The sequence below is a fragment of the Streptomyces sp. CBMA123 genome, assembly GCF_014596465.1.
Lineage (GTDB): Bacteria > Actinomycetota > Actinomycetes > Streptomycetales > Streptomycetaceae > Kitasatospora.
Genome location: NZ_MECK01000608.1, coordinates 1 through 41,545, shown reverse-complemented (window position 1 = coordinate 41,545; position 41,545 = coordinate 1). Strand labels below are relative to the sequence as shown.

Annotated in this window: 38 protein-coding genes and 1 pseudogene; 20 read left to right on the top strand and 19 right to left on the bottom strand. The window is 73.5% G+C overall.

The window, feature by feature from the left end:
* On the bottom strand, nt 1–3,161 hold a 3,161-nt coding region (locus BG452_RS38885), incomplete at its 3' end, for a non-ribosomal peptide synthetase (RefSeq protein WP_188309055.1).
* Nucleotides 3,162–3,405: 244 nt separating this feature from the next.
* Here BG452_RS38885 and sbnA point away from each other — a divergent pair.
* On the top strand, nt 3,406–4,437 hold the full coding sequence (gene sbnA / locus BG452_RS38880) for a 2,3-diaminopropionate biosynthesis protein SbnA (RefSeq protein WP_188309054.1): 1,032 nt from the start codon (nt 3,406–3,408) through the stop codon (nt 4,435–4,437).
* Nucleotides 4,341–5,810 (top strand): annotated as a pseudogene (locus tag BG452_RS38875) (condensation domain-containing protein); the annotation flags it as partial. The gene sbnA and the pseudogene BG452_RS38875, both read left to right, overlap by 97 nt.
* Nucleotides 5,811–6,571: 761 nt before the next feature.
* On the opposite strand, the gene BG452_RS38870 reads toward BG452_RS38875, so the two are convergent.
* Complete coding sequence (locus BG452_RS38870) at nt 6,572–8,014, bottom strand: amino acid permease (RefSeq protein ID WP_188309053.1); 1,443 nt, start codon at nt 8,012–8,014, stop codon at nt 6,572–6,574.
* Nucleotides 8,015–8,344: 330 nt separating this feature from the next.
* Here BG452_RS38870 and BG452_RS38865 point away from each other — a divergent pair, with 330 nt between their 5' ends.
* Both BG452_RS38865 and BG452_RS38860 read left to right on the top strand, forming a co-directional pair.
* Nucleotides 8,345–9,286, top strand: coding sequence for a Ku protein (locus tag BG452_RS38865; protein ID WP_188309052.1), 942 nt, complete (start codon nt 8,345–8,347; stop codon nt 9,284–9,286).
* A gap of 49 nt (nt 9,287–9,335) precedes the next feature.
* Nucleotides 9,336–9,620 (top strand): hypothetical protein, encoded by a 285-nt coding sequence (locus BG452_RS38860; RefSeq protein WP_188309051.1) that lies wholly within the window; start codon nt 9,336–9,338, stop codon nt 9,618–9,620.
* Nucleotides 9,621–9,650: 30 nt separating this feature from the next.
* Here the strand turns inward: BG452_RS38860 and BG452_RS38855 are convergent, their stop codons facing one another.
* Entirely contained in the window at nt 9,651–11,039 is a 1,389-nt protein-coding gene (locus BG452_RS38855) for an NADP-dependent succinic semialdehyde dehydrogenase (protein WP_188309050.1), read from the bottom strand.
* Between the two features lie 121 nt (nt 11,040–11,160).
* Nucleotides 11,161–11,442: a DUF6158 family protein gene (locus BG452_RS38850; protein ID WP_188309049.1), complete on the bottom strand. Its 282-nt coding sequence runs from the start codon at nt 11,440–11,442 to the stop codon at nt 11,161–11,163.
* A 128-nt stretch (nt 11,443–11,570) separates the two neighbouring features.
* Here BG452_RS38850 and BG452_RS38845 point away from each other — a divergent pair, with 128 nt between their 5' ends.
* The 3 genes from BG452_RS38845 to BG452_RS38835 all read left to right on the top strand — a co-directional run bounded on the left by BG452_RS38845 (nt 11,571) and on the right by BG452_RS38835 (nt 14,525).
* Complete coding sequence (locus BG452_RS38845) at nt 11,571–12,164, top strand: ArsR/SmtB family transcription factor (protein ID WP_188309048.1); 594 nt, start codon at nt 11,571–11,573, stop codon at nt 12,162–12,164.
* Complete coding sequence (locus BG452_RS38840; RefSeq protein WP_188309047.1) at nt 12,161–13,456, top strand: MFS transporter; 1,296 nt, start codon at nt 12,161–12,163, stop codon at nt 13,454–13,456. Before BG452_RS38845 ends, BG452_RS38840 begins: the two co-directional genes overlap by 4 nt.
* A gap of 70 nt (nt 13,457–13,526) precedes the next feature.
* Entirely contained in the window at nt 13,527–14,525 is a 999-nt protein-coding gene (locus BG452_RS38835) for an adenosine deaminase (protein ID WP_188309046.1), read from the top strand.
* A 17-nt stretch (nt 14,526–14,542) separates the two neighbouring features.
* Here the strand turns inward: BG452_RS38835 and BG452_RS38830 are convergent, their stop codons facing one another.
* The 5 genes from BG452_RS38830 to BG452_RS38810 form a co-directional block, all read right to left on the bottom strand.
* Nucleotides 14,543–15,124, bottom strand: coding sequence for a dihydrofolate reductase family protein (locus BG452_RS38830; RefSeq protein WP_188309058.1), 582 nt, complete (start codon nt 15,122–15,124; stop codon nt 14,543–14,545).
* A gap of 66 nt (nt 15,125–15,190) precedes the next feature.
* Nucleotides 15,191–15,808: a vitamin K epoxide reductase family protein gene (locus BG452_RS38825; RefSeq protein ID WP_188309045.1), complete on the bottom strand. Its 618-nt coding sequence runs from the start codon at nt 15,806–15,808 to the stop codon at nt 15,191–15,193.
* On the bottom strand, nt 15,805–16,599 hold the full coding sequence (locus tag BG452_RS38820; RefSeq protein WP_188309044.1) for a thioredoxin domain-containing protein: 795 nt from the start codon (nt 16,597–16,599) through the stop codon (nt 15,805–15,807). Before BG452_RS38820 ends, BG452_RS38825 begins: the two co-directional genes overlap by 4 nt.
* A 128-nt stretch (nt 16,600–16,727) precedes the next feature.
* Nucleotides 16,728–17,387 carry a hypothetical protein gene (locus BG452_RS38815; RefSeq protein ID WP_188309043.1) on the bottom strand — a complete coding sequence of 220 codons (660 nt, stop codon included), beginning with the start codon at nt 17,385–17,387 and terminating at the stop codon, nt 16,728–16,730.
* 98 nt (nt 17,388–17,485) lie between these two features.
* Nucleotides 17,486–17,995, bottom strand: coding sequence for an SRPBCC family protein (locus BG452_RS38810; protein ID WP_188309042.1), 510 nt, complete (start codon nt 17,993–17,995; stop codon nt 17,486–17,488).
* A 427-nt stretch (nt 17,996–18,422) separates the two neighbouring features.
* Here BG452_RS38810 and BG452_RS38805 point away from each other — a divergent pair, with 427 nt between their 5' ends.
* Nucleotides 18,423–19,292 (top strand): Fpg/Nei family DNA glycosylase, encoded by an 870-nt coding sequence (locus BG452_RS38805; protein ID WP_188309041.1) that lies wholly within the window; start codon nt 18,423–18,425, stop codon nt 19,290–19,292.
* A 31-nt stretch (nt 19,293–19,323) separates the two neighbouring features.
* On the opposite strand, the gene BG452_RS38800 is transcribed toward BG452_RS38805, so the two are convergent.
* Complete coding sequence (locus BG452_RS38800) at nt 19,324–20,181, bottom strand: SAM-dependent methyltransferase (RefSeq protein WP_188309040.1); 858 nt, start codon at nt 20,179–20,181, stop codon at nt 19,324–19,326.
* Between the two features lie 238 nt (nt 20,182–20,419).
* Here BG452_RS38800 and BG452_RS38795 point away from each other — a divergent pair, with 238 nt between their 5' ends.
* From BG452_RS38795 to BG452_RS38780, 4 genes are all read left to right on the top strand, one after another.
* Nucleotides 20,420–21,301, top strand: a complete 882-nt coding sequence (locus BG452_RS38795; protein ID WP_188309039.1) for a polysaccharide deacetylase family protein — start codon at nt 20,420–20,422, stop codon at nt 21,299–21,301.
* 189 nt (nt 21,302–21,490) lie between these two features.
* On the top strand, nt 21,491–21,823 hold the full coding sequence (locus BG452_RS38790; RefSeq protein ID WP_188309038.1) for a hypothetical protein: 333 nt from the start codon (nt 21,491–21,493) through the stop codon (nt 21,821–21,823).
* Between the two features lie 210 nt (nt 21,824–22,033).
* Complete coding sequence (locus BG452_RS38785) at nt 22,034–22,906, top strand: sulfurtransferase (protein ID WP_188309037.1); 873 nt, start codon at nt 22,034–22,036, stop codon at nt 22,904–22,906.
* Nucleotides 22,907–23,088: 182 nt separating this feature from the next.
* Nucleotides 23,089–24,627 (top strand): M1 family metallopeptidase, encoded by a 1,539-nt coding sequence (locus BG452_RS38780; RefSeq protein ID WP_188309036.1) that lies wholly within the window; start codon nt 23,089–23,091, stop codon nt 24,625–24,627.
* 86 nt (nt 24,628–24,713) lie between these two features.
* Here BG452_RS38780 and BG452_RS38775 read toward each other — a convergent pair whose 3' ends face one another.
* The 3 genes from BG452_RS38775 to BG452_RS38765 all read right to left on the bottom strand — a co-directional run bounded on the left by BG452_RS38775 (nt 24,714) and on the right by BG452_RS38765 (nt 28,172).
* On the bottom strand, nt 24,714–25,523 hold the full coding sequence (locus tag BG452_RS38775) for an aminoglycoside N(3)-acetyltransferase (protein WP_188309035.1): 810 nt from the start codon (nt 25,521–25,523) through the stop codon (nt 24,714–24,716).
* A 164-nt stretch (nt 25,524–25,687) separates the two neighbouring features.
* Nucleotides 25,688–26,656 carry an NAD-dependent epimerase/dehydratase family protein gene (locus BG452_RS38770; protein ID WP_188309034.1) on the bottom strand — a complete coding sequence of 323 codons (969 nt, stop codon included), beginning with the start codon at nt 26,654–26,656 and terminating at the stop codon, nt 25,688–25,690.
* Nucleotides 26,657–26,801: 145 nt separating this feature from the next.
* Nucleotides 26,802–28,172 carry a condensation domain-containing protein gene (locus BG452_RS38765; protein ID WP_188309033.1) on the bottom strand — a complete coding sequence of 457 codons (1,371 nt, stop codon included), beginning with the start codon at nt 28,170–28,172 and terminating at the stop codon, nt 26,802–26,804.
* A 381-nt stretch (nt 28,173–28,553) separates the two neighbouring features.
* Between BG452_RS38765 and BG452_RS38760 the strand changes: the two genes are divergently transcribed.
* The 4 genes from BG452_RS38760 (at nt 28,554) to BG452_RS38745 (ending at nt 32,406) form a co-directional block, all read left to right on the top strand.
* Complete coding sequence (locus BG452_RS38760) at nt 28,554–29,822, top strand: beta-ketoacyl-[acyl-carrier-protein] synthase family protein (RefSeq protein ID WP_188309032.1); 1,269 nt, start codon at nt 28,554–28,556, stop codon at nt 29,820–29,822.
* Nucleotides 29,819–31,066, top strand: a complete 1,248-nt coding sequence (locus BG452_RS38755) for a ketosynthase chain-length factor (RefSeq protein WP_188309031.1) — start codon at nt 29,819–29,821, stop codon at nt 31,064–31,066. The genes BG452_RS38760 and BG452_RS38755 overlap by 4 nt, the downstream gene beginning before the upstream one ends.
* A gap of 141 nt (nt 31,067–31,207) precedes the next feature.
* Nucleotides 31,208–31,465 carry an acyl carrier protein gene (locus BG452_RS38750; protein WP_188309030.1) on the top strand — a complete coding sequence of 86 codons (258 nt, stop codon included), beginning with the start codon at nt 31,208–31,210 and terminating at the stop codon, nt 31,463–31,465.
* Nucleotides 31,462–32,406, top strand: a complete 945-nt coding sequence (locus tag BG452_RS38745) for an aromatase/cyclase (RefSeq protein ID WP_317621429.1) — start codon at nt 31,462–31,464, stop codon at nt 32,404–32,406. Before BG452_RS38750 ends, BG452_RS38745 begins: the two co-directional genes overlap by 4 nt.
* 82 nt (nt 32,407–32,488) lie before the next feature.
* Here BG452_RS38745 and BG452_RS38740 read toward each other — a convergent pair whose 3' ends face one another.
* Nucleotides 32,489–33,043 carry a hypothetical protein gene (locus BG452_RS38740; protein WP_188309029.1) on the bottom strand — a complete coding sequence of 185 codons (555 nt, stop codon included), beginning with the start codon at nt 33,041–33,043 and terminating at the stop codon, nt 32,489–32,491.
* Nucleotides 33,044–33,046: 3 nt separating this feature from the next.
* Complete coding sequence (locus BG452_RS38735; RefSeq protein ID WP_188309028.1) at nt 33,047–33,898, bottom strand: SAM-dependent methyltransferase; 852 nt, start codon at nt 33,896–33,898, stop codon at nt 33,047–33,049.
* A gap of 199 nt (nt 33,899–34,097) precedes the next feature.
* Between BG452_RS38735 and BG452_RS38730 the strand changes: the two genes are divergently transcribed.
* Nucleotides 34,098–35,042 carry a TIGR03619 family F420-dependent LLM class oxidoreductase gene (locus BG452_RS38730; RefSeq protein WP_188309027.1) on the top strand — a complete coding sequence of 315 codons (945 nt, stop codon included), beginning with the start codon at nt 34,098–34,100 and terminating at the stop codon, nt 35,040–35,042.
* Between the two features lie 33 nt (nt 35,043–35,075).
* On the opposite strand, the gene BG452_RS38725 is transcribed toward BG452_RS38730, so the two are convergent.
* Nucleotides 35,076–35,510 carry a PPOX class F420-dependent oxidoreductase gene (locus tag BG452_RS38725; protein ID WP_188309026.1) on the bottom strand — a complete coding sequence of 145 codons (435 nt, stop codon included), beginning with the start codon at nt 35,508–35,510 and terminating at the stop codon, nt 35,076–35,078.
* The gene (locus tag BG452_RS38720; RefSeq protein WP_188309025.1) at nt 35,510–36,247 is read right to left on the bottom strand and encodes a TetR family transcriptional regulator; all 738 of its coding nucleotides are present in this window, start codon (nt 36,245–36,247) and stop codon (nt 35,510–35,512) included. Before BG452_RS38720 ends, BG452_RS38725 begins: the two co-directional genes overlap by 1 nt.
* A gap of 109 nt (nt 36,248–36,356) precedes the next feature.
* Here BG452_RS38720 and BG452_RS38715 point away from each other — a divergent pair, with 109 nt between their 5' ends.
* Entirely contained in the window at nt 36,357–37,838 is a 1,482-nt protein-coding gene (locus BG452_RS38715; RefSeq protein WP_317621428.1) for an MDR family MFS transporter, read from the top strand.
* 8 nt (nt 37,839–37,846) lie between these two features.
* Here the strand turns inward: BG452_RS38715 and BG452_RS38710 are convergent, their stop codons facing one another.
* Complete coding sequence (locus BG452_RS38710; protein WP_223243370.1) at nt 37,847–39,037, bottom strand: acyltransferase family protein; 1,191 nt, start codon at nt 39,035–39,037, stop codon at nt 37,847–37,849.
* Nucleotides 39,038–39,049: 12 nt separating this feature from the next.
* Nucleotides 39,050–39,925, bottom strand: a complete 876-nt coding sequence (locus BG452_RS38705) for an NmrA/HSCARG family protein (RefSeq protein ID WP_317621427.1) — start codon at nt 39,923–39,925, stop codon at nt 39,050–39,052.
* 366 nt (nt 39,926–40,291) lie between these two features.
* Here BG452_RS38705 and BG452_RS38700 point away from each other — a divergent pair, with 366 nt between their 5' ends.
* Both BG452_RS38700 and BG452_RS38695 read left to right on the top strand, forming a co-directional pair.
* Complete coding sequence (locus BG452_RS38700) at nt 40,292–40,708, top strand: DoxX family protein (RefSeq protein WP_188309022.1); 417 nt, start codon at nt 40,292–40,294, stop codon at nt 40,706–40,708.
* Nucleotide 40,709: 1 nt separating this feature from the next.
* Nucleotides 40,710–41,545 (top strand): acyl-CoA dehydrogenase family protein (locus BG452_RS38695; protein WP_188309021.1); only part of this gene is annotated, 836 nt, incomplete at its 3' end.

Here is a 41,545-nt window from a genome sequence, read left to right as displayed (position 1 = left end):
ACCGGTCCCCCGCCGGCCGCTGCCTCGCCCGCTGCTCCCCCGGCGGCCGCCGCTCCCCCGCCGGCCGGGCCGCCGCCGGACAGCGCCCGCGCCAGCCCCTCGGCCGTCCGGGCGTCGAACAGCGCCCGCAGCGGGACGTCCCCGCCCAGCTCGGAGCGCAGCCGGTTGACCACCCGGGTCGCCGAGAGCGAGTGACCGCCCAGCGCGAAGAAGTCGTCGTCCGCGCCGACCCGCTCCAGCCCGAGGGCCTCGGCGAACACCGCGCAGAGCAGTTCCTCGCGCTCCCCCACCGGCGCCCGCCCAGTGCCCGCGCGCTCCTCCGCCGGGGCGGGCAGCGCCTTGCGGTCGACCTTGCCGTTGGGGGTCAGCGGCAGCTCGTCCAGCGGAACGTACACCGCCGGCCGCATCGGCACGGGCAGCGCCCGCGCCGCTTGCTCCCGCAGCCGGTCCAGGTCGAGGCCGGCCGGCACCACGTGGGCGACCAGCCGGACGTCCCCGGCCCGGTCGGCGCCGGCCGTGACGACGGCCTGCCGGACGCCGGGCTGCGCGGCCAGCACCGACTCGATCTCGCCCAGCTCGATCCGGTGGCCGCGGATCTTCACCTGGAAGTCGCTGCGCCCGGCGTACTCCAGCCCCCGGCCGCCGGTGTCCCAGCGGGCGATGTCGCCGGTGCGGTACATCCGGCTGCCGGGCGGGCCGTACGGGTCGGCGGTGAAGCGTTCGGCGGTCAGGCCGGGCCGGCCCAGGTAGCCCCGGGCGAGGCCGGCGCCGGCCAGGTAGAGGTCCCCGTAGGTGCCGTCCGGGACCGGCCGCAGCGCGCCGTCCAGCACATAGGCCCGGGTGTTGGCGATCGGGGCGCCGATCGGCGGCGGGCCGGACCGCCGCCCGTCCAGGACGGCGGCGGTGGACCAGACGGTGGTCTCGGTCGGGCCGTAGACGTTGGTCACCGAGGCGCAGTGCGCGGTCAGGGTGCGGGCCAGCGGCTCGGGCAGCGCCTCGCCGCCGACCAGGGCGCGCAGGCCGGCCAGCCGGGGGGCGTGGTCGGCAGCGAGCGACTGCCACAGGCTGGGGGTGGCCTGCAGCACCGTCGCGCCGAGCCCGGTGACGGCGTCGGCCAGCGCAGCCGGGTCGCGGACGGTCCCCCGGTCGGCGAGCAGCAGTTCGGCGCCGGTGACCAGCGGGACGAACAGCTCCAGGTTGGCGATGTCGAAGCCGAAGGTGGTGACGGCGAGCAGCCGGTCCGCCGGGGTGACGCCGAAGCGCTCGGCCATGTCCCGGACCAGGTTGACCAGCGCGGCGTGCGGCACCACCACGCCCTTGGGGCGCCCGGTGGAACCGGAGGTGTGGATGACGTACGCCGGGTGGTCGCCGGACGGCTCGCGCGACACGCCCGCACCGGCCGCCGGCGGCAGGCCGTCCGGGTCGTCCAGGACCCACGACTCGCCGGCGAGCGGCAGCAGTTCACGCACCCGGCGGTGGGTGAGGGTGACCACCGGGGCGGCGTCCTCGATCATCAGCCGCAGCCGCTCCACCGGGTGGTCCGGGTCCAGCGGCAGGTAGGCGGCCCCGGACTTGAGGACGGCCAGCGCGGCCACCACGAGGTCCGTCGAGCGGTCCAGGGCGATCGCCACCACCCGCTCCGGGCCGGCCCCGGCGGCGACCAGCCGCCCGGCCAACTCGTCGGCCCGTTCGTGCAGTTCGCGGTAGCTCAGGCGCTGCCCGGCGCACCGCAGGGCGGGGGCGTCCGGGGTGCGGGCGGCCTGGGCGGCCAGCAGCGGGGCGAGCCAGGGGCCCGGCGCCGGGGTCGTGGTGGCGTTGCGGGCGTCGAGGATCCGGGCCCGTTCGGCCTCGTCCAGGACGTCGAGCCGGCCGCAGGGCCGGTCGGGCGCGGCCACGGCGGCGGCCAGCAGCCGGGCGAAGCGCCGTCCGATCAGCTCCGCCTCGGCGGCGTCGACCAGGGTGGGCAGGTGGTTCACGGCGAGGCCGAAGGGCGTGCCGGGGAAGACGGTGAGGGTGACCGGGAAGTCGGTGGCCGAGCGGATGTCGACGCCGGTCACCCTGGAGTCGCCGGCGACCCCCAGACTGCCCATCGGGTAGTTCTGGAACATCAGCGCGGTGTCGAAGAGTTCACCGCGCACGGGGGTGAGCTGCTGCACCTCGGCCAGGGTGAGGTGCTCGTGCGGCAGCAGCCCGGTCTGGGCCTGCTGGACGGCGGTGAACAGCTCGGCCGGGGTGCGCTCCGGGTCGACGTCCACCCGGACCGGCAGGGTGTTGGCGAACAGCCCGACCATCCGCTCGACGTCCGCGAGCCCGGCCGGCCGGCCGGAGCTGACCGCGCCGAACAGCACGGTGGACTGGCCGGTCAGCCGGGACAGCAGCAGCGCCCAGCAGCCCTGCACCACCGCGTTGACGGTCAGGCCGCGTTCGCGGGCGAAGCCGGTCAGCCGCTCCGCCACCGCCGGGTCGAGGTCCAGCGGGACGGAGCGCGGCAGCGCGTCCGCGCCCTCGCCCCGGGTGCGGCCGGCCGGCACCAGCCGGGTCGGCTCGGTCACCCCGGCCAGTGCCGCAGCCCAGGCGGTCCGGGCGGCCTCGCGGTCCTGGGCGCCGAGCCAGGCGAGGTGGGACTGGTAGCGGGCGGGCGGCTCGACGGGCCCGGATCCGCCGGCCAGTTCGGCGAGTTCACCGAGCAGGGTGACCATCGACCAGCCGTCCAGCAGGATGTGGTGGACGGTCCACAGCAGCCGGCAGCGCCCGTCCCCGGCACGGGCCAGGGTGAGCCGGTGCAGCGGTGGGCGGGCCAGGTCGAAGCGGCGCAGCCGGTCCTCCTCGGCCAGCCGCTCGAACCCGGCGTCGGCCTGCGCCCCGGCGCCCGGCACCGCGACCTCCCGCCAGGGCAGCGCGACCGCGGTCGGCACCACCTGCACCACCTCGCCGTTGCGGCGCGGCCGGAAGCAGGCCCTGAGGTTGGGGTGCCGCTCCAGCAGCGCGCCCGCGGCGGTGCGCAGGGCGGCGGCCTCGGCTTCGGGCAGCTCCTCGAAGTCGAGCACCAGCTGAATGGTGTAGACGTCCGTCCCGGCGCGGTCGTACTCCGAGAGAAAGAGCAGTCCCTGTTGCAGCGGCGAGAGCGGAAGGACTTCACTGATGGCGGACTGCCGATTCAAACCGGGCTCCTCACGGAAGGCCCGCACAAGTGCGGTGCAGGTGCGGTGCACGTACGGAATAATAAACGTTTTCCGATGACGCTGACGGGCAACTGACCGGCAGCTGACGGACGGCTGACGCGCACCCCCACCTGGGACGACGCGCATCGCGCGGGGTCCGTCAGCAATCCGTCAGCTCCTCGTCAGCGACCGGCGGGAGGCTTGCCGTCGAGGGTAATTCGCCACCGAAGGCCAGGAGTTTCCCGTGCCGGTCATTTCCGCGTCGCACGAATTCGAGGTCAGTGACCTCTTCGTGAATCTTCAGCCGATCTTCGGGCACCGCCTCTTCCTGAAAGTGGAGGGATTCAACTTCGCCGGGTCCATCAAGCTGAAGGCGGCCCGGGAAATGGTCGCCCGGGCCGAGGAGTCCGGCGCGTTGGGGCCCGGTTCGACGCTGGTGGAGTCCTCCTCCGGGAACATGGGCGTGGCGCTGAGCGTGCTCGCCGCGGCGCGCGGCTACCGGTTCGTCTGCGTCACCGACTCCCGCTGCAACGAGGCCACCCGGCGGACCATGGAGTCCTACGGCACCGAGGTGCACGTGATCACCGAGCCGCACCCGGAGGAGGGCTTCCTCGGTGCGCGGATCCGGCACGTCCGGGCGCTGCTGGCCGAGGACGAGCGGCGGGTCTGGCTCAACCAGTACCTCAGTCCGGGCAACTGGATGGCCCACTACCGCACCACCGCGCCCGCCATCGCCCGCCAGTTCCCGGACCTCACCGTGCTGTTCGTCGGCGCCGGCACCACCGGCACCCTGATGGGCTGCGCCCGGTACTTCCGGGAGCGGCGCCCCTCGGTGCGGGTCGTCCCGGTGGACAGCGTCGGCTCGGTCACCTTCGGCACCCCGCCCGCCCCCCGGCACATCCCGGGCCTGGGCACCAGCGTCCGCCCGCCGCTGCTGGACGACTCGCTGGTGGATCCCGCGATCCACGTCGAGGAGCGCGACACCGTGCGCACCTGCCGGGAACTGATGCGCGGGGGCTTCCTGTTCGGCGGCTCCACCGGCACCGCGGTGAGCGGGGCGGTGCGCTGGCTGGACGAGCACCACGGCGACGGCATGGGCGGTGTCCGGAACCGGGTGACGGCCGTGACCATCGCGCCGGACCTCGGCGAGCGCTACCTGGACACCGTCTACCACGACGAATGGGTGGCCCGCTCGATCGGTCCGGAGGGCCTGCTGCCGGGCGTCGCCCGCGGTGGGCTCGGCCTCGACGCCGGGCTGCACGCCGTGACGGGCTGAGCCGGGCGGCCCGGGTCCGGGGGGTCACCACGGAACCGGGGTACCGAGAGTTGCCAGAGACTTCGAAGCGGGCTGGGGCAGGGATGACGGAGCACGAAGCAACGACGACGAACCGGGGCGCGGTCCTGCCGCTCACCGCGGCGCAGGCCGAGATCTGGTTCGACGAACAGTTCGCCGCCGGGCCGCTGGCCTACAACATGGCGGACTACATCGACCTGCGCGGGCCGCTCGACCCCGAGCTGCTCGGCCGGGCCCTGGGGCAGCTGGGCCACGAGGCCGAGGCGCTGCGGGTGCAGTTCGTCGAGGAGGACGGCGGGCCCGGCCAGATCATCCGCCCGCTCGCCCAGCTCCCGCTGAAGCGGCTGGACTTCACCGGCGACCCGGAGCCGTCGGCGGCGGCCGAACGGTGGATGCGGGCGGACCACGCCGACCCGATCAAGATCACCGACTTCCCGCTGTTCCGCGGCGCGCTGATCCGGCTCGGCCCCGAACACCACCTGCTCTACCTGTGCATGCACCACATCCTCGCGGACGGCTTCAGCCGCGGGCTGCTCTACCCGAAGCTCGCCGGGCTCTACGGCCGGCTGGGCGCCGGGGCCGGGACGCCGGAGCCGGAGGACGGCGCGATGCCGCCGTTCCACCAGCTGCTGGAGGCCGAACGCCGCTACCTCGACTCCAAGATGGTCGGCAAGGACCGCGACCACTGGACCGACCGGCTCACCTCCGAGCGGTACGGCCCGCGGCCCGAACTGGTCTCGCTCTCCGAGCAGGAGCCGGCCCCCGCCCGGGTCGCCCTGCGGGAGACCGTCCGGCTCTCCCCGGAGACCACCACCGCGCTGCACGCCCTGGCCCAGGACGGCAAGGTCACCCTGCCGGTGCTGATGGTCGCCGCGATGGCCGCCTACACCCAGCGGGTCACCGGCGTCACGGCGCCGCTGCTCACCCTGCCGGTCACCGGCCGGGTCGGCGCGGTCAGCCGGGCGATCCCCGGGATGCTCGCCAACTACCTGCCGCTGGCCGTCCGGATCCGGCCGGAGCTGACCCGTACCGAACTGCTGCGCGCGGCCTGGCGCGAGGTCGCCGGGGCCCTCCAGCACCAGCGCTACCGCGGTGACCGGATCCGTCGCGACATCGGTCTGCGGATCGACGACCAGCGCCCCTTCGGACCGTTCATCAACGTGCTCGCCCAGGACCCGGAACTGGCCTTCGGCCCGGACTGCCGGGGCCTGGTGGTCAACCTCTCCACCGGCATCGTCAAGGACCTCATCCTGACCGTCCTCAACGCCGACGACGGCACGGTGGAACTGCACCTCGACGGCAATCCCGCCCTCTACACCGCCGCCGAACTCGCCACCCACCTGGCCCGGTTCTCGGCCTTCCTGGGCATCCTCGCCACCATGCCCGGCGACCGCCCGCTCGGCCGGATCGGCCTGGGCGCGGACGGCGAGCCGCTCGGACTGCTCGGCGACTGGGACCGTACGGCCGCCCCCGACCAGGGCCTGGTGGAGCGGGTGCGCGCGGTCGCCGCCGAGCGGCCCGACGCGCCGGCCGTCCGGGACGGCCGTGAACAGGTCTCCCCGGCGGAGAACGGCGGGGCGGGCGGGCTGCGCGCGGCGGACGGGGCCGGCCGGCGCTGCCTGGCGACGGGCCATTCTTGGCAGGGCCGGGGACGGGTGGCAAAGGCGCTCGCTACTACGCCGGGTAGTGGCCGAGGGGCGGGCGCGGCCGGACACGCCGATGACTTTGGGGAGGTTTGTCCGGTTTTGGCGTCCGAGGGTCGCGGGCGGGCTGCGCCGACGGAAGCGGAGGCCGGGAGGCTCGATGGCCTGGGTTCTTCAGGCCGGCCCGGGCGGCGGGGTGGGCGTCCGGCGGGCCGCGGGCGGTGCTCGATGCCGGGCGCGCCGACCGTGACAACTATCCAGGGCCGTAGATGCGAAACCCCCTGTGGGCGGGCTCACACGGGGGTGGCGCCGACATCGACGCAGTGTGACCGGCTGATGGCGGCCCGACGGCGGCTCGGGAGCCGGCCCGGCCCCGGCCCGGATGCCGGGCCGGGGCCGGGTGCGAACGGCACCGGGCCCGGGAGCCTCCGCAACGGCTCCCGGGCCCGGCGTTCAAGCGCGGCGCGGACGGGTCAGGAGCCCGCCGCCACCGCGGCCCGCCGCCGTCGGCCCACCACGGCCGAGGCGCCGAGCACGATCGCCGCGGCGACCAGCGACAGGTACATCTGCTTGCGGCCGTCGGCGTCGGTGAACATGTAGACCATCACGAAGCTGATCATGCCGATGGCGACCCAGGTCAGGTACGGGTACAGCCACATCCGGACGGTGTGCCGCTCGGGCATCTCGCGCTCGATGATCTTCCGCATCCGCAGCTGGGTGGCGCAGATGACCAGCCAGACGAACAGCGCGATCGCCCCCGAGGAGTTCAGCAGGAAGGAGAACACGGTCTTCGGCGAGGTGTAGTTGAAGAAGACCGCGATGAAGCCGAAGACCACCGAGGAGAGGATGGCCACCATCGGCACGCCGCGCTTGTTCACGGTCGCGAAGGCCTTCGGGGCGTCGCCGCGCTGGCCGAGCGAGAAGGCCATCCGGGAGGCGGTGTACATCCCGGAGTTGAGGCAGGAGAGCACCGCCGTCAGCACGATCACGTCCATCACCTGGCCCGCGTGCGAGATGCCCACGTGGTCCAGCACCGCCACGTACGGGCTGTCCTTGATCGCGGCGGAGTCCCAGGGCAGCAGGGTCACCACGAGCAGGATCGAGCCCAGGTAGAAGATCCCGATGCGCCAGATCACGCTGTTGGTGGCCTTGCTGACCGCCTTCTCCGGGTCCTCCGACTCGCCGGCCGCCAGGGTGACGATCTCGCTGCCCATGAAGGCGAAGACGACGGTGAGCATGCCGGTGAACACCGCGCCCACACCGTGCGGCAGGAAGCCGCCGTGGCCGGTCAGGTTGCTGGTGCCGACCGCGTGGGTGCCCGGCAGCACGCCGAAGGCGGCGAGCGTGCCGATCACCAGGAACGCGGCGATCGCGACCACCTTGATCCCGGCGAACCAGAACTCGAACTCGCCGTAGGAGGCGACCGAGAACAGGTTGGTGGAGGTCAGCACGGCCATCACGATCAGTGCCCAGCCCCACTGGGGCACGCCCGGCACCCACTGGTTGAGGATCTTGGCGCCGGCGGTCGCCTCGACCGCGAGCACCACGACCCAGAAGAACCAGTACAGCCAGCCGATGGTGAACCCGGCCCAGCGGCCCAGCGCGCGGTCCGCGTACGCCGAGAACGAGCCGCTCTGCGGGTCGGCCGCCGCCATCTCGCCGAGCATCCGCATCACCAGCACCACCAGCACGCCGGCCAGGGTGTAGGAGAGCAGGATGCCGGGGCCGGTGGTGGCGATGCCCGCACCGGAGCCGACGAACAGGCCGGCGCCGATCACGCCGCCGATCGCGATCATCGACAGGTGCCGGTTCTTGAGCCCGGCCTTCAGGTGGCCGTCGCCGCCGTGTCCGACCGGGCCCAGCTGGTGGGGGACCTGGGTGGTGTCCGCCGCCTGCTTGGTGGTGTCCGCACTCATGGAGGGTGTCCTCTGCTCTTTCCAGCGCGGCATGACCCTCGGCTCGTCGCGCCGGAGGGTGGGGGACAGACCCGCGCATTGCGGTGCAACCTACTTTCTACGCCCGGGTATCGGAACAGCTGTTTGATAACTGTTCGCTTACCGAACACAAAAGGCCAGGTCAGAGCGGGTGGAAAAGTGGCGGGAAAGCCTCAAATCTGACTCATCGTCACCCTGGCGGGAACCCGCCAGGCGCCGCGGCGGCCCGGATCCCCCGCTGGGAGCCGGCGACCCCGGGCCCGGCGAAGCGCGCTGTGGCCGATCCGGCGGAACGCGCGCACAGTGGGAACCATGCAGACCACCTGGAAGGGGACGATCAGCTTCGGGCTGGTCAGCATCCCCGTCCACCTCTACTCCGCGACCCAGGAGCACGACGTCCCGCTGCACCAGGTGCACGCCAAGGACGGCGGCCGGGTGCGGATGAAGCGGTACTGCGAGCAGGAGGAGAAGGAAGTCCCGTACGCGGAGATCGCCAAGGGCTACGAGTCGCCCGACGGCCGCACGGTCACGCTCAGCGACGAGGACCTCGCCGACCTGCCGCTGCCCAGCAAGAAGATCATCGACGTGCTGGCCTTCGTGGACGCGACCGAGATCGACCCGCTGATGTTCTCCAAGGCCTACTACGTGGGCGTCGCCGACAAGGCGGCCGCCAAGCCGTACGCCCTGCTGCGCGACGCGCTGACGGAGTCCGGGCAGATCGCCGTCACCAAGATCGCGCTGCGCACCCGGGAGTCTCCCGCGGTGCTGCGGGTGCACGACGGGACGCTCGTCCTGCAGACCTGCATCTGGCCCGACGAGGTCCGCCCGGCGGCCGGCATCGCGCCCGAGGAGGACGTCACGGTGCGGCCGCAGGAGCTCAAGATGGCGCGCTCGCTGATGGACACCCTCTCCGAGGACTTCGACCTCTCCCAGTTGCACGACGACTACCAGCAGGCGCTCCAGCAGGTGATCACCGCCCGGCTGGAGGGCGTCGAGCTGCCGCACGAGGAGGAGCCCGGCGAGGCGCCGGACAACGTGATCGACCTGATGGAGGCGCTGCGCAGCAGCCTCAAGCAGGCCAAGGGCGGGCGCGCGCCGGCCGCCGAGGCGCCGCGGGAGGACGAGAAGCCCGCACCGCGCAAGCGCGCCGCGGCGAAGAAGACCACGACGGCCACGGCCGGGGCCGCGAAGAAGGCCGCCCCGGCGAAGAAGGCCTCCACCCGTAAGTCCACGGCTCCGCGCAAGGCCTCCTGACCGCGCGGACCGGGAAGTCCCCTCCCCCCGACCACCGGAGGCGGTCCCGATGGACCTGCTCACCTACAAGGAACTCGACACCGGCCCCGACGCCCCGCGGAACCCGAGCCTGGGCTACCGGGCCTGGCACTGGCTGCTCAGCCTCAGCCCCACCGTCGTGACCTTCATGGTCGCGCTCTCGATCGGTCTGCTCATGGTCGAGGTCCAGACCGAGTGGGATCCGATGATCGGGCTGATGGCCTTCTTCTGGTTCCTGACCTTCATCGCGCTGGTCGGCGTGGTCGCCCGCTGGGCGACGCCCGGCCGGGGCAGGCACCGGACAACGGCCTCCTGACCCGACCGGGGGGCAGGCGTCCGGGAGGGCTCAGCCGATCCACACCGTGGTGACGTTGCAGAACTCCCGGATGCCGTGCCCGGACAGCTCCCGCCCGAAGCCCGAGCGCTTGACCCCGCCGAAGGGCAGCGCCGGGTGGGAGGCGGTCATGCCGTTGAAGAACACCCCGCCGGCCTGGATGTCGCGGACGAAGCGCTCCTGCTCGTCCTGGTCGGTGGTCCAGACGTTGGAGCTGAGCCCGAACGGGGTGTCGTTGGCGAGCGCCACCGCCTCGTCCAGGTCGGCGACCCGGTAGACGGTGGCGACCGGGCCGAAGGTCTCCTCCTGGTGGATCCGCATCGCCGGGGTGACGCCGGTCAGGACGGTCGGCTCGTAGAACCAGCCGGTGTCCCAGCCCATCGGGCGGTTGCCGCCGCACTCGACCCGGGCGCCGTGGGTGCGGGCGTCCTCGACCAGCTCCTCCAGGTCGTCCCGGCCCTGGCGGCTGGCCAGCGGGCCGACGTCGGTGGCCTCGTCCATCGGGTCACCGATCCGCAGCGCGCGCATCGCCTCGGTGAAGGCGGCGGTGAAGCGGTCGTAGACGTCGGTGTGCACGATGAAGCGCTTGGCGGCGATGCAGGACTGGCCGTTGTTCTGCACCCGGGCCCGGACGGCGGTGCCCACCGCGGCGTCCAGGTCGGCGCTCGGCAGCACCACGTACGGGTCGCTGCCGCCCAGTTCCAGCACCGCCTTCTTCACCTCGTCCGCGGCGGCGGCCGCGACCGCCCGCCCGGCCGGCTCGCTCCCGGTGAGGGTGACGGCGGCGACCCGGCGGTCCCGGACCACGCCCTCGACCGCGCCCGAGCCGATCAGCAGGGTCTGGAAGCAGCCCTCGGGGAAGCCGGCCCGCCGGAACAGCTCCTCGATCGCGAGCGCGGTGCGCGGCACGTTGGAGGCGTGCTTGAGCAGGCCCACGTTGCCCGCCATCAGGGCCGGGGCGGCGAAGCGGATCACCTGCCAGAACGGGAAGTTCCACGGCATCACGGCGAGCACCGGGCCGAGCGGGCGGTAGCGGACGTACGCGCGGGCGGCCCCGCTGTCGGCCACGTCGGCCGGGGCCGGGTGCTCGTCGGCGAGCAGCGCCTCGGCGTGGTCGGCGTACCAGCGCATCGCCTTGGCGCACTTGGCGGCCTCGGCCCGGGCGGCGGCGAGCGGCTTGCCCATCTCCGCGGTCATGGTGCGGGCCAGCGGCTCCTGGTCCCGGGCCAGCAGGTCGGCGGCGCGGTGCATCAGTTCGGCGCGGGCGGCGAAGGGGGTGCTGCGGTAGCCGTGGAAGGCGGCCTCGGCGCGGGCCAGCCGCCGCTCGACGCCGGCCGCGTCGAGCGGTTCGAAGGTCTGGATGATCTCGCCGGTCGCGGGGTTGACGCTGGCGATGGGCATGAGGGGCTCCCAGTGGCGGGTGAGGGTCCGGTGCGTCTGCGCCCTCACACCCTCCCCGACGGCCCGCCCCCGGGCGCGCCACCGCTGCCCGGCGTGTCCCGCCGGGCAACGGTGCCGGCCCTCACTCCGGCAGCGACTCCACCCGGGCCGCCGCCTCCCGGGCCCGGGCGCCGGCCCTGGTCCGGGCGGCGGTCACCTGCCGGTGGGGGAAGCGGTGCAGGTACTCGGCCTCCAGCTCCCCGGTGCGCAGCGTGTGCCGATTCAGCGCCTCCTCCGAGCCGTACAGGAAGGTCTCGTGGCGGGTGCGGTGCAGCTGCTCCAGCTCGTGCAGCAGGACGTCGTTGCCCAGGGCGTGCGGGGAGACGCCCCCGGGCCGGACGTGCGGGTCGTTGGCGTGCCGCATCTCGTACCTCCTCGGCGCGGGCCCCTCCTCCAGTGTCGGGTGCCCGGCGCCGGCGCACCCGTTCGCAGTGCACAAGAGGTGTTGTGAAAGAGCTGTCGTACAAGAGCTCTCGTAGGTATTCTCCGGGCATGGACGACACCACGGACCAACCGCGCGGCGCCCGGGAGATCCAGGACTCCCGGGTGCTCGCCGCCCTCACCCATCCGCTGCGCCGCCGGCTGATCGACCTGCTCAAGGTCGACGGCCCGGCCACCGTCGGGAAGCTGGCCGAGCGCACGGGGCAGGCGGTCGGCAACGTCAGCCACCACCTGAAGGTGCTGGCCGAGAGCGGACTGATCGAGGAGGCGCCCGAGTTCGCCCGGGACCGGCGGGAGCGGTGGTGGCGGCTGGCCGACCGCGAACTCAGCTGGACCAGGGCCGACTTCGACGGCGACCCGGTCGCCGAGGCGGTCGCCGATGCGGCCGGATCGATCCTGCTGGAACGCCAGGCCGAGCTGGTCCGCGAATGGGCGGTGCGGCGCGGCGGCTATCGGCCCGACTGGCGGGACGGCTGCTCGGTGGCCACCCAGGCCTGGCTGCGGCTCACCCCGGAAGAGGCCCGGGAACTGGCGGCCGACCTGCACGAGGTGATCCAGAAGTGGGCGCAGCGCCCGGTGCCCCAGGACGGGCAGCAGCGCGAAACCGTCCTGGCCTTCGCCCACAGCGTCCCGGCCAGGCCGTGACCGCCACCCTCGCGCCGTCGCCCGCGGGACCTGAACTCCGCTCCCGCTGGGGCCTGTTCGCCCAGCACGACTTCCGGCTGCTGTGGGCCGGCCAGACCGTCAGCCGGCTGGGCAGCAGCGTCACCACCGTCGCGCTGCCCATGGTCGCGGTGCTCACCCTGGACGCCGGACCGCTCGCCACCGGCCTGCTGACCAGCGCGGTCTGGCTGCCGTGGCTGCTGTTCGGCCTGCCCGCCGGGGTGTGGGTCGGCCGGGCGCCCCGGCGGGCCGTGATGATCGGCTGCAACCTCGGCTCCGCCGCGCTGTTCGCGAGCGTGCCGGTGGCGGGCTGGTTCGGCGTGCTCACCCTGGCGCAGCTGCTGGCCGTGGCCTTCCTCGGCGGGGTCTCGGCGGTGTTCTTCGGCGCCGCCGAACAGGCCTACCTGCCCGAACTGGTGGCGCCGGAGGGCCTGATCGAGGGCAATGCCAAACTGGAGGGCAGCGGCTCGGCGGCCGAGGTCGCCGGGCGGGGGCTCGCCGGGCTGACCGTCCAACTGCTGGGCGCGGCAGCCGGACTGCTCATCGACGCGGTGAGCTTCCTGGTCGCGGCCGCCGCCCTGCTGCGGATCCGCGCCCGGCCGGAGCCGGTGGCCCCCGAGCGGGCGGGCCTGCTCGGACAGGTCCGCGAGGGGCTGTCCTTCCTGCTGCGCGACCCCTACCTGCGGGCCTTCCTGTGCTTCGGTGCGGCCGCGAACTTCGCGCTCATGGGCTACCAGTCGATCCTGGTGCTGTTCCTGGTCCGGGAGGCCCGGATCGCCCCCGGCTGGGTCGGCGCCCTCGCCTCCGCCGCCGCGGTCGGCGGCGTGCTCGGCGCGCTCGCGGCCCGACCGCTGTGCCGCCGGCTGGGGACGGCCCGCGCGGTACGGATCGTCCTGCTCACCGCGGTACCGCTCGGGCTGCTGATGCCGCTGGCCGCCCCGGGCTACCGGACGGCGCTGTACGTGCTCGGCGCACTCGGTGTCGTCGCGGCGGTGGTGCTCTGCAACGTGGTGCTCGGCAGCTTCCGGCAGTCCTACACCCCGCCCGCGCTGCTCACCCGGGTCGCGGCCGGCTCGATGTTCGCCGTGCACGCCACCATCCCGCTCGGCGCCCTGACCGGTGGCGCGCTGGGCGCGGCGATCGGACTGCGGCCCACCATGTGGGTGATGACCGCTCTGCTGGTGGCGGCCGGGACGCTGCCGCTGTTCTCGCCGCTGCGCCGCCTGCGGGAACTGCCCACGGCGCCCCCGCAGATCGGGGAGATCGTAGGATGAATTTCTCCGCATTGTGAGGTCCGCCCCGGTGCACCCCCGGTCCACCCCCGACAGCTCGGACAGATCGCCCATGCCGCTTCCCAAGGCCGAACTCCACCTGCACATCGAAGGCACCCTCGAACCCGAACTCGCCTTCGCCCTCGCCGCCCGCAACTCCGTCGCGCTGCCGTACGCCGACACCGAGGCACTGCGCAAGGCGTACTCCTTCAGCGACCTGCAGTCCTTCCTCGACCTCTACTACGCGCTGATGGCCGTGCTGCGCACCGAGCAGGACTTCGCCGACCTCGCGGACGCCTACCTGGCCCGGGCCGCCGAACAGGGCGTGCGGCACGCGGAGATCTTCTTCGACCCCCAGGCGCACACCGCGCGCGGCGTGCCGCTCGGCGTGGTGGTGGACGGGCTGACCCGGGCGCTGTCCCGCAGCGAGGAGCGGTACGGCATCAGCACCCAGCTGATCATGTGCTTCCTGCGCGACGAGTCCGCCGAGTCCGCGCTGGACACCTTCGAGGCCGCCCGCCCGTACTTCGACCGGATCGCCGGCATCGGCCTGGACTCCGCCGAGGTCGGCAACCCGCCGGCGAAGTTCCGCGAGGTCTACCGCCGCGCCGCCGAGGCCGGGCTGCGCCGGGTCGCCCACGCGGGCGAGGAGGGCCCCGCCTCGTACGTCACCGAGGCGCTGGACGTCCTCGGCGTCGAGCGGATCGACCACGGGCTGCGCTGCCTGGAGGACGGCGAACTCGTCGCCCGGCTGGTCCGCGAGCAGATCCCGCTCACCCTCTGCCCGCTCTCCAACGTCCGGCTGCGCTGCATCGACACCCTCGCCGACCACCCGCTGCGCGAGATGCTGGACGCCGGCCTGCTGGTCACCGTCAACTCCGACGACCCGGCCTACTTCGGCGGCTACGTCGAGGACAACTTCCGCGCCGTCCGACAGGCCCTGGCCCTCGACCAGGAGACCCTGCGCCGACTGGCCGCCAACTCCTTCCGGGCCTCCTTCATCGACGACCGGCGCCGGGCCGAACTCCTGGCCGAGGTCGAGCGGTTCACCTTCGAACCGGTCGAGGGCTGACGGCCCGCCGCCGCCCGCTAGCCGAGCGGTGACGGCCCGCTGCGGGCGTAGTGCAGCAGGGTGACGCCGCCGGTGAAGCGGTGGGTCTCCAGCAGGGTGAGCGGGAGGGGGTGCTCGGCGGGGCGGAACAGCAGGGTGCCCCGGCCGAGGACGACGGGCTGGACGTAGATCCGGAACTCGTCGATCAGGTCCTGGGCCAGGAAGGCCTGGGCCAGCTCGGCGCCGCCGAGGCAGAGGTCCCCCTCGGGGCGGGCGGCGAGGGCCGCGACCGTCTCGGGGGTGACCTCGCGGACGACGGTGGTGTTCCAGTCGGCGTGGTCGAGGGTGCGGGAGAAGACGGTCTTCGGCATCGCGCGCCAGATGCCCGCGAACTCCTTCATCGGGCCGTCGACGGCCGGGTCCTGGTCGGCGGTGGGCCAGACCGAGGCCATCAGTTCGTGGGTCCGCCGGCCGGACACGAAACCACCCATGCGGGCGAGGACCCGGTTGAAATGGGTGTGCAGCTCGTCGTCGACGTGCTGCCAGCCGAGGTCGTGGCCCGGGCCCTCGAAGTAGCCGTCCAGGGACACGTTCATGAAGAGGACGATCCTGCGGCGCATCGGCGACCTCACGGAGGGGAGGGTCCGCCGCCCCGGCCGTGGCGCGGCGGGGGCGGCGGACGGGGATCAGAGCAGGGTGCTCCAGTAGTACCAGAACCGGTTGAGCACCAGCAGCGCGATCACCGCGTACCAGAGCGCCGGGACGACCCAGTGGTAGCGCGCGGCCTCCCGCACCACCGTCCGCGCCCGCGGCCCGACCGGGATCACGCCGGAGCGCAGATTGCGCAGGGTGGTGTACCAGAACAGCGGGATCATCGCGGCCCACACCACCATGCAGTACGGGCACAGCGCGCCGATCCGGTACAGCGCCTGGTACATCAGCCAGGTCACGAAGCCGACCCCGAAGACCGTCCCGGCCTGCAGCCCGAGCCAGAACCAGCGCCGGTACGCCGCCCCGGCGAGCAGCCCGGCGCCGATCGCGATCACCACCCCGAAACCGACCAGGCCGATCAGCGAGTTGGGGAAGCCGAAGGCCTCCGCCTGCTCGCTGCGCATGATCGAGCCGCAGCTGATGATCGGATTGATGTTGCAGCTCGGGACGTACGACGGGTCCTTCAGCAGCCGGATCTTGTCCAGGGTCAGGACCGTCGAGGCGAACAGGCCGACCGCGCCGCCGATCAGCAGCAGCCAGGCGAACGGGCGGCTCGCGCCGAAGGTCCGCGCGGCGGGGGCGGGCGCCGTCACCCGGTCACCTGCTTGACCATCGCGGTGAACTGCTCGGGCGAGGCGGCCTTGCCGTTGGTCAGCACGTCCAGCTTCTTGCCGTCGAGCTTGACGGTCGGGGTGCCGGTGACGTCGCTGTTGTTGAACTCCTCGTTCACCTTGGCCGCCCACGGCGCGTAGCTGCCGTCCTGGACGGCCTTGACGAAGGCGTCCGTCTTCAGACCGGGCACCTGGCCGGCCAGGTCCAGCAGGTGGTTCACGTCGCCGAAGGCGTCGCTGCGCTCGTCCGGCTGGTTGGCGTACAGCACGTCGTGGAAGGCCTTGAACTTGTCCGCGCCCTCGTTCAGCGCGGCCCCGGCGGCGGCCAGCGCGGTGCGCGAGCCCTTGCCGCCCAGGTTCTTGTCCAGGAACGTCGCCAGGTGGTACTCGATCTTGTACGTGCCGTTGTCGGCGAGCTGCTGGATGGTCGTGCCGGTGGTGGTCTCCAACTGCTCGCAGAACGGGCAGCGGAAGTCCTCGTAGATCTCCAGGGTGTGCGGCGCGTCGGCCTTGCCGTAGGTGATCACCGTGCCGTTGGTGCCGCCCGCGTTGGCGGGGACGACCAGCGGGCCGTTCGCGGCCGTGTCCGAGGAGGAGCCGGAGGGGCCGCCGACGGCGAAGGCGACACCCGCCGCGAGGGCGAGTACGGCGGCGGAGGCGGCGCCGACCACCACCCGGCGGCGGATCCGGTCGGAGCGCTCGGCCTGGGCGCGGGCCTCGCGCATGCGGTCGGTGGCGTTGGTCTTCTGGTGCGTCTTACGGGTGTTGCTCATGGGGTGTCGTCCTGTGCTCTCGGGCGTGCGGGGGCGCGCGGGCGCTGGCGCGCGGGCGCCGGGGCGGGGGCGCTGGGGCGCGGTGAGGGGCGAGAGGGCCGACTGAGGGGGGACTTGCCTGGAGTCGCTCAGACGGCCAGGGCGAACACCGGCGGACCACGCCGGACGGCCGGACGCACCACCACGTCCTCGGCCGGGACCAGTGCGCGGCTGGCCCGGGGGAACGGCACCCGGACCACCGGGCGGGCCGGGACGGGCGCGGCCAGCAGCCGCAGCCAGCGGGCGGCGGCCGGCAGGTGCCGGTGCAGGAACTCGCCCAGCATCCGGACCGCCCGGGCGAGACCGGCCAGCGCGGCGTCCGCGCGGCGCAGCCAGAACGCCCCGGCCAGCGCGATCACCGTGTGCAGCAGCAGGAGCAGCAGGACGTCGGCCTGCTGGGACACACCGTGACCGAGCAGGAAGCCGCCGAGCGAGCCGCCACCGCACAGCAGCGGCCGGAGACCGTGCCCGGCCTCGGGCGGCAGGGACGGACAGGAGCGCTGCGCCAGGTCGAACAGGGCGCTGACGCCCAACTGGAGCGGCAGGAACGCCGCGGCGATCGCCGGGTAGCCGCGTTCGCGGCCGGCCAGGGCGAGGGCGAGCGCGAAGACGCCGAGTGCGGCCAGGCCCATCGTCCCGACCGGGAGCGTCCGGCCGGTGACCAGCACCTGGCCGAGGCCGGCGAGCAGCACGACCAGCGCGGCGAAGACCGCCGCGCGGAGCGTCCTGGTGACCGGGCCGATGTCCATGGCATCCGAGTCTGCCACAGGTTGAAAGTGGAACGGCCTGGTCGGTGGCGGGCTGTGAACAGCCTCACCACCTGTGCTGAGCTGGGCTTATGTGGTTCTTATGGATGGTCGGGAGGGGTGGTCGGGTGGCTGTCGACTGGATGGTCGGGAGGGGTGGTCGGGTGGTCGTCGGCGGCGGTCACCCGGGCCTCCACCAGCTCCCGGAAGTGCTCCAGGTCCCCGCGCACCGCCCGCTCGATCGCCCCGGCCTGGGCGAAGCCGCGCGGCCCGCCGAACTCCCGGTGCACCGCCTCCGGGTCGTACTCCACCCGGATCTGCAGCCGGGTGTGCCGGGGGTCGAGCGGCAGTAGGGCGAACGCGCCGCTCAGGTGGACGGAGTCCAGGGTCCGCCAGGCCATCACCCGGCCCCGGCCGCGGTCGGTGATCTCGGTGTCCACCGACCGCTCCGCCCCGCTGACCTGCAGTGCGAGGTGGGCGAGGTTGCGGCCGTGGGGGTGGGCGGTGCGGACTCCGTCGACGAACTGCGGGTACTCGTGCACCCGGTGCAGTTGCTCCCAGGCAGCGAGGACGGGGGCGGCGATGTCGATCTGTTCCTCAAGGGTGGTCATGGCGCCTCCTTCGGACCAGCCTGCGCTTCTGGGGGGTGGGGGGCAAAGGGGGGTGCTGTTTTCGGGGGGCTCTCGGGAGGGTGGGTGGGTGCCGGGGGCGGCTCCGGGGGTGGCCGCTCCGGGGGCTGGGTGATTTTCGGACTGCCGACCCTCATCGAGGGGGGCTGGGCGCCGTTGGCAGTCTGAAAATCACCCGTCACGCCCCTCTCCGCAGCCACCCCCTGCGCCGCCCCCTTCCGCAGCGCGTCCCTCTCGCCTGGTGGGGTGAGGGGGTGGGTGGGTGGGGGAGGTGGGGGGAGGGGTGCGGGGGTGGGTGGGGGTGGCTTGGGGGTGTGGGTGTTGCGGGCGCGCGGGCTTTCGCCCTGCGCGCCCGCTGGGGGCGGGCTGCGGGCGGGCGGGTGGTGTGGGGGTGCGGGAGACTGGGCGCATGCCGGAGCTGCCTGAGGTGGAGGCGTTGAGTGTGTTCCTGGCCGAGCGGTTGGTCGGGCGGGAGATCGCTCGGGTGCAGCCGGTGGCGGTCAGTGCGCTGAAGACGTATGACCCGCCGGTGAGTGCGCTGGAGGGGCGGACGGTGGGGGCGGTGACGCGGCGCGGGAAGTTCCTGGACATCGAGGCGGGCGGGCTGCACCTGGTGGTCCACCTGGCCAGGGCGGGGTGGTTGCGGTGGAAGGACGGGTTGCCCGCGGAGCCGCCGCGTCCGAGTCCGCGGAATCCGTTGGCGTTGCGGGTGCGGCTGGCGGGGGAGGGCGGGGACGGGTTCGACTTGACCGAGGCGGGGACGAAGAAGGGGCTCGCCGTGTATGTGGTGGGCGATCCGGCGGAGGTGCCGGGGGTGGCCAGGCTCGGGCCGGATCCGCTGGATCCGGGGTTCACGGTGGGGGACTTCGCCGCTTTGTTGCGGGGCGACCGGCGTCGGTTGAAGGGGGTGCTGCGGGACCAGAGCGTGTTGGCGGGGGTGGGCAACGCGTACTCGGACGAGGTGCTGCACGCGGCCCGGATGTCGCCGTACAAGCTGGCGTCCAGCCTCACGGAGGAGGAGACGGCGCGGCTGTACGAGGCGCTCGGCGGCACGTTGCGGGAGGCGGTGGAGCGCTCGCGCGGGCTGGCGGCGGGGGAGCTGAAGGCGGAGAAGAAGCTGGGGCTGCGGGTGCACGGGCGGACCGGTCAGCCCTGCCCGGTCTGCGGGGACACGGTGCGGGAGGTGTCCTTCGCGGACTCCTCGCTGCAGTACTGCCCGACCTGCCAGACCGGGGGCAAGCCGCTGGCGGACCGGCGGCTGTCGCGGCTGTTGAAGTGAGGCTCGCCCCAACAGCCGCGTTGTGCCGGGTTCAGCGCTTGATGGCGACGCCGCCCCAGTAGTAGGCGGCCTTCGGGTCGGCGGGGGGCTCGCCGTCGGGCCGCCAGGCGAGCACTGGGGAGAGGCCCGGTTCGACCAGGTCCCAGCCGTCGAAGAAGCGGAGTACGTCGTCGTAGCCGCGGGGGACGAGGGTCATTCCGCCGGCCCGGGCCGCTTCGGCGACCTTGCCGACCGCTTCCGGGGCGAAGTCCGCGGTGGGGGTGGTGAGGGCGATGCAGCTGCCGGCGGGCAGGGCGTCGCGCAGCGCGGCGACCCGGCCCCACGGGTCGTCCTCGTCGGCGATCAGCATCAGTACGGCGATCATCAGCAGGCCGACGGGCTGGGTGAGGTCCAGCGTGGAGGTGAGCGCCGGGTCGGCGAAGAGTTCCTCGGGCTTGCGCAGGTCGGCGTGGATGTAGGTGGTGCGGCTGGCCGGGCTGGAGACCATCAGGGCGCGGGCGTGGGCGAGCACGATCGGGTCGTTGTCGACGTAGACCACCCGGGTGCCGGGGCTGACGGCCTCGGCGATCTCGTGGGTGTTCGGCGAGGTGGGGATGCCGGTGCCGAGGTCGAGGAACTGGCGGATGCCGTGTTCCCGGGCGAGGTGGCGCACGGCCCGGCCCTGGAAGGACCGGTTGGCCTTGGCCATCTCCTTGACGCTGGGCACAGCCTCCTCGATGGCCTGGCCCATGGCGCGGTCCGGCGGGAAGTTGGTCTTGCCGCCCAGCCAGTAGTCGTAGACCCGTGCGGAGTGCGGAGTGGTGGTGTCGACGCCGAAACGTTCCCACTGGCTCAGCTCGGCGTCGTCGTCCTGCGGGCCCTGCTGGGGGAAGTCCTGACTTGTCGTCATGGCCACGTCCTCTGATGGCAGATCATCACACTGGGGAAGGCACAGCGTAGCGGCCCCGGGGGGAACCGGGGCGTCCGGTCGGGGAAGATCCGTCGACGGGCCGGGGTGGCGGGGTGGCGGGGCCCCGGTGTGGGCCGTCGGAGTGGTGATCGGAGCCGTCTGAGTTGCCCTCGGGGAGCGGTGGTGACCCGCGGGGCAAGCATCCAGAATGCTGTCTGATCGTCATATCAAGTTCCCGATGGCCTCCCACATCACCTCGCGGAGGCTGCTGCTGGTCGCCGCCGGGATGTCGCTGCTCGGCGGCGCTTCCGCCTGCAAGGGCCCCTGGAGCGGAGGGGACGGGGTCGCCGCCGCTCCGGAGGGGCGGACGGAGGTCCTGGCGACGGAGACACCGGGGGCCCCGGTGCCCTCGGCCACGTCCTCCCCGACGCCCTCCCCGGTGCCGCCGTCCGCCGCCGCCTCCGCCACGCCCTCCGCCGCCGGCACGTCGGGCGTGCAGCCCGTCCGCAAGGCGCTCAGTGACGCGGAGAGCAAGCCGGTGTACGAGCTGGACCCGGCGCAGCGGGTGGTGGCGCTCACCATCGACGACGGGCCGGACCCCCGGTACACGCCCCAGGTGCTCGCGCTGCTCCAGCAGCACGGGATCCGGGCGACCTTCTTCCTGATCGGCGAGAACGCCGTGGAACACCCGGCCCTGGTGCGGGAGATCGCGGACCGGGGGCACCACATCGCCAACCACACCTGGACCCACCCGGACCTGCGGCACATGTCCGAGAGTGCCGTGCGGGACGAGCTGGAGCGGACCAGTGACCTGTTGCAACGGACCACCGGGCGGTTGCCGACCTGGTTCCGGGCGCCCGGTGGGGACTTCTCGCCGGTGTCGCTCAGGGTGGCCGCCGACCTCGGGCTGCGGAACATGAGCTGGACGGTCGACCCCCGGGACTGGTCCCGGCCGGGGACCTCGGCGATCATCGACACCGTCCTCAAGGAGGTCCGGCCCGGCTCGATCGTGCTCAACCACGACGGCGGCGGGGACCGCTCGCAGACGGTGGCGGCGCTGAAGACGTACCTGCCGGTGCTGATCGACTCGGGGTACTTGTTCACGGCGCCGCCGAACTGAAGATATGAAAGGCGGAATTTCAGCCTCGAATATCTGCGGCATATGCCCATGGTTCGGGTAATGGCTTTGCTGTTTAAACCACTCGAATGGGTGGATTTGAAGAACCGTTTCTGCGGTTTTTGGGCTTCTAGGGTGATACCGCACCAGTTTCCGCAGGTACCCCGGGTACCGCCTGAAAGGCCCTTGATCATGCGTCTCCGCAATGCTGTCCTCGCCGTGGCCAGCGCCGCCGCCCTCGTCCTCGCCGTCCCGATGTCGGCCAACGCCGCGACCGGTGACTTCCTCTACAAGGTCGGGCGCCTCCCCGGTGTCCCGGCCGGGATCGCCGACCCGGAGAGCGGAAAGTGCATCGACCTGTTCGGTGCAACGGAGGAAACCCCGGCCTTCGCGCCGGAGAACTTCACCAGGTCCACGGCGACGGTCTTCCTGGACTTCGGCTGCCACGGTGACACCTACTACGTGATGAACCCCGGCAAGCGGCTCGGCGACCGGCTGAAGCTGCGCTCGGTCGTCTTCTCCTGAGGCCGACGGAATCGGCTCACCCGCGGGACGGCCCGGCGATCGGTAGTGCACCGATCGCCGGGCCGTCTGTCGGTCGGGGTGGCCCGGGCCGGGCTGGCGGCGTAGCGTCGAACTGTCCGGCCCGGTCGCCGGCGCCTCGTCGTGCCCTCGTGGTCTGCCCGTGCCCGTGGTCGGGCACCGCAGCCTGGGCAGAGCGAAGGAGGGCCTGGGATGACCGGCAACGGCTACGCACATCCCGAAGCGCTGGTCCGCACCGAGTGGCTGGCCGGCCACCTGGACGACGGGACGATCAGGGTCGTCGAAGTCGACGAGGACACCGACGCCTACGACCGGGAGCACATCCCCGGCGCGGTCGGCTGGAACTGGACCACCGACCTGCACAGCCAGGTCGGCCGCGACTACGCCGACCGCGAGGCCGTCCAGCACCTGCTGCGCGCCGCCGGGGTGGAGGGCGACACCACGGTGGTGCTGTACGGCGGCAACAACAACTGGTTCGCCGCCTACGCCTACTGGCTGCTGCGGCTGCGCGGCTTCGGGCCGGTGAAGCTGCTGGACGGCGGGCGCAAGAAGTGGGAGCTGGAGGGGCGGGAGCTGACCCACGAAGTGATGGACTACCAGCACACCGGCTACCGGCTGACCGGCCCCGAGCGGCCCGAGCTGCGGGCGCTGCGGGACGAGGTGCTCGCCAAGGCGGAGGTGTTCGCCAAGCCCGGCGCGGACGCGGTGCTGGTGGACGTCCGCTCCCCGGCGGAGTTCCGGGGCGAGCTGATCGCGCCACCCCACCTGCCGCAGGAGCAGGCCCAGGTGCCCGGGCACATCCCCGGGGCGATCAACGTGCCCTGGTCGCAGGCGGCCAACGACGACGGCTCGTTCCGCTCGGCGGAGGAGCTGCGGGAGCTGTACGGGGGCAAGGGGATCGGGGCGGAGCGCGAGGTGATCGCCTACTGCCGGATCGGCGAGCGGTCCGCGCACACCTGGTTCGCGCTCACCGAGCTGCTGGGCTACCCGCACGTGAAGAACTACGACGGCTCCTGGACGGAGTACGGGTCGTTGGTGCGGGCACCGGTGGTGCTCGGGGCCTGAGCGGCCGTCGGGACGGCTGAACGGGTGGGGCGGCCGGGACGGGTGGGGCGCGTGACGGTGGTGTCGCACCGTCATTTCGGCGCGTTTCTTTTCATGAACATCTCACAAATGGGGAGTGGGCACCGGGCCACCGGGACAAGGATCGATCCGACCGATCGTTCCGGTGATCCTGGAGGACCACGTTGCGCAAGAGACTGATCGTCTCCGCCGCCAGTGCTGTGAGCCTGTTCCTGGCCGTCCCCGCCTCGGCAGCCGACTTCCAACCCGGCGCGGCCGGGATCGGCGACCCCTACTACCCGACCTACGGCAACGGCGGCTACCGCGTCTCGCACTACGACATCCGGCTGAAGTACCAGCCCGCGACCGACGAGCTGGAGGGCACCACCACCATCCTGGCCACGGCGACCCAGGACCTCTCCCGGTTCGACCTGGACTTCGCGCTGAACGTCTCCGAGGTGCGGGTCAACGGGCGGCCCGCGGCCTTCGCCACCAGCGGCGAGCAGGAGCTGCAGATCACCCCGGCCCGGCCGCTGGCCAAGGGCAGCCAGGCCACCGTGGTGGTCCGCTACAAGGGCGTGCCGTCGACGGTCAAGAAGTACGGCTTCACGGCCTGGCACCGCACCCCGGACGGCGCGGTGGCGGCCGACGAGCCCGAGGCGGCCTGGTGGTGGTTCCCGAGCAACGACCACCCGAGCAACAAGGCCACCTACGACGTCTCGGTGCAGGTGCCGGACGGCAACCAGGTGATCAGCAACGGCGTGCTGACCGGTACCAGCTCGCAAGCCGGCTGGACCCGCTACAGCTGGCGCGAGAACAAGCCCCAGGCGACCTACCTGGCCACCCTCGCCGTCGGCAAGTTCGACATCACCACCGATACCACCGCGAGCGGGCTGCCGGTCTACAACGCGTACAGCAAGGACCTCGGCGAGAACGCGGACGCGGCCCGGGCCAGCGTCGAGCGCACCGGCGAGGTGGTGGACTGGCTGAGCGGCTACTTCGGCGACTACCCGTTCAGCTCGGTCGGCGGCTACGTGCCCAACGTCCCGACCGGCTACGCCCTGGAGACCCAGACCCGGGTCTTCTACAGCCCCAAGCAGTTCGCCAAGGGCACCAACACCTCGGTGGTCGTGCACGAGCTGGCGCACCAGTGGTACGGCGACAGCGTCTCGCTCTCGCGCTGGAGCGACATCTGGCTGAACGAGGGCTTCGCCCGGTACGCCCAGCTGCTCTGGTCCGAGCACGAGAACGAGGGCACCGCGCAGGAGCTGGCCGACTACATCTACGCCTCACACCCGGCCGACGACGCCTTCTGGACCGTCAAGCCGGGAGACCCGGGGCCGGACAACCAGTTCGCCAGCGCCGTGTACGACCGGGGCGCGGTGGCCATCCAGGCGCTGCGCAACACCGTCGGGGACGAGAAGTTCTTCCGGATCCTCAAGGGCTGGCCCACCGAGCGCAAGTACGGCAACGCGACCATCCCGGAGTTCCAGGCGTACGCGGAGAAGGTGTCCGGGCAGAAGCTCGGCGACCTCTTCACCACCTGGCTGTTCACCGCCGCCAAGCCGGCCGTCGGGCCGGTGGCGCCGGGCACCCCGGCGGCGGCCTCGTTGGCGCCGGGTGCGCGGAGCGACGCGGACCGGGGTGACGTCCAGGCGCTGGTGGAGCCGAAGTCCTGGAAGAAGATCCAGGCGACCGACTCCGTCCACGACACGCGGCGTTGACGTTCGGCCCGGTGGTGAGGTGACGGGCGTGGCCCGGCCGGCCGTTCGCGTTCGGGAACGGGAGCGCGAACGGCGGCTCGGCCGGGCTACGCCGCTCCGGAGCCGTCCGCTGCCAGCAGTTCGGTCAGGCGGCGGACGGCGAAGGGTATGAGCTCGCGGACCGGGACCAGCCGGCAGGGCGCGTTGCCGACCAGCACCTCGCGGATGCCCGCCAGCTCCTCGAACTCCCGGCCCACGACCGGGAAGTGGGTGTCGTTGTCGTTGCCCACGTCGGAGGACTCGATCCAGACCCGCTCGCCCTGGATCGCCATCGGGAAGCGGCGGAGCTTCAGTCGGCGGTTCGGCGCGAAGGTCTCCGCGTAGTGCAGGAAGGTGTTGCGGTTGTGGCCCACGCCGACCAGCAGCACGTACCCGCCGAGGTCGTGCAGCGCGCCGAAGGGCGACTCCCGGCCGACGGCGAAGCCCAGCGAGCGGCGGGCCGTCACCTCCCGGGCGTGGGCGCCGACGGCGGCGACCGAGGCCTGCGGGTGGGTGCTGCGCAGGCTCTCCGGCAGGGCGCGCAGTGCCTCGGACACCGCGCCCATCGGTGACGGCAGGTCAGGGTGGAACAGCGGGACGCGGGAACGGAGTTCGGCGATCTCGGGGGTGGGCAGGCCCGCGTGGTCCGGCGCCGGGTCGCAGACCGTGGAGCCGGTGAAGGCGGGCACGGCCACCGTGCCGCCCGGCCCGACGGCCTCGCGCAGACTGGCCACCACGGCCTCGGCCCCGCCCTCGACCCGGCCGAGGCTGGACAGCGAGGAGTGCACGATCAGCGCCATGCCGGGGCGGACGCCGACCCGGCGCCAGCCGTCCACGAGGTCGGCGGTGGTGAGCGGGCTGGTGCCCGGAGTGGTCATGGTCCCCCCTGGTGGCGGTAGTGCTGGGCGTTTCTGGGCGCACTGGGCGTGCTGATGCTGATTCGTACCGGTGTGGCGCGATTGTTCGGGCCCGACCCTAGCGGGTGGCACTGACAATCGGTCAGGAGGGGGGACCCTGCGTCAATCCACCACCGGGCCGGTGGTCATCGGGTGTCCGCCTCCGCGAGGACCAGGGCCTCCTGCTCGGGGGTGAAGCCGTGGCCGAGCGGCGGCTCGCCGCGGCCGCGGTCCCAGGCGAGCACGTCGGCGGCGGTCACCGCGAGCGGGGTGGCGGGCAGCCCGGCCGCGCGGGCCCGGGCCGGGTCACGCTGCTGGCCCGGCCAGAGCGGTTCGGCCCGGACCAGCGGGAAGAACGGCGGCGGGGCGCTCTCCGGCGGCACGGGGACGATCTCGACCTCGGTGCCGGCGACCTCGGCGCAGGTGGTGATCAGCCCGCCGAGGGTGGTCGGTTCGGCCGGGCCGACGGCGTGGAAGGCGCCCGGCCGGCCGTCCTGGAGCAGCCGGAGCACCAGCCGGGCCAGATCGCGCGAGTCGACCACCTGCACGGGCTGCTCGGGGCGCCCGGGCAGCGCGATCCGGCCGCCGCGGGCCGCCCGGCGCACCCAGTAGGTCAGCCCGCGCTGCTCGTCGTACGGCCCGGCCACCTTGCCGGGGCGCACGATCGTCGCCCGGTCGCCGTAGCGGGCGGTGACGTCCTGCTCGCAGGCGACCTTGAGCCGGCCGTACGTCTCCTCGGTCAGCTGCTCGGCCTCGCGCAGCGGCTCGCGGAGCGGGGCGGACTCGTCCGAGCCGGGGGCGAGTCCGTCCCGGCGGTAGACGGCGTGGCTGGAGACGAAGAGGTAGCGGCCGACCCGGTCGCCGAGGGCGGTCATGGCCTGGCCGACCTGGTGGGGGCGGTAGCCGGTGACGTCCACCACGGCGTCCCAGTGGCCCTCGCGCAGGGCGGTGTGGTCGCCGGTGTCGCGGTCGCCGAGGAGGTGGCGGGCCTCGGGGAAGAGGCCGGGGTTGGTCCTGCCGCGGTTGAAGAGGGTGACCTCGGCGCCGCTGCGCAGGGCGTCGGCGGCGATCGCGCGGCCGACGAAGGAGGTACCGCCGAGTACGAGGATCCGCATGGGATCCAGGCTAGGACCTGAGGTCAACCCGATGTGTTCGGCCGGCCGGCGCGCTGTCCTCGGCCGCCCGTCCTCGGCCGCCCGTCGGGGGGCGGCCATCGGTGGGCGGCCGAGGCGGTACGGGCCGGGCGGGGTTCGCCAGCGGTCAGGCCGGGGTGGTGGGAGCCGGCACCCGCGGGCCGGTGGTGGCGGCCTCGGTGAGGATCAGTTCCTCGACGCCGTACAGGAAGCGCTCCATCGCGGGGCGCGGGAGGACGGCCGGGTCGGCGGTCATGGCCAGGCTCAGCGCCTCCGGGGACTGCAGGGCGTCCAGGGCGTAGGTCAGGCCGGGGCGGGGCTCGAACTCCACCGGCCAGCTGAGGGTGGTGCCTCCGTCGCCTGGGTCGGGGGTGGCCGGGAGCAGGTCGCGGGTGTCGTTGAAGACGCAGGAGCGGTCGGCGAGCGGCACGCCCTCGGCGGTGAGCCGCTCGGTCTCGGCGGCCAGGGCGAGCTTGTCGAAGTAGGCGTGCCGGTAGGTGCCGATCGCGGCGGCGTGGGTGCGGCGCACGACCTCGCCGAACTCGGCGGTGGCGTCCGGGAGGTGGAACAGGCCGTCGCCCGCGACCACGCTCACCGCGTTGGCCAGTTCGGGCAGGAAGCGGTTGTTGACCACGACACCGAGCACCGCCTCGGTGCGGCCGGCGAGCCGGGCGGTCATCGCGGCGGTGGCCGCCAGCAGGACCGAGGAGGTGCTCACCCGGTGGGCGGCGGCGACCCGTTCGACCGCGTGGGGGAGGGCCGGGGAGCGCAGCACGGCGTTGGGGAAGCGGGCGGGGGTGTCCTCGGCCGCCCCGGGCTGGGGGAACAGGCGTGGCGGGCCGAGCCGGAGCTTGCGCAGGACCTGCTTGCGGGCCGCCTCGTCGCGGCGCCGGCCGCGTTCGGAGGTCTGGAACCCGGCTTCCTCCAGGGGCTGTTGGGCGGGTGTGCGGAGTCCGGCGAGTTCGGCGGGGGAGGTGCCGAGGCTGAGTGCGGTCAGGTCGGCGATCAGCCGGCTCATCCCCGAGCCGTCGACGGCGGTGTGCGAGAGCACCAGGCTGAGGTGCCGGGCCAGGCCGTCGGCCGTCACCACGCCGACCCGGAGTGGCCAGTGGGCAGCCGTGTCGAAGGGGCGTTCCGCCAGCTCCCGGTGCAGTCGGGCGCCGGCCTCGGCCGGGTCGGCGCCGTCCGCCAGCGGCTCCACCGCGACGGTCAACACCCCGGCCGGGTCGACGACTTGGTCCAGTCCTCCGTCCGGTGCCGGGCGCAGCCGGGTGTGCAGCGAGTCGTGCAGGTGCAGCAGCCGTTCCAGCGCGTCGAGCAGGACGGGCAGGGGCAGGCCGGGCTCCAGCGGGGCGGCGGTGGCGATGTTGTAGCGCGGCGCGTCGGCCGGGGGCAGCCGGCGGACGGCGTCCCAGATGGCCCGTTGGCCCCACGTGGCCGGTCCGGCTCCGGACCGGCCGGACGAGAACGCGATCTCCAGCAGTTGGCGTGTGGTCACCGTGTGGCTCTCCGATGTGCGGTGGGTCGGTGCGTCGGTGCCGGTGCGTTGGGAGCGCGGGTGCTGCTGGGGAGAGTGTGGCGCACCACCGCCGGGGCGTCGAGAGCGCCGACCGGTTCCCGTACCCGTTCCGCCGCCTGGTTCGGCGGGGCCTTCGGGGTGCGGCTCGTTCGCGCTCCTATCCGCAGTCGAGTCGGGCTCAAGCCCGCCGCCCCAGCCTGCTGATGGCCTTCGGGGAACGGCCCGGTGGCCTGACGTCCCTACCGGACTCACCGGATCAACCGGACTCGCCGGACCCAGCGGACCCAGCGGACTGACCGAACTCACCGGACGCAGGCGAAAGGAACGGACTGTGACGCGACGTACGGACGGAGGCCGGCGATGACCCGGCGTGTAGTGATCACCGGAATCGGGGTGCGCGCCCCCGGCGGCCCCGGCACCAAGGCGTTCTGGAACCTGCTGACGGAGGGGCGCACCGCCACCCGGACCATCTCGTTCTTCGACGCCTCGCCGTTCCGCTCGCAGATCGCCGGAGAGGTGGACTTCGACGCCGAGGCCGAGGGGTTCAGCCTCCGGGAGATCCGGCGGATGGACCGGGCCACCCAGTTCGCGGTCGCCTGCACCCGGGACGCGCTGGCCGACAGCGGCCTGGAGACCGACGCGCTCGACCCGCACCGGATCGGCGTCAGCCTGGGCAGCGCCGTCGCCTCCGCGACCAGCCTGGAGGCCGAGTACCTGGTGCTGTCCGACCGGGGCCGGGACTGGAGGATGGACCCGGGCTACCTGTCCCCGCACATGGCGGACTACCTCAGCCCCGGCGTGATGCCCGCCGAGGTCGCCTGGGTGGCCGGGGCGGAGGGCCCGGTGGTGATGACCTCCGACGGCTGCACCTCGGGCCTGGACGCCGTCGGCTACGGCGTCCAGCTGATCCGCGAGGGCACCGTGGACACCGTCGTCGCGGGGGCGGCCGACACCCCGATCTCCCCGATCGTGGTCGCCAGCTTCGACGCGATCAAGGCCACCACCCCCCGCAACGACGACCCCGCGCACGCCTCCCGGCCGTTCGACGGCTCGCGCAACGGCTTCGTGCTCGCCGAGGGGGCCGCGATGTTCGTCCTGGAGGAGTACGAGGCCGCCCGCCGGCGCGGCGCCCACGTCTACGCCGAGATCGGGGGCTTCGCGACCCGCTGCAACGCCTACCACATGACCGGCCTCAAGACGGACGGCCGGGAGATGGCCGAGGCCGTCCGGGCGGCCCTGGACGAGAGCCGGCTGGACCCGACCGCCGTCGACTACGTCAACGCCCACGGCTCCGGCACCAAGCAGAACGACCGCCACGAGACCGCCGCGATCAAGCGCAGCCTCGGCGCCCACGCCTACGGGGTGCCGGTCAGCTCGATCAAGTCGATGATCGGCCACTCGCTGGGTGCGATCGGCTCCATCGAGATCGCGGCCAGCGCCCTGGCCATCGAGCACAACGTCGTCCCGCCGACCGCCAACCTGCACACCCCCGACCCCGAGTGCGACCTGGACTACGTGCCGCTGACGGCCCGGTCCCAGCGGGTGGACGCGGTGCTGTCGGTGGGCAGCGGCTTCGGCGGCTTCCAGAGCGCGATGGTGCTGCACCGGCCCGAGCGGGTGGGCGCATGAGCGAGCGCAGCGAGGTGGGCGCATGCGCCCCGGCGGTGGTCACCGGGATGTCGGTGGTGGCGCCCAACGGCCTGGGCACGGAGGAGTACTGGAAGTCCGTGCTGACCGGCCGCAGCGGCATCGGCGAGCTGGCCCGGTTCGACGTCTCCGGCTACCCGGCCCGGCTGGCCGGGCAGATCCTGGACTTCGCGGCCGAGGAGCACCTGCCCAGCCGACTGCTGCCGCAGACCGACGTGTCGACCCGGTACGCGCTGGTGGCCGCCGACTGGGCGCTGGCCGACGCCGGGATCGCGCCGGGCAGCCTGGCCGACTACGACATGGGCGTGGTGACGTCCACCGGGCAGGGCGGGTTCGAGTTCACCCACCGGGAGTTCCGCAAACTCTGGCACCAGGGGCCGCAGTTCGTCAGCGTCTACGAGTCCTTCGCCTGGTTCTACGCGGTCAACACCGGGCAGATCTCGATCCGGCACGCGATGCGCGGCCCGAGCGCCGCCCTGGTCGCCGAGCAGGCGGGCGGACTGGACGCCGTCGGCCACGCCCGCCGCACGGTGCGCCGGGGCACCCCGCTGGTGCTCAGCGGGGGCGTGGACTCCGCCTTCGACCCGTGGGGCTGGCTCTCCCAGTTCGCCACCGGCCGGGTCACCACGGCGGAGGACCCGGACGCCGCCTACCTGCCCTTCGACGCCGCCGCGAGCGGGCACGTGCCCGGTGAGGGTGGTGCGCTGCTGGTGGTCGAGGACGCCGAGTCCGCCCGGCGGCGCGGCGCGCGGCAGGTCTACGGGCAGATCGCCGGCTACGCCTCCACCTTCGACCCCCGGCCCGGCACCGGCCGCCCGCCGGGACTGCGCCGGGCCGCCGAACTCGCCCTGGCCGACGCCGGACTGACGCCCGCCGACATCGACGTGGTGTTCGCGGACGCGGCCGGGGTGCCGGAACTGGACCGGGCCGAGGCGGAGGCGATCAGCGGACTGTTCGGCCCGCGCGGCGTGCCGGTGACGGCACCCAAGGCGCTCACCGGGCGGATGGCCGCCGGCGGCGGGCCGGCCGACCTGGTCACCGCCCTGCTGTCGATCCGCGACCGGGTGATCCCGGGGACCGCCAACACCGGCCGGGTGCCCGAGGAGTACGGCCTCGACCTGGTCACCGGCGGGCCGCGCTCCGGGGAGGTGCGGGCCGCGCTGGTCCTGGCGCGCGGGCGCTGGGGCTTCAACTCGGCGGTGGTGGCGACCGCCGCGGCGGCCTGAGCGGACCGCCGCACGACGTACGACCGCATGACCGCATGACCGCATGACCGTACGACCACATGGCTGGATGACTGGATGGCGGCGCGACCGCCCGACCGCGCGACTGCTTGACGAAGACGGAAGACGACAGAGGAGACCACCATGGCAGAGCTGGACATCGACGACATCCGCCGGATCCTGGTCGCCTGCGCGGGCGCGCAGGACGGCATCGACCTGAGCGGGGACATCCTCGACACCTCCTTCTCGGACCTCGGCTACGACTCGCTCGCGCTGATGGAGAGCGCGGCCCGGATCGAGCGCGAGTACGGCATCGAGCTGCCGGAGGACCGGATCGGTGACGTCGGCACCCCGCGGGACCTGATCGCGCTGGCGCACGCGGCCCCGGCGGCCGTCCGGTGAGCGGCGAGCGGCGGCTGCTGCGCACCGAGCACACCCGGGTCGTCCGGGCGGCGCCCGAGACGCTCTACGACCTGGCCGCGGACGTCACGCTGTGGCCCGCCGTCTTCGGGCCGAGCGTCCATGTGCACCACCTGGAGCGCGGCCCCGGCTTCGAGCGGTTCGAGCTGTGGGCGCTGGTCAACGGCGCGGTGAGCAGCTGGGTTTCGCGGCGCGCGCTCGACCCGGAGCGCCGCTCGATCAGCTTCGAGCAGGAGCGCAGCCGGGCGCCGATCGCTTCGATGGGCGGCGAGTGGCTGTTCCGCGACCTCGGCGACGGCCGTACCGAGGTGGTGCTGCGGCACCACTTCACCGCCGTCGACGACGACGCCGCGACGATCGACTGGATCACCGAGGCGCTGGACCGCAACAGCCCCGAGGAACTGGCGGCGCTGGCCCGGATCACCGAGACCGGGCACCCGCTGCGGGACCTGGTGTTCTCCTTCGTGGACACCCTGCCGCTCGACGGCGGGCCGGAGGCGGCCTACCGCTTCGTGGACCGGGCCGACCTGTGGGCGGAGCGGCTGCCGCACGTGGCGCGCGTGGTGCTGGCCGAACCGGCACCGGGCGTCCAGGAGTTGGAGATGGACACGGTGACCGCGGACGGCTCGGCGCACACCACCCGCTCGGTGCGGGTGTGCCGGGAGCCGGAGTGGATCGCCTACAAGCAACTCCTGCCCCCGCAGCTGCTGTTCGGCCACAGCGGGCTGTGGACCTTCGGCACCGGGCCGGACGGGCCGGTGGCCACCGCGCGGCACACGGTGGCGGTGAACCCCGGCGCGGTGGAGCCGGTCCTCGGGGCCGGCCGCACGGTGGCCGACGCCCGGGAGTACGTCCGGGAGGCGCTCGGGCGCAACAGCCTCACCACGCTGTCGTACGCGACGCGGCGGGTGGCGCGCTCCTGAGCCGCGGTGGACGGGCCTGGCGACACGGAACGGGAGGGCGGCTGACCGCCCTCCCGTTGCGCTGTGCCGGTCGGGCCGCTGGTCAGCCGATCAGGACCCGGGCGAGGACGGCCGAGCGGTCGGGGTGCCCGGTGACGACGCCGCTCATGCCCTTGGCGGCCTGCTCCCAGCGGTAGCTCCAGCCGGGGGCGTCGAAGCCGGTGCCGCCGAGGGCGAACTCGACCGCGCCGCCGGGGCCGGCGGTGGCCGTCCAGGCCACTCCGGGGAGGGTGAACCACTCGCCCGGGACGACCGGTCCGGGGGCGCACAGCGTCAGCAGGCCGCCGTCGTCGCCGTCGGCGCGGGCCTCGGCCGGTACCGTCCCGGCGTCGGCGAGCAGCCGGTGCCGGGCGGTCAGGGCGCCGGCCGGCGGGCGGAAGGCGATCCGCAGGTCCCACACCCGGCTGCTGAACTTGGGGCTGAACAGCAGGGGGTGGGGCCGGACGGTGACCTCGAAGGGTGCGCCGGCCGGGACCGCCGCCGGGGCGGTGACGTCGAAGCCGAGGGTGTACGGGATGGTGTGGGTGTCCTCGGCCGGTTCGGTGGAGACCTGGCAGGTCAGCGAGAGCGTCACCGGGGCCGTCAGGGTGGCCGTCATGGCTCAGGCCCCCCGCTCGGATATGACCAGCCCGCCGGCGCCCGTGCCGGTGCGCTCGCTGAGCTCGGCGCCCCGGCCGTAGCGCAGGTGCAGCTCGTCCATGGTCGGCGCGTCCAGGGCGCGCCAGCCGTGGCCGGCCAGCCAGCCGGGCGGGTCGGGCTGGGTGGAGCGCCACTGGGCGCCGATCGAGGACTGCATCTTCCGGAAGCCGCTGACGTCGCCCTTGTAGGTGGTGGTGGGGTTGACGTGTTCGACGGCCAGCCGGCTGGTGGGCGCGGAGAGCGCGCCGACCCGCTCGACCAGCAGGTCGTTGTCGGCGGAGGTCAGATAGGGCAGCAGGCCCTCGGCGAGCCAGGCGGTCGGGGCCTCGGGGCGGAACCCGGCGGCGGTGAGGGCGGGCGCCCAGTCCTCGCGCAGGTCGGCCGGGACGACGGTGCGGGTGCTGCCGGCCGGCGCGGTGGCCCGGCCGAGCACCGCCTCCTTGAACTCCAGCACCTCGGGGAGGTCGAGTTCGAACACGGTGGTCCCGGCGGGCCAGTCCAGCCGCAGCGCCCGGGTGTCCAGGCCGGCCGCGAGCAGCACCACCTGGCCGAGGCCGGCCCGGGCGGCGGCCAGCAGGTAGTCGTCGAACAGCGCGGTGCGCAGGGCGATGTAGCTGCCGAAGGTGCGCATGCTGCTGACCGCCTCGGCGCCGACGGCGTCCACGAAGGCCCGGGCGTAGGGGTCGTCGAAGAGCCGGTCGCGGCGGAGGCTCTCCTGTGCGCGGGCCACCGCCACACCGAGGGCGGTCAGGCCCACGCTCCGCGGCAGCCGGGGCCGGCCGGTGTCCGCCGGGGTCGGATCGAGCTCGCTCATCCTGTGGTTCCTCTCTCACACGCGGCGCGGTGCCGCTGGCCCGTTTGTCCCAGGTGCCGCTCGACTTCCGCTGGATTACTCCCGGCGGTTCGAGCGAAGTACCGTGACTCCAGCAGGATTTGAGTGTTCGTCAAGTGATTCCACGGGAAGCTTGGCCGCGCACGTCGTGACCAGGCTCCGCAGAAGGAGGTCGTTGTCGGTGACCGGTGTCCAGCAGCAGAAGGTGCGGTCGGCCGTCGTCCGCAGTCCGGGGGCGGAGCGGCGGTTGCGGGTCGGCGGGGACCTGCCCTACTTCGACGATCCGGTCGAACTCCGGGACTACGTCCAGGCGTTCGAGGACCTCGGGTACGACCACCTCGGCTTCGGCGAGCACGTGGTCTCGGCCCGGACGGACGACTGGCCCTCGGAGATCTCGCCGTGCGCGCCGTGGCACGAGTCCTTCGTCCAGGCCGCCTACCTGGCGGCGATCACCTCCCGGGTGGAACTGACCGCCTCGGTGCTGCTCCCGCAGCGGCCGGTCGCGCTCGCCGCCAAGCAGGCGGCCGAGGTCGACCTGCTGAGCGGCGGGCGGCTGCGGCTGTCCGTGAGCGTGGGCTGGAACCGGGACGAGGTGCGGGCGTTGGGCGTGGACCCGGCCGTCCGCGGCCGGCTGATCGAGGAGCAGATCGAGGCGATGCGCCGGCTCTGGGAGGAGCCGTTCGTCAACTACCCCGGCCAGTACGTGCGGTTGAGCGAGGTCGCGCTCAACCCCCGGCCGCGGCGGCCGCTGCCGGTGTGGATGGGTGGTGGCTCCTTCGCCGACGGCGGGGTGCCGCAGCCGGCCGTGCTGGACCGGATGGCCCGACTGGCGGACGGGTTCCGGATGTTCGGCCCGCTGATGCGGGACACCGGCGCCGGGATGAAGGTCGTGCGGCGGCTGCGCGAGCTGGTCGCCGGCTACGGCCGGGACGCGGACGCCTTCGGGATCGAGGCGCGGATCCCGCTCCAGCTCGTCCCCGAGCAGGAGTGGGCCCCGCGCCTGGCCGACTGGCGGGAGGCCGGGGCCAGCCACGTCACGCTGTCCAACCGCCGTGGCGCGGGCGGCGTCCAGGCGGAGATCACCCGGCTGGCGCGGTTCGCGGAGCTGACCCGCGAGGCCTGGTGAGGTCCTGACGCCTCGGCGGCCCCCCGGTGTCCGCTACCGGGGGGCCGGCGGTACGTCGCGGGCCTCGACCCCCGGGGCGTCCGGGTCGAGGTTCCAGGTGATCACCCGGGCGGGGTGGATGCGGATCAGCTCGCCGCTGAAGTACGGGTTCGCCGGCGTCTCGTCGTAGCGGGCCTCGGCGCGGCCGCGGATCTCGATGCCCCGGCCGCGGAAGGGCGAGCGGGTGCTGCCCTCGGGCGCGTAGTCGTCCACGACGAGGGAGACCAGCGGGTTGGCCGCCACGTTGCGGAACTTGCGACTGGCGGCGAGCTTGGGGCCGCCGATGTCGATGGCGCCGGTGGCGGGGTCGACCGAGAAGCCGACCGGCCGGTTCTGCGGCTCGCCGGCGGGGCCGACGGTGGCCAGCCGGCCGTGGCTCTGGGAGGCCAGGTAGCGCAGTTCGGTCTCGCTGAACGGATTGGTCGTCATCACGGCGTCCGATCGTCGGGTTCGGGGGGCGTGGCGGTCTCGGTGCTGGTGCTGGCGCCGGCGCTGGTGCCGGTGTCGCCCTCGGCCTGAGCCGGGTCGCCGAGGTGGCGGATCAGCCGGCGTAGCTGCTCGCCGTAGTAGCGCTCGAACTCCGGGTCGTCCGGGGCCAGGCCGGCGACCTCCCGGGCGGTCTGCGGGAGCATCACGGGGGCGAGGATCATGCCCATCACGGCGAGCCGGACGAACCCCGGGTCGAGGTCGGCGGCGATCTCCCCGCGGGCCTGGGCCCGGCGCAGGTTGGCGAGGTCCTGGGCGAGGGTGGCGTCCTCGTGGACCTCGTCGGCGGCCGATCCGTCGCCGGTCAGGCCGCGCCAGACCATCAGCCGGGCCGGCCTCGGGTCGGCGAGCCCCGCCCGGAGGTAGCGGGCGGCGACCTCCTCCAGTGGCAGGTCGGGATCGGCGAAGACGGCCTCGCTCTCCGTCCAGCTGCGCTGCAGCTCGCGGTAGAGCCCCTCCTTCCCCCCGAAGTAGTAGTTGATCAGCTGCTTGTTGACGCCCGCGTTGGTCGCGATGTCCTGGACGCGGGCGCCGGCGAAGCCCTTCGTGGCGAACTCGTCGAGTGCGGCGCTCAACAGGGCCTGTCGGGAGCGGTCGGCGTCCCGCTGCCGCTCCTCGGGGGTGGGGGACCGTCGGGGATGCCGCCGCTTGCTCTCCACCTCGGTCGATGACTCGCTCATGGCGGCAGTCTACACCGGCATCACCCCTACGTGTGACTGCATCATCTGGGTAGGCGAGATAGTCATCCAGTTGGTTGACAGAACCGAACCACTGGCTGAGACTGCTGCTGTGAAAGCATCCAAGAACGCCTCAGCGCCCGTGGTGGAGAATCCGGGACTGACGCCGGAGACCCGGCGGGTAGTCGTCGTCGTGCTGGTCGGCGCCGTCCTGGCCTTCCTCGACGCCACGATCGTCAACGTCGCCCTCAAGACCCTCACCACCGAGCTGGACGCCACCCTCGACGCCGTCCAGTGGGTGGTCACCGCCTACCTGCTGGCCCAGGCCGCCGTCCTGCCGGTGACCGGCTGGGCCGCCCGCCGGGTCGGCGCCCGGCGCCTGTACATCGCCTCACTGCTGCTCTTCACCCTGGCCTCGGTCGCCTGCGGCCTGGTCGACAACGTGGGCGCGCTGATCGCCGCCCGCGCCGTCCAGGGCATCGGCGGCGGCATGATGATCCCCGCCGGGCAGATGATCCTGGTGCGCACCGCCGGCCAGGCCGGCCTGGCCCGGGTCATGGGCGCGGTCGGCATCCCGATGGTGCTGACCCCGGTCGTCGGGCCCACCATCGGCGGCCTGCTGGTCGACCACGCGGGCTGGCAGTGGATCTTCCTGATCAACGCGCCGCTCGGGGCGATCGGCCTCTTCCTGGCCGCCCGGCTGCTCCCCCCGGACCCGGTCGGCGAGGAGGCCGGACCGCTCGACCTGCCCGGACTCCTGCTGGTCGGCCTCGGCATGGTCGGCATCACCTACGGCCTGTCCGAAGCCGGCAGCGCGGGCCTGACCTCGGCCAAGGTCCTGATCCCGCTGCTGGCCGGCCTGGTGCTCACCGGCGGGTTCGTGCTGCGCTCACTGCGGGTGCCGCACCCGCTGCTGGACATGCGGCTCTACCGCAGCCGGCTGTTCAGCTCGGCGTCCTTCGTCACCTTCGTGTTCGGCGCCGCCACCTACGGCGGCATGATCCTGATGCCGCTCTTCTACCAGGTGGTCAGGCACGAGGACGCCTCGCACACCGGCCTGCTGCTCGCCCCGCAGGGCCTCGGTGCGGCGGTCGCGATGGGCATGTCCAGCCGGCTGTTCGAGAAGATCGGCAGCGTCACCTGTGTGATCGGCGCGGCGGTCAGCGTGGTCGCCACCCTGCCCTTCGTGCTGATCTCCGACGGCACCTCGTACTGGGTGCTCGGCGTGGCGATGGTGGTCCGCGGCCTCGGCATCGGACTGTCCGTGATGCCCGCCATGACCGCGGCCTTCCGCGCCATCGACCCGGACAAGATCAACGACGCCACCCCGCAGCTCAACGTCATGCAGCGGATCGGCGGCTCGGTCGGCACCGCGGTCTTCGTGGTGGTGCTCCAGCAGCACCTCGCCGGCGAGACCGAGCCCGCCGCCCAGGCCGCCGCCTTCGGCGACACCTTCTGGTGGGTCTTCGGCGCCGCGGTGCTGGCCGTGCTGCCGACCCTGCTGATGGCGGCCGTCGAACGCCGCCACCAGCAGGACCAGCCGCCCGGCGAACCCTCGTCCCCGCAACTCGTGGACGAGGGCGAGCCGGCCTGAGACCACCGTCAGGCGCGCTCCGGGGTCGGGGCCCCCGCCTTCTCCGGGCGCGCCGGACGGGGGGCCGCGGTCCCGGGCTTCCGGGCCCGGGACCAGCGGCGCATCATCGGCTGCTCGACCAGCGTGTACAGCAGCCAGGCGGCCAGCAGGCTGGCCGCGAGGAACGGCAGGCTCAGCGCCGTCGCCTCCAGCGCCGACATCCGCATCCCGATCCCGAGCGCCTTGGCGCCGTACGTGATCACCAGCTGGTGGACCATGTAGAGCGCGAAGGACACCTCGCCCAGCCACAGCGCCACCCGGCCGCTCAGGAACGAGCGCCGGCCCTCCAGATCGGCCACCGCGCCGGCCGGGATGAGCAGCGCCAGCGGCACGATCGTCAGCGCGGCCGTGCCGAACTGACCCGGCGCGTACAGCGCCCCGGCGTACCCGGCCAGGAACAGCAGCCCGGCGGGCAGCAGGCCGATCCGCGGCCACCCCCCGGCCAGCACGATCCGGGCCAGCAGCATCCCGAGGACGAACTCGAAGGCCCGCATCACCGGGAAGAAGTAGACGAACCACAGCTGGTCGACGGAGTAGTCCATCCGCGGCGAGATGTGCGGACCACCCGACAGCAGCAGCGCCGAGACGGCCGGCACGCAGAACACCGCCAGCACCGCACCGCCCGCCCACCACCACAGCCGCCCGGCCCGGATCCGGCCGACCGACGGCAGCAGCAGCGGGAACAGCAGGTAGAACAGCGCCTCGCAGCACAGCGACCAGCTCACCTGGTTGATCCCGGTGAGCACGTCGAAACGCGGGATCCAGGACTGCACCAGCAGCAGGTTCGGCACCAACTGGCCCGCGGTGAAGGCCTCCCCGCAGACCAGCATCAGGACCACCGCCGCCACCGCCGTCACCAGGTGGTTGGGGTAGATCTTGCACAGCCGGCGGCGCCAGAAGGCCCGGGCCGGCTCACCCGGCCGGGCCGACCAGGTGAGCACGAAGCCGCTGAGGACGAAGAAGAACGACACGCCCGTCGACCCGGCGGCGCTCCACCAGAAGCCCGCGCCGGTGCCGGAGGTCCAACTGCTCGGCAGGAAACGGAAGAAGGCGTGCGAGAAGAAGACCATCCCGGAGGCGAGGAACCGCATCCCGGTGAGGGTCGGCAGGTTCGGACGTCGGGGCGCCGTCGTCGCGGCGCCGGGTGTCAGGGCGCTCATCGCCGGGCGGTCCTAGCCGGCCTGCGGCGCCCAGCCGCTGCGGCGCAGCAGCTCGGCGAAGGTCAGCAGACCCGGGTGGGCGGCCCGCAGCGCCGGGATGTCCGCCCGGTAGCCGATCTCGTTGAACCACTCGAAGGTCTTCGCCATCCAGACGTCCTTCCTGGCCAACTCCTCCAGCGGGATGGCCTCGTAGCGGGCCGGGCGGCCGGTGTGCGCGGCGAAGGCGGCCGCGATCTCCGGGCCGGTCAGGGCCTCGCCGGCGATCTCCACGTTCCGGCCGACGAAGGCGTCAGGGGCCTCGAAGGCGTCGGCCACGAAGTAGCCGATGTCCTGGGAGGCCAGCACCTGGAGCTTGGTCTCCGGGTACAGCCCGCGGCGGAACACCAGGGTGCCGTCCGGCTCCGGCTCCGGCGGCAGGTCCAGGAAGTTCTCCATGAAGTAGACCGGCCGCAGGAAGGTCGTCGGCAGCTGCGCCGAGCGGATCGCCTGCTCCGCGCGGAGCTTGGTCTCCCGCCAGCCGACCCCGCCGGGCTTCTCCACCCCGCCGACCGAGCTGTGCACCAGGTGCGCGACGCCCGCCCGGGCGGCCTCCTCGGCGAACAGCGCCGCGTGCCGCTCCTCACCGTCCAGGCCGTTGCCGTGGGTCGGGGTGAAGACGGTGAACAGGCCGTGCGCTCCCCGCAGCGCCGCCCGGACAGCGTCCCGGTCGTCGAACTCGCCGCGCACCAACACGGCTCCCTTGGCCGCGAGTTCACGGGCGGCCGGCTTCTCCGGATCGCGGACCAGGACGTGCACCCCCCAGCCCCGGTCCAGCAGGTGCCGGGCGGCGCTGCCACCCTGGCGACCGGTCGCGCCCAGCACCAGAACCCACTTGTCGTCCGCTGCCACGTCCCACTCCTTCGCTAGCCCGTCGTGACGGCCGCGGACGGCACGGGCGTGCCCCGCGGCCGGGCCCCCTCTGTCGGATCGTGCCGGGCGCGCACTGGGGGCACCTCCCGGCCGAAGGCTGGGGGAGCCGCGCGCTGATCCGACAAGATCCGAAAGCGAGGACCCGGGCCTCAGCGTGGTGGGGGCGGCTCGAATCCGGCTCGAATCCATGGCCGCCGCCGGGGCCCGGCCGACCTGTGGGGGGACCGTACGGCGGGTGCGGTGTCCAGCCGCCCTCCAGCGCGGTTCGAGACGGTCGACGGAGCCTGACGCGCAACAGTGCGGCGATCCACGAGCAACGCTCCACACGTGCGAGAAGGGCGACCCATGGCACACCTACCCCGGCTCATCAGTCGACTGTCCCGGCCGTTGCTGGCGACCAGCTTCATCGTGGGCGGCTACGGCGTGCTCCGCGCGCCCGGCCCGCTGCCCGAACTCGCCCGGCAGCGCGGGGTGCCGTACCCCGAGGCCGCGACCCGGGCGACCGCCGCGGGCATGATCGCGGGCGGGGTGGCCCTGGGCACCGGGCTCGCGCCGGTGGCCGGCGGCGCCCTGCTGGTCGCCTGCCTGGTACCGACCACGGTCGCCGTGCACGGGTTCTGGCGCCAGCCGGACCCGGCGCGGCGGCGGGCCCAGCGCAACGAGTTCCTCAAGAACGTCAGCCTGCTGGGCGGGCTGGTGATCGCGGCCGTGGACGCCCGGTCGACCCACCCGGCGCCGCCCGTGACCCTGGAAGGAGCCTGAGATGGCCGACACCCGACTGCCGCTCCCCGGCGGCGCGTTGGACCTCGTACCGGTCGCCGCCAAGCACGCGGCCGACGCGGACCAGCAGCGACGGCTCCACCCCGACGTGGTGCACGGCGTGGTCGCGGCCGGGTTCGCCCGGCACTTCGTGCCCGAGCGCTGGGGCGGCGACGCCGGCGGCTTCGCCGACCTGCTGGCGGCGGTGGCGACCGTGGGGGAGGGCTGCACCTCGGCCGCCTGGGTGGCGGCGCTCACCGCCACCGTGCCCCGGATGGCCGCGCACCTGCCGCTCGCCGGGCAGCGGGAGATCTGGGCGGACGGCCCGGACACCCTGCTGGTCGGCGCGCTGATGCCGCTGGGCCGGGCCGAACGGGCGCCCGGCGGCTGGCGGTTGACCGGCACGTGGTCCTTCGTGAGCGCCGTCGAGTTCGCCGACTGGGCGCTGGTCTGCGGCCAGACCCCGGGGGAGGACGGTGGCCGGGTGGCCCGCTACTTCGCGGTGCGGCGGGGGGACTTCCAGGTGCAGGACACCTGGTTCACGGTCGGCATGCGGGGCACCGGCAGCAACACCCTGACGGTGGCGGACGTGTTCGTGCCGGACCAGCGGGTCTGCACCCGCGCGGCGGTGCTCGACGGCGAGTGCCCCGGGGCCGTCGACGGCTGCACCCGGGTGCCGCTCAAGGCCGTCAACGGGCTGTCCTTCGCGGCCCCGGTGCTCGGCGCGGCCCGCGCGCTGCTCGCCGGCTGGGCCGACTGGGCCGCGCCGAAGATCGCCGGCACCGGCGGCGGGGACCCTTCGCTGGCCGACAACGCCGCCCGCCACCAGGTGCTCGCCCG

Excerpts from the sequence above, each read along its gene's own strand:
- BG452_RS38870 (WP_188309053.1), bottom strand. The coding sequence starts at position 8,014 with ATGAGTGCGGACACCACCAAGCAGGCGGCGGACACCACCCAGGTCCCC.
- BG452_RS38865 (WP_188309052.1), top strand. The coding sequence starts at position 8,345 with ATGCAGACCACCTGGAAGGGGACGATCAGCTTCGGGCTGGTCAGCATC.
- BG452_RS38860 (WP_188309051.1), top strand. The coding sequence starts at position 9,336 with ATGGACCTGCTCACCTACAAGGAACTCGACACCGGCCCCGACGCCCCG.
- BG452_RS38855 (WP_188309050.1), bottom strand. The coding sequence starts at position 11,039 with ATGCCCATCGCCAGCGTCAACCCCGCGACCGGCGAGATCATCCAGACC.
- BG452_RS38850 (WP_188309049.1), bottom strand. The coding sequence starts at position 11,442 with ATGCGGCACGCCAACGACCCGCACGTCCGGCCCGGGGGCGTCTCCCCG.
- BG452_RS38845 (WP_188309048.1), top strand. The coding sequence starts at position 11,571 with ATGGACGACACCACGGACCAACCGCGCGGCGCCCGGGAGATCCAGGAC.
- BG452_RS38835 (WP_188309046.1), top strand. The coding sequence starts at position 13,527 with ATGCCGCTTCCCAAGGCCGAACTCCACCTGCACATCGAAGGCACCCTC.
- BG452_RS38830 (WP_188309058.1), bottom strand. The coding sequence starts at position 15,124 with ATGCGCCGCAGGATCGTCCTCTTCATGAACGTGTCCCTGGACGGCTAC.
- BG452_RS38820 (WP_188309044.1), bottom strand. The coding sequence starts at position 16,599 with ATGAGCAACACCCGTAAGACGCACCAGAAGACCAACGCCACCGACCGC.
- BG452_RS38815 (WP_188309043.1), bottom strand. The coding sequence starts at position 17,387 with ATGGACATCGGCCCGGTCACCAGGACGCTCCGCGCGGCGGTCTTCGCC.
- BG452_RS38810 (WP_188309042.1), bottom strand. The coding sequence starts at position 17,995 with ATGACCACCCTTGAGGAACAGATCGACATCGCCGCCCCCGTCCTCGCT.
- BG452_RS38805 (WP_188309041.1), top strand. The coding sequence starts at position 18,423 with ATGCCGGAGCTGCCTGAGGTGGAGGCGTTGAGTGTGTTCCTGGCCGAG.
- BG452_RS38800 (WP_188309040.1), bottom strand. The coding sequence starts at position 20,181 with ATGACGACAAGTCAGGACTTCCCCCAGCAGGGCCCGCAGGACGACGAC.
- BG452_RS38795 (WP_188309039.1), top strand. The coding sequence starts at position 20,420 with ATGGCCTCCCACATCACCTCGCGGAGGCTGCTGCTGGTCGCCGCCGGG.
- BG452_RS38790 (WP_188309038.1), top strand. The coding sequence starts at position 21,491 with ATGCGTCTCCGCAATGCTGTCCTCGCCGTGGCCAGCGCCGCCGCCCTC.
- BG452_RS38785 (WP_188309037.1), top strand. The coding sequence starts at position 22,034 with ATGACCGGCAACGGCTACGCACATCCCGAAGCGCTGGTCCGCACCGAG.
- BG452_RS38775 (WP_188309035.1), bottom strand. The coding sequence starts at position 25,523 with ATGACCACTCCGGGCACCAGCCCGCTCACCACCGCCGACCTCGTGGAC.
- BG452_RS38770 (WP_188309034.1), bottom strand. The coding sequence starts at position 26,656 with ATGCGGATCCTCGTACTCGGCGGTACCTCCTTCGTCGGCCGCGCGATC.
- BG452_RS38760 (WP_188309032.1), top strand. The coding sequence starts at position 28,554 with ATGACCCGGCGTGTAGTGATCACCGGAATCGGGGTGCGCGCCCCCGGC.
- BG452_RS38755 (WP_188309031.1), top strand. The coding sequence starts at position 29,819 with ATGAGCGAGCGCAGCGAGGTGGGCGCATGCGCCCCGGCGGTGGTCACC.
- BG452_RS38750 (WP_188309030.1), top strand. The coding sequence starts at position 31,208 with ATGGCAGAGCTGGACATCGACGACATCCGCCGGATCCTGGTCGCCTGC.
- BG452_RS38740 (WP_188309029.1), bottom strand. The coding sequence starts at position 33,043 with ATGACGGCCACCCTGACGGCCCCGGTGACGCTCTCGCTGACCTGCCAG.
- BG452_RS38735 (WP_188309028.1), bottom strand. The coding sequence starts at position 33,898 with ATGAGCGAGCTCGATCCGACCCCGGCGGACACCGGCCGGCCCCGGCTG.
- BG452_RS38725 (WP_188309026.1), bottom strand. The coding sequence starts at position 35,510 with ATGACGACCAATCCGTTCAGCGAGACCGAACTGCGCTACCTGGCCTCC.
- BG452_RS38720 (WP_188309025.1), bottom strand. The coding sequence starts at position 36,247 with ATGAGCGAGTCATCGACCGAGGTGGAGAGCAAGCGGCGGCATCCCCGA.
- BG452_RS38710 (WP_223243370.1), bottom strand. The coding sequence starts at position 39,037 with ATGAGCGCCCTGACACCCGGCGCCGCGACGACGGCGCCCCGACGTCCG.
- BG452_RS38700 (WP_188309022.1), top strand. The coding sequence starts at position 40,292 with ATGGCACACCTACCCCGGCTCATCAGTCGACTGTCCCGGCCGTTGCTG.